This is a genomic window from Pseudomonas sp. O39, assembly GCF_045447295.1.
GTDB lineage: Bacteria > Pseudomonadota > Gammaproteobacteria > Pseudomonadales > Pseudomonadaceae > Aquipseudomonas > Aquipseudomonas antarctica_A.
Window position 1 is genome coordinate 286,360 of the sequence record NZ_JBJGXV010000006.1, and the last position, 52,561, is coordinate 338,920.

Genomic DNA, 52,561 nt, shown 5'->3' on the forward strand with positions numbered 1-52,561 from the left:
TCCAACTGCTGATCAACTTCACTGCAATCGCCACCCCGACCATCAACAGGGCGAACGAGAAGAACACCACCAGGGCGTCCAACAGCACTTCCTCCAGGGCGTGAACAAAAGGCTGGCCGATTCGTGACAGGGGCAACACCATCAGTTGCTGAAAGCGCTGCAGACTGGTTTCGGCCGTGAATAACGCGATTTCACTGATGGCGGTCAACACCAGCAATTTGCCGACATCCTGGCTTTGGGCGACCTGGCCTTTCTTGCGTTGGTCGCGCAGCTTTTTGGCACTGGCCGGGTGCTTTTTCTCGCCCGAATCGCTCATGGCGTCGGTACCTTGAACATCAAGCCCAGAGAGTGTTTGAGGTCGCCCAGCAGCACCATGCGCCCGACGATCAAGTCCTGCAGCAACGCAAAGTACAGGATCAAAATACCAATGCCCGCCAGGCATTTGACCGGTGGGGCCAGCGTACTCACTTGCAGCTGGGGGCTGTAAAGCCCAAGCAAAGCGATGCCGAATTCAAGCAACAGCAACACCGCGATAAAAGGCGCCGCGTAGAGCATCATGTGCGTGAAGGTATCGCCCAGCAGCGCGATAAAAGTACCGAACCCATTAGGCCCCACCACCGGAAACCAGGCGGTCGGCGGCCAGATCTGGTAGCTGTCCCAAATCACCTGGGTCAGCGCCCCCAGGCCCAGGGTGGCCATCAAAAGAAAAATCGCCAGCTCCTTGAACAGGTGGCCGATGGGCGTGGCGTCCGGGCCGAGCGAGGGATTCAACTGGCCACCGGCCAAGGCACCCCGCTGGTTATCCAACAGCGCCCCTACTGCCTCAAACATCCAGAACGGCATCGACAGCAACACGCCCAGCAAAAAACCCAGCATGGCCTCCTTGAGCACTAACCCGGTGAGCATCAGCGCCGAGTAGTCGCTACCCGCCAACGCTGCGTGGATGCCGGGTGCGGGGAGCAGCGCCATGACCATCACGATCGTGTGCCTGGGCATACCGCGTATGTGCTGAAAACAAAACGCCGCCACCAGGAACGCGCAGGGGTAAATACGCGCCATGCCAATCAGCAGGCTGGGCAGGAACTCAAGGTATAGCAACACAGGCAATGCCTCAGTTCAGCGCCGAGCGGGCGATCATGTCGAAAGTCAGGTTGATCAACTGGATCAATTCCACGCCAATCCAACGGCCCGTCACAGCCAGCGTGATACCCACCGCCACCAGTTTGATACCAAACGGCAACGTCTGGTCCTGAATCTGCATCAGGGCCTGCACCAGCGAGGTCAGTACACCAACGACCACCGCCACGATCAGCGGCGGAGCCGACAACACGACCACCAGCAGCATGCCCTGCTTGAACAGCACGATCGGTTCCATAGAGGGCTCAGAGGTAAGAAAGGAAAAGGCTGTCGAGCAACCGCGACCATCCGGAGACGAGCACAAACAACAGCAACTTGAGCGGCAGGGAAATGGTCATGGGCGAGACCATTTGCATGCCCAATGCCAGGAGCAGGTTGGAGACAATCAGGTCGATCACGATGAAGGGGATATAGATTAAAAACCCGAACTCGAACCCCGCCTGCAACTGCGACAGCACAAATGCCGGCACCAGCAGGATCAGGTCCTCGCGCAGGACTTCCTGCGCCATCTGCGCCGGCCACATGCGCGCGGTGTTTTCCAGCAAGTGCGTCAGCACATCCGGGTCAACGTTGCGCAGCATGAATGCCCGCAACGGCTTAATTGCTTCAAGCCCGGTCTGCTGGAGCGTCTGCACGTTGGTCAGGTTCAACGGCGTGACCTTGACGGCCTCGGCGATCTCGTACCCCACCGGTGCCATGATAAAAAGCGTCGCGGCCAACGCGATGCCGTTGATAGCCATGCTCGGCGGCACTTGCTGCACACCGATGGCATTGCGCGTAATCATCAGCACAATCACGATCTTCAAGAACGCCGTGCACACGATCAACAACATCGGCATCAACGACAATGCCGCAAGAAACAGCGCGAGAACGAGAGGGTCTACCCCCTGAAAGCTCATCGGGAAACCATCACTCGCGTTAATTGCAGACCGAGCCGCCCGTCCACTTCGACCAACTGCCCCTGGCCGATAGGCCGGTCGCCGTAATAGAGCCCGGCCATGCCCGGCGCATACCCGCCGAGCCCCAACACCGCGCCGGGAGCAAGATTGCGCAACTCGCCGAGGGTCAGGTTCAGCGTCCCGCAGCGCACGTTGAGGGCCATGCTCAATTCATCGAACGGCTCGTTGCCGAATACATCCGCTACCGGCGTATCGTCCTCCTGCCCAAGGTAGTGCTGCTGCGCTGCAAAATCCTCATCCACAAACATGTCCTCAATAGAAGTTAGGGTCAGGCACAGCGGCCCGGACTCATCATCAATACGCCCATGCAGGCGTTGCCTGCCGACCTGCACATAGCCGTCGCCCTGCGCTTGAAAAAAACTCTGCTCAAGCAACAACACGTCGCCCGCGCGCAGGCTGCTCACTTGCGTAATGGGCAACTGCAGGCGACCCAGTGGCACGGCAACCGTCACTTGAAACAACGCGGGTAGCGGCCGGGCGACAGGCTGCCAGGGCCCCGCTTCGCACAAGGCGAGAAAACTCTCGGGGGCCAGCCACAGATAACCCACGACCCTGGACGTGCCCAAGGTCACAGTGAGGCTGCAACCGAAGTCCGAAGGGTGCTCAGTCACCCGCAAGCGCAGGTAACCCAACAACCCGCGCACCTGAGTGCTGAGGTGGTGCTGGAACAGCTCCCAAAACCAGGAGTCCGGATCGTTGCCCGACTGCGCCAGCGTCACCGGGCACTCGCCCATCAGGCTGAACAACGGCCCGGGCTCTCCGAACGCCAGCACCCCGCAGGCTGTCTCGAAGCACAACGGCTGGATGCCCACCGGGGCAGGCCCGGGCTCAAGCAGCAGCTCACCGCTCTGCTCGGCAACCTGAAACGGCATACGCAAGCCATGCCCTATCCGACGCCGTGCAGCCACCGCGTCAGCCCTGACCGTAGGCAGGTTCAGCAACGACGCCATCATGCCGGGCCCACACTGGCCAGGCTCAAGCTCACCGGCACGCCCACGCTCTGTTCAAGACCTTCCTGAAAGCGTTGCCGTACGCCGCCAAGCCAGTGCGCGGTGGACGCTTCCTCCGCCGCCAGTTCAATGCTCCACGCGCCCGTCTCACGGCGCACAGTCGCGTTGATCCGCCCCAGGCGCGGCAAGTACAGGACCGCCACCAGCGGCCACTGCGAGGCGCCCAGCACACGCGGCGCCAATTGCTCGGTCAACGCTTCGATCATGGCCACCTGGGTGGAGGCCTTGTGCCCGGCCAGAGAAGCGCCGCCACCGCGCCTGTCACCACCATCGTCAAACAGCTGGGTAAACAGGCGAACGTGTTCCCACGGCACCGCGAGCGCATTGCCCTGTGCGAGGTCGTTGCGGGGTGCTCGCGGGCGCGGGCGTTTTGGCGGGCTGGTAGACACCTTGGTCATGTCGGCTCCTGAGCCAGCAAAATGGACAATTCCTGAAGTTTTTCGACTTGGCGCAGGCTTAAGGTGACCTGCTTCTGGGCACTGCCGATTTCAATTTCCTGCTGCTCCCGCTGGCCTTGCAGCTCATGCAATTGGCCTTCCTCGCGCCGGGTGCTGGCGGACAATGTCTGCTCCTGGGCACTCCAGGCTTTGAGCGCCTGAAAGGTCAACACTTGCCCTTGGTGTTCGCTGAGCATTTGCGCACTTTGCTCGGCCTCATCCAGCCGGGTTTGTTCAAGGGTGTCCTTTGCCTCGCGGATGTTCGCCAACAAGGCCTGCTGGGTTCTTTTGGCCTCACGCAGCGCGCGTTCGGCACGGTCTGCACGGTGCCTGCGCAAGCGTCGCAGGGTCTCTATTTCGCCAAGTATCGGGTCCGCAGGAGGCGACTCAGAATGGGACATACGCGGTCAGCTCCGTCAGTTGCTCAAGGGTCATCGCGACCGGCGTGGGCTCACGCAAGTCCTGACGCAAAAAACCATCGACTGCCTGGCGGCTGTCCACCGCCATATCGGTCAGTGCATCGCTGCCTGGCTGGTATTCACCCAACTTGAGCATCAGTTCGATCTGTTGATAAGCCGACAGCAGGCGCCGCAACGCCGTACCGGCCTGAATATGCCCAGGCTCTGCGACGTTGCTGAGTATTCGTGAAAGGCTGGCCAGCACATCGACCGCCGGATAATGGCCGCGCTCAGCCAGCTTGCGTGACAGCACGATATGCCCGTCCAGCAGCGAACGAACTTCGTCCGCCACCGGATCGCTCATCGAATCCTGCTCGATCAGCACCGTGTAGATCGCCGTGATCACGCCGTCACGGGTCAGCCCGGCGCGCTCGACCAGACGCGGCAGCAGGCTGTAGACCGACGGGGGCAAACCGCCACGGCCCAACGGCTCGCCCGCGGCCAAACCGATTTCGCGCTGGGCCCTGGCAAAACGCGTCAAGGAGTCAATCAACAGCAGCACCCGCTTGCCCTTGCGCCGAAAACTTTCGGCCAGCGCCGTCGCCGTAAAGGCGGCCCGGGCGCGCTCCATGCTGGAACGGTCGGACGTGGCGCAGACCAGCACCGCCTTGGCCCGTAGCGCGTCGTCCAACTCATGATCGAGAAACTCGCGCAGCTCGCGGCCCCGTTCGCCGATCAAACCGAACACAATCACATCGCAATCAACGTTGCGCGCGATTTCGGCCAACAAGGTCGTCTTGCCGCACCCCGCGCCCGCAAACAAACCGACGCGCTGGCCCTCGCCCAAGGTCAACAGCCCATCGATCGAGCGCACGCCGGTGGCCAACGCCCGGTTGATGCGTGGGCGCTCCGTGGGTAAAGGGGCCTCGCACAACACCGGGCTTGCGTCACCGCTGGCGATTTCGACAAACGCACTGGGCCCGTCGCCCGCAATCGGTCGGCCAAAACCATCCAGCACCTGGCCCAGCAAGTCATCACCGACGCGTACTCGGTGCGGCACGCCCAGACGCTCCACGCCGGCACCCACCCGCACGCCTTCGAGATTGCCCAGGGCACTGAGCACCGCATCCTGCTGATCAAAACCGATGATTTCGGCGAGCATGTCGTCACCCGGTGACTTCTCCACCCGGCACAAATCCCCGATGCGCGCCTCGGGCAACCGGCATTGCAACAGCATGCCGTTGACGCGTTGGATGCGGCCACGCTGGATGACGGGCGCAAAGCGCGTCAATGCCTGGGACTGACGCTGCTGCCAGGCTTCCAGACGCTCTTGCAGGTTATCGTTCACCAGCGCACCTCATAACGTTGTGGCCCATCGAAAACCACCTTGTTGTTATCGATAAGTACCAAGCGCAAACCGTCCACTTCGTCGCCCACAAAGAGGCGATCGCCTTGCTCCAGGACCACGTGGCCGTTCGGCCCGCCGACGATTTGAAGAATTTTGAAAGGCAGCGTCCCGTCGCTGACCCGCACACGACTCAACACCGGCACGGCGGTATCAAACTGCTCGCCAAACCGGCCGAGCATGCGTGCCACCAATTCCACGTCGTCCTGGGGGACTTCGCCGTCCAACACAATCTGGCCATTGATCACCAGCAAGCTGACCTTCGGGCCCAATTCGCGCTCGCCGAGCATTTTCAGCAGTTGCTGACGCACCTCGAAAGGCGAGGCCAGCTCACGCTTGTGCTCCAGCGCCGGCATCAATGACGCCTGCGCGTCGCGGTCTCCGGTGGAGGCGATACCGACCGCCACGAAGATGACGGCAAACACCAGCACCAGGCTGATCAAGTGCTTCTGCCGCGACGGTGAGAGGGAAGACAACGTCAGGGTCAACGGTGCCTCTGGATCGGGCGCCAAGGGCGCGGGCTGGGCGGCAGGCGCCTGGGGCCAGGGATGGTCGGCCGGGGTGACGCACAGACGAATGGCGCCAACCGAAAAAGGGGTACCGAGCGCCAGATTGGCGATCTGCGCCAGGATCAGGCCATCGGGCCCCTGAAGCAGCCCCGCCTCTGCCTGGACCGACCAGCACGAACCGATGTACCGCAACCGTGCGTGATGCTCGGCAATCCCGGCGTCGTTGAGCAACAGGTCGGCGTCGGCATGCGCACCGATACTCCATTGTTCACCGAACAAGGGCAGCGCGGCGCCCTGATGCAAACCATCCAATACACGCAGCTCGAACATCATCGTGCCCTTCCCGGCACCGGCAGCAATAACGTATTCATGCCAACGCCCCGCGCATCAACGCGTCCTGGGCAAGGTCGAAACGCCCCAGCACTTTTACCTTGGAGGTGCTGCCCAATTCGGCGAAGGACAGCACCGGCACATGGTTGAATTCTTCAAGCAACAGAGTGCGCAAGGGGCTGCGCAGATCCTGCGCCACCAGCATCACGCTTTTAGTCTTGGGTCGCAGGGTAAAGGCCTGGTTGAGCAAGCTGACCAGCGCCGCGCTGCTGTCATTGTCGAGCGCAAAAAACACTCCGGTCTGCGTCTGGCGCAACGCCTCACGCAGGATGTTCTCGGTCTGCGGCGCCAGCAGCCAGGCGTGCAAGCCGTCTGTCTCGCTGTACTGGTGAAAGATCTGCGACTTGAGCGCAATGCGCGCGTAATCGGCCAAGGCCTCCGGCTCACGCTCGTGCTGGCCATACTCGATCAACGATTCGACAATCAGCCGCACGGCGCGCAGCGGCACACCTTCGCTGGCCAGGCGCTGCAACACCGCCGAAAAGCGCGACAACGGCATGATGCGCTGCAGCTCCTGAACCAGCTCGGGTTGATTGCTTTCAAGCCAGCCGAGGATCGACTTGCTCTCCTGGATCCCGAGAAACTGCGGCCCGCTGAGCATCATCGATTGGGTCATGCGCTCAACGATCAAGCTCAAGGCGCTGAAGCGCTCAAGCTGCGGATCGTCGAGCAGCGGATGATCGGCGGCCAGCCACACCCAATCCTGTTCCTCACGCTCGGGCAGCCCCGGCACGCCGCTGTCCGGTTCGTCTTTCAAGGTCGAGCGCGCGACCGCCACTCGATGGCCTTGGGTGGCCTTGACCATCGGCACTTCATGCACGCAAAAACGCATTTCATCGTCGGCCAGGGAGGCGTCGAACTCGACCTCAAACGGCGGAAGGGTCAAGCCAATCCTGGCGACGATGCCGTTACGCGCTTTGCGAATCTCGTGCATGAGCTCTACCACCACGTCTGTGCCACGCAGCACGGGCGGAAACTGCAAGAGGTAGGGCCGCGAGGGATCAAACCCTCGCAAGTCCACAAACCCGTTCTCTTCCGGCGCCATCTCGACGGTGGCGCCGGCCTCTTCCTGTTCCTGGCGTTGACGCTGGCGCACCAGGTAAAAACCCAGGCAGCCGGTGATCAGCGCAATCAGGATGAACACCAGCGTGGGCATGCCGGGCAACGCCGCAAACGCGAGCATCCCGACCGAAGCGATCATCCAGCTCTTGGGTTCGCTGGTCATCTGGCGGGCAATTTCGGTGCCCATGTTGGTGATGCCCTTGCGTCCATCGGGTGCCACGCGGGTGATGATCATGCCGGCCGTCAACGAGATCAGCAGCGCGGGAATCTGCGCAATCAGACCGTCGCCGATGGTCAGCACCGAATACAAGGCGATGGAGTCGGCGGCGCTCATTCCGTGCTGGAACATGCCGGTGGAGAAGCCGCCCAGCAGGTTGATCAACACGATCACCAAGCCGGCGATGGCATCGCCCTTGACGAACTTCATGGCCCCGTCCATGGCCCCGAACAGCTGGCTCTCACGGGACAACTGGTCACGCTTGTCGCGCGCCTGCACGCCGTCGATCAAGCCTGCACGCAAGTCGCTGTCGATGGACATCTGTTTGCCGGGCATCGCGTCCAGGCTGAAGCGCGCCGCCACTTCGGCAACCCGCTCCGAACCCTTGGTAATCACCAGGAAGTTGACCAGGGTGAGGATCATGAAGATCACCAACCCTACCGCCAGGTTGCCGCCCACCACGAAATTGCCGAATGCCTCGACGATATCGCCAGCGTCCTGTTCCAGCAGGATCAGGCGCGTGGTCGCAATCGACAGCGCCAGGCGAAACATCGTGGTCAACAGCAGGATCGACGGAAACGAAGAAAACGCCAACGGCCCCGGCAGGTAGAGCGCCAGCACAATCAACAGGCAGGAAATGCAGATGTTGAGTGCGATGAGGATATCCACCAGCCAGGTGGGCAACGGCACGATAAAAATGAACACGATGGCCAACACCACCACCGCACCAAGGACTTCGGCACGTTGTGCAGCCTTGAGCATCCAGCGGTTGAGGGTCGCCAGGACGATCACGCCAATGTCCTCGGATCACTGCCAAGGCGCGCCTGGCCGTTCTCCAGGCGGGTGAACTCATCCATCACCAGCAAAAAGTTGTGCAGGCCCTCCTGGCGCCCCCGCGTGTCACGCCACAACGCCATGGGCAATGTTTTGAGCACCGGGTAGACCGCATTGAGCGAGGCCAATTGGCTGGCCGATTCGACGCCCGCCAACTCATCCGCCAGCCGCTGGACCTCGGATGGGGCGATGCCATTACCGGCGTACCCCAACAGACGCTGCAACAGGATAACGGCGTCGTGTTCAACCTTCAGACGCTGGATCAGCGTGCGACAACTGGACAACACGCCACCCAATTGACCGCAGCTTTGCAGGCCCAACAGCAGCGTGCGCAACTTGGCTGTCGGAAGGGACGAGGCACAGGCCGCAATATCATCTGCCAAGGCCCGGCGCATGATGTTGAGCCCGCCCGAAAACTGCTCACCGCCGTACAGGCCCAACAGCGCCTGCATCATGCTGGCCAGCGACTGGCGCACGACCACATTGGCGTAGTACAGCGCACGCACCGCCTGGCGCTCCTGCGGATCATCACTATTGGCCTGCAACGCCATCGCGATATTGAGGCCCGCCTGGATTTCCCGCTTGTAGCGAATTTCCAGCTTGGCCAGTGCATCACGTGCCAGCGCGGCTTCCGTCTTGCGCACCTCCGCTTCTGCCTGGGCCGTAATCTGCCGCAGCACCACATACGTACGCGCCGGGTCGCCCCCCGTGAGGTCCAACAACTTTTCCACACTCGGCTGCTGCTGCAAGTGCTGCCTGACTTGGCGAGTGATGGCTGCCAGGCTCGCCTGAGCGGGGTGCCCCAACTGATCATAGAGTTGCGCAAGCTGTTCGGTTGGGGTCACACGCACGCCCATCGCACGCTGGTTCAGTGCCTTGCTGGTGAGCGCCACTTCCTGGCTGAAAATGCTCGCGAGCTCGTCGATACCCGGTGCGGCGACTTGCGCTCGGACGTGGGCGGCCTTCTCAGGTGCAGGCTGTTCCAGGCTCTGGACTTTGTGCAGATCATGGTTGAATTCGACTTTCATGGGCGTGCCGGGACAGGAAGTTTGTGTCCCTATGTGGCAAGCCGGTGCCATACGGTTCCATCGAAATCCCTCCATCGCGGTTTTCTGAAAAAACCGGCACGAAGCGAGCAAGCCTTTTGCAAAAAACTGCGCAAAAACGCCTTATTTCAAAATATTTATATAATTAAATCAGCAAGTTGCATGATTTTTTCGCTTGGCACAGCCAGTGCTAAAGGGGTTCCCGTCGAAATTATTTCGATAGCGTCTACCCTGAGGAAAAAATCGTGAATATCCCTATTGAAGCTTTAGCGCAGCTCGTTGGCGGCTCGCCTCAATTCATGCTCGAACTGACGGACGACCAGCAGAAGAAACTCCGACGTTTTATCCATAAACGCGTACTCAACCCCGAAGATGCAGACGACATCCTGCAACTGACGTACCTGGAAGCCTGGCGTAACCGGGAGCGGTTCAGTGGCCAGGCCACCCTCAGCACCTGGATGTGCGGCATTGCGCAAAACCTGATCCGCAACCATTTTCGGCGCATGTATGCCAAACCGGTGCATTGCGAATTCGATGAGTCGCTGTGGCACGGCCAAGAGGAAAACAACAACCTGGATTGGGAATTCGAGGTCAACCGCCGGCTGGAGAAAACCCTGAGCGCCATCGACCACCTGCCGACAGAAATGCGCAGGACGTTGTACGCCTCGCTGGAAACCGACGGCAGCTATCAGGACACTGCCGACGTGTTGGACATCCCCATCGGCACCGTTCGCTCACGCCTGTCACGGGCGCGTGAACACCTCAAACGCGTCACGCACAACCCGCTGCACCCGTAAACAGCCCTGAGGGCAAGCGTTGGGCGGCAGGGATATCTGCCCAACCGACTTCAGACCTTTTGCGTACGTGACAACCAGACCACCAGCGGCCCGCGCCGCGCCGCAATGATCCCGCCAACATCAAGCCTCTGCCCGAAGCACACCCTGGTAATCATCCCCCTATTGCCCGGTGCCTGCTCCTGAGCATCTACCCTACGAGGGCGTTAACGACATCGCTTGTAAAGGGCCAGCAGGGTAAGTCTCTTTAAATTGCAGGACGTTTCCTGAAGAGCGTTTTTGGGTTGTTCCGGCGTAACCAGCTGACTAACCTACGATCCGCCACGTAAGAGCGGCGAGGGTTTAGCAGCCCAAAATCAATAGGTGACAACTTCGTTAAATTAGACTGGAGTTACACCATGACCAAAGCACTCCCCGACCCACCCGCAGACTGCCTCGTCGTCAACGAAAACCTCAGCTTCGAAGACGCCCAGCTCTACCTTTCCCACCTGATCCACAGCGCCAGCGCCACCGTCCTCGACTGCGGTGACCACCTGCCACCCCACGACCGCGCCAGGATCCACGCCGTATGGCACTTGCTGGAAATGGCCAAGACCGTGATCGACCGCTCGATTGAAAGCCTGCACCCGCGCACGGCCCAGCCGACGCACGAATGACAAGCCACTCGTCGCCAGAACCGGCAATTCTGGTTAAACAGTTGAAAGCGTAGAAAAATTTTCAACAAAAGTGCTTGACGCATTCCCGTTCTACGCGAATAATGCGCGCCACTTGGCTACATAGCTCAGTTGGTTAGAGCATAGCATTCATAATGCTGGGGTCCGGGGTTCAAGTCCCTGTGTAGCCACCAAGTACTAAAAACGGCTTACCGAAAGGTAGGCCGTTTTTTTATGCCTCCAGAAAAGCCCTGAGGCATACTCGCCCCAACCCCAAGGAGGCGATACGTGAACCCTCAATTCCCCACCCGCGGCATCAGCACCGAACGGCTGTTGCTGCAAGCGGCCCACCCCTCCCACGCGGGCACCCTGCGCGCGCACCTTGTGGCCAACCGCGCGTTCCTCCAACCCTGGGAACCCTCGCGCGACGACGAGTATTTCGAACTGGCTGCGATCAGCCAACGCCTGGCAACCATGGCCGAGAAAACCGCCAGCGGCGAAGCCTTGCACCTGCTGATACTGCGCGAGGGGCACATCATCGGCAGCTGTAACTTCACCACCATCGTGCGTGGCGCATTCGAAGCGTGCCATCTGGGTTATGCACTCGACGAGTCGGCTCAGGGCCAGGGGTTGATGCACGAAGCACTGAACGCCGCGATTGCCTATGTGTTCGACGAGATGAAGCTTCATCGCATCATGGCCAACTACCGGCCGGAGAATGAGCGCAGTGCGCGCTTGCTCAAACGGCTGGGGTTCGAGCGCGAGGGTGCAGCGCGGGCCTATCTCAAGATTAACGGCGAGTGGGCGGACCACGTGTTGACGTCGCTGATCAACAGCGCAAACCGCGACGCATGAGCCTCACCGTCTTCGCGATCATCCTGCTGGGTGCCGCACTTCATGCCACCTGGAACGCCGTGGTCAAAGGCGGCGTCGACACGCTGTTGACCACCTGCATGATCGCCGCCGTCGCCTCGTTGATCGCGTTGGCGGCCGTCCCTTTTCTGGTGCTGCCGGCGAAAGAGAGCTGGCCGTACCTCGGCGTATCGGTGCTGTTCCAGGTGCTGTATTTCGTGCTGGTCGCCTCAACGTACCGCATTGCCGATATGAGCCAGACCTATCCGATCATGCGCGGCACCGCGCCGCTGCTGGTGGCGACGGTGAGTGTGTTTGCGCTGTCTGAACCGCTGTCGACGTTCGCCTGGTTTGGGATCGCAGTGATCTCACTCGGCATCTTGAGCATGGCCGCCGCGCCTTCGGCAGGGCACAGAAAAGGCTTGGTCCTGGCACTGATCAACGCCGGTGTGATTGCCGGTTACACCCTGATTGATGGTTTGGGCGTGCGCACGTCCGGCGCGCCGGCGGCTTACACCCTGTGGATTTTCCTGCTGACCGGCATCCCGCTTGCCACGTGGGCGTTAGTGACGCGGCGTGCGGTGTTTTGTGATTACGTCGCGCGTCATTGGCGGCTTGGCATCGTTGGGGGCGCAGGCACCGTGGCGTCATACGGCCTGGCCCTGTGGGCAATGACGCAGGCACCGATCGCCAGTGTTTCGGCACTTAGGGAAACGTCGATCCTGTTCGGCGTGGTGATTTCAGCGTGGGTGCTCAAAGAGCCTCTCACGCGAGTTCGCATCGTTGCCGCGTGCATCATTGCCGCCGGGGCGATGGTGTTGCGCCTGGGTTGAGCGCGGCTCGTCGCTGCGCAGCTCAGACTCATGCGCTCAAAAAAAGGCGCCATCTGTACTTTGACGCTCCCGCGACCCCACTGCTAGTGTCCAGCCTCCCCTCACATGGAGCGCCTGCGATGAAATTGGACATCTACCAAGTCGATGCTTTCAGCCAACAGGCCTTTGGCGGTAACCCGGCGGCCGTCTGCCCGCTCACCGAGTGGCTGCCCACCGAGCAATTGCACAACATCGCCGCGGAGAACAACCTCTCGGAAACCGCGTTTTTCGTGCCGCGTGGCGAGGTCTATGAGTTGCGCTGGTTTACACCGGAAGTTGAAGTCGACCTGTGCGGCCATGCCACGCTGGCAGCAGCGTGGGTGTTGATTCACCAGTTGCCGGGCGCACCTGAAGTGTTGCGCTTTGCCACCCGCAGCGGCGAGCTTCGCGTGACGCGCAATGGCGATGAGTTGGCAATGGACTTCCCGGCCAAACAACCCCAGCGCTGCGAACCACCAGCCGGCATGTTGAGCGCATTGGGGGTCGAGCACGCCGAGGTATTTGCCACCGATGACTACATCGTTCTGGTCGACGACGAAGCCCAGGTCGCCGCCCTGACGCCGGACTTCGCACGCCTCAAGGGCCTGCCCAAACGGGGGATTGCGGTAACGGCCAAAAGCACGCGCTTTGATTTCATTTCCCGCTGGTTTGGCCCCAACGTGGGTGTCAACGAAGACCCGGTGACCGGGTCTGCCCACACCTCGTTGGCACCGTTCTGGAGCGAGCGTTTGGGCCAGTCGCGATTGACCGCCGAACAGGGTGGCAACCGCCGTGGGCAACTGCGTTGTGAGCTCAAAGGCGACCGGGTGATTATCTCCGGCCACGCAGCGCTCTACCTGCAAGGCACGATTTACCTGTAAAAAGCACTTTCCCAAGGACAACAGATCATTCTCAAAATGAACGGAGTTCAACGCGTGTTTTCGATTTCCCGCCGTCAACTGTCGATGATTGCCGCAGCCCTCGCCCTGGCTGGCTGTCACACCCCTGTCAATGAACAGCCGCCGGCACCGGAGTTGGGTTCGGGTTATCGCACCGACCTCACCACCCGCCACGCCGAGCGCCATATGGCCGCCGCCGCCAACCCACTGGCGGCCGAAGCCGGGCGCGAGATGTTGCGCCAGGGCGGGTCGGCGATTGACGCGGCGATTGCGATGCAGGCTGTGTTGACCCTGGTGGAACCGCAGTCATCCGGCATCGGCGGCGGCGCGTTCATCATGCTCTGGGACGGGAAAACCGTGCACGCGTATGACGGCCGCGAAACGGCACCGGCCGGTGCAACTGAGCGCTTGTTCCTGAAGGCCGACGGCACGCCGATGGCGTTTACCGATGCGCAAATTGGCGGTCGCTCGGTCGGTACACCCGGGGTCTTGCGTGCCCTGGAGATGGCACACAAGAAGACCGGGCACTTGCAATGGGCCAAGCTGTTTGAACCCGCGATTCGTCTGTCGGAGCAAGGCTTCGCGATTTCTCCACGCTTGCACGCGTTGATCGCCGCCGACCGTTTCATCCCGCAATCACCCGACATGGCGGCCTATTTTCTGAATGCCGATGGCACGCCTAAAGCCACCGGCACGCTGCTGAAGAACCCGGCGCTGGCCGCCGTGTTCAAACGCATTGCCAAGGAAGGACCGGACGCGCTGTACCACGGGCCAATCGCCGACGAGATTGCGCGCAAGGTTCAGGGCAACCGCAATGCGGGCAGCCTGTCGCAAGCGGACCTCAAGGCTTACACCGCCAAGGAACGCACGCCGCTGTGCACCGACTACAAGCAATACCAGGTGTGCGGCATGCCACCGCCGTCGTCAGGCGGAATTGCGGTGGCGCAGATCCTCGGCACGTTACAGGCCGTAGAAGCCCGCGACCCACGCTTGGCCATCGCACCGATGAAACCGGTCAAGAGTGCCTCGCCTGCCGGCCTTGAGCCCACACCCGAAGCCGTGCACCTGATGGCCGAAGCCGGCCGCCTGGCCTTCGCTGACCGTGGGCTGTACGTGGCCGACGCCGACTTCGTGCCGGTGCCGGTCGCCGGCCTCGTCGCTCCCGACTACCTGGCCAAACGCGCCGCGCTGATCGGCGCACGCAGCATGGGCATCGCCACACCGGGCCAGCCTGCGGGCATCCAGGTGGCGTACGCGCCGGACCGCTCGCCGCTGCGCATCTCCACTTCGCAAGTGGTCGCGGTGGATGACCAGGGCGGCGCCGTGTCGATGACCACCACGGTGGAAGCGGCGTTCGGCTCCCATGTGATGGTCCAGGGCTTTTTGCTGAACAACCAGATGACCGACTTCTCGTTCATCCCCGAAGAAAACGGCCAACCGGTGGCCAACCGCGTCGAGCCCGGCAAGCGCCCACGCTCGGCCATGGCGCCAACGTTGGTGTTCGACCGCAAGAGCGGCGAGTTGCTGGCCACGGTGGGCTCACCGGGTGGTTCGCAGATCATCGAGTACGTGAGCAAATCCCTGGTGGCGATGCTCGACTGGAACCTCGACCCGCAAGCCGCCATCAGCCTGCCCAACTTCGGCAGCCGCAACGGCGCGACAGAACTGGAGCAAGGTCTGTTCAGCCCGGCGTTGAAACAGGCACTCAAGGACAAGGGCCATGCGCTGAGCGAGATCGATATGACCAGCGGCATCCAGGCCATCGTTCGCACGCGGGATGCCCAAGGCAAGGTGTCGCTGAGCGGCGGGGCAGACCCTCGGCGTGAAGGCGAAGCGATCGGCGACTGAGTATTTATCCAAGGGAGCGCGCGCGGTGCAGCAGGCAGATAATCTTGACGCCATCCCCGGCGTCGAACACGGCTTTTGTTCGATCAATGATCCACTGCGCCCGGATGACGTGTTCATCTGCAAGCAGGTACACAGTGCGTCGGTGATTGAATGGCAGGCGGATCAGGTGGCCAATACGATCGAGGCGGATGGCGTGTTCACACGCGAGCATCAGCCGATCGCAGTGATTACCGCTGATTGCCTGCCCATTCTGATCACTGCAAAAAGCGCTGCCATGGTGGCGGCGATGCATGGCGGCTGGAAGGGGTTGCAGGGCGGGATCATCGCCAACGCCGTGCAGCAATTTGCCGCTCAAGGGATTGCGGTGGACCAGTTGCAGGTGGCTATCGGGCCATCGATCAAACCGTGCTGCTATGAAGTGAGCGAGGGATTTATTGCGCAGTTTCAGGCGGAGCAGGGTCACTTGTGGCATGCCGGTCAGGCACCGTGGCGCTTCGAGCAACCGGCGCCGTTGCTGGCACCGGAGATTGCACCGCCCTACGCGAGGCAAGCGGGAAGTGCCTGGTTTGACTTGAGCGGCTATGGGGTGATGCTGTTGCACGCGGCGGGGGTGCAGCGTGAACAGATCGACGTCAGTGAGGTGTGCACTTATTGCACATCCCCCACCTTCGCCAGCTACCGCCGAAGAACTCATCACCCGCAAGAGGCGAAGACCTTGATCTATTCGTGGATCGTTCGTAGCCCCTGAAGAACACGCGACTCTTGTGGCGAGGCAAGCCCGCTCGCCACACGGGACCGCGTCAGGCCTTGAACACTCAGCGGCTGATCTTCAAGCCCTTACGCCCCGCGTGCCGCTCCAGCGCCAGCTCAATCAACCGGCTCACCAAGTCGCTGTAACTCATCCCCGCCGCCTGCCACAGCTTGGGGTACATGCTGATGCGGGTGAAGCCGGGCAGCGAGTTGATTTCGTTGATCAGCACTTCACCGTCGCCAGTGAGAAACACATCGACCCGCGCCAACCCGGCGCAGCCCAATACCTCAAACGCTTCGATGGCCAGGTGGCGAATGCGCTCGCTGGCTTCAGGGCTGATATCGGCCGGCACCACCACTTGGGCGGCCTGGCCGTCGATGTATTTGCTGTCGTAGGAATAAAACCCGTTGCTCACCACGATCTCGCCGCAGCCACTGGCGACAGGGCTGTCATTGCCCAGCACGGCGCATTCGATTTCGCGGCCCTGGACGGCGGACTCCACCAGCACTTTTTCATCAAAGCCCAGGGCCAGTTCGACGGCGGCGTGGTACTCAGCTTCGTTGCCAACTTTACTCACACCCACCGAGGAACCCTGGTTGGCGGGTTTGACGAACATCGGCAAGCCGAGCGTGCTCACGGCCGTATCAAAGGATGTACGCGCCGCGTTGCGACGGGTCAGGGTGATGAACGGGGTGACGGCAATCCCGGCATCGCGCAGCAGGCGCTTGCTGATGTCCTTGTCCATGCACACCGCCGAACCGAGCACGTCGGAGCCCACAAACGGCAGGTCGGCCATGCGCAGCAGGCCTTGCAGGCAGCCGTCTTCGCCAAGGGTGCCGTGGACGATGGGGAAGATCACGTCGATGTGTTCCAGCAAACCCTGACCGGACGTTTCCACCACTTGCTGACTGGCCTTGCCTGGCACCACCGCCAGTTCACGATTGGATTGGTTCAGGGCGATCAAGGCCGGGTTTTCCTGGTTGATCAGGAAGTTTGAGGTGTCGTTGAGGTGCCAGTGGCCGGCCTTGTCGATGCCGATCAGGATGGGTTCGAAACGCGAGCGGTCCAGTGCATCGACGATATTGCGCGCCGATTGCAGCGAGACCTCGTGCTCGGCCGAACGGCCACCAAAAATAATACCTACCCGCACCTTGCTCATGACTCGGCCTCACTGTTGAAAGTAAGGCTTCTTACCATGAGCCGTCAGCGATTCGCTACCAGATGTGCGCCGAACAGCACATAGCAACCACCGGCGAACCGGTCGAGCCACTTGCGCGAACGGCCATAGACGTTGGCCATCCGTTCACTGGAAAACACCAGGGCCACGCTTGTGTACCAGCTGAATGACAACGTGGCCATGGTGATTACCGCCAGGGCCAACAATGTGGGGGACGGTGAAGGCGGCATAGTCGAGGCGAAGGCCGTGGTGACGAACAACGCGGCCTTGGGGTTGGACAAGTTGCCCAGCAAGCCGAAGCGCCAGGCGGAAAACAGCGAGCGCCGGGGTTCGGCAGGCAATAGCGTCTGGCTCATCGAGGGCGCCGAACGCTTGAACAGTTTCAGCCCCAGGTAAATCAGGTAGCAGCCGCCGATGAGCTTGAACGCCAGATAGAGCATGGGCGCGGCGGTGAACAGCGACTTGATGCCCAAGCCGCCCGCCAGCCCCCATATCACCGTCCCCGTCGCCACCCCGGCCGACGCCACCACGCCATGCCGACGCGAGCAACTTGCCGCCAGTTGGGCGGTGTTGAAAAAGTTGGGCCCCGGCGTCACCACCGCGACCGTCCAAAGCAGCCCCAGCGCCAATAACGGCGCGGCATACGGCAAGTCGAAGAACTGCATTGGACGATCCCTCTTGGCAAGTGGTTAAGCCTGTTCGGCCGCCGGCTCCGGTGTGTGCACCAACAGGTCGCCGGGCTGACAGTCCAGATAGGCGCAGATCGCATCCAGCGTACCCAGCCGTATGCCCTTGACCTTGCCTTGTTTGAGCAACGACAGGTTCTGTTCGGTAATCCCGATAGCGGCTGCCAGGTCTTTGGATTTGACCTTGCGCCGGGCAAGCATAACGTCCAGTTCAATCACAATGGGCATGTCAATCTCAAACAAAAGTGCGGTTTTCAGAATCCACTTCACTGGCCTGCCACAGGATACGCGCGATTACCGCGATACAGGCAGCGAGAAACAAGGCGACGAAGCTTGGCGCGGTGACACTTAACGTGATAAACCGCTGGCCGACCGGCTCATTCATCGTGACCCAGACACTGAGCAACGGCTCGCATAAAAAGTCCAGCAGCACCCACACCGCAACCGCCCGCCCCACCTTGCCCAAATGCTGCGCCGCCGCACGGGAGAAATACTCGCCACGGGCGTAGTTCTGGAACAATAGACGAAGATGGTTCAAGCCCCCGCCAAGGGCCAGCAACGGAATGCTGGAAAGCACAATAGCGCCCAGGATTTGCCACCAGGGCAGCAGCGCTACTTGCGCGCTGCGTGCCTGGATCAGGCGGTCACTCAAGGCAAAGCCAAACCCCAGGCCATCGGCAGAAGAACTCAGTACAGGGAACAGCCATACGCAGGTATTGAGCACCAGCATGACGACAATCAGCAAAAGGGTAAGCAGCGACATGCGCTGACTGAGCTGGGCCAGACGTTGGGTATTCATAAGCAACCTCAATGGGTGAAGGAGGACGCAAAAATAATAGATAAATTATCGTAAAACAATCATTTTTTAACGCATGGCAGTGTATTAACTGAAAAACACACTGTGCCGGCGCTACCGCCAGCACGCACAATCGTTCAAGACCCCGCCAGACAACCCACGCCAGACTGGGTTAACGTGTTTCCACCTCAATTTGTGACAAACCACCATGGGCCAACCCACCTCCGCACTCGACTGGCTGCACCGCGCCCCGCACGCCAGCGGCCTGGATCGTATCGAGGCGTACTTTGCCGGCTTCGCGTTCGACCCGCATCGCCATGACACCTACGCCATCGGGCGCACGTTGTTTGGCGTGCAAAGCTTTCATTACCGCGGCTGCATGACCCACAGCCTGCCCGGTACGACCATGGTGATTCACCCCGACGAAACCCATGACGGCCGCGCCAGCAGTGTGGAAGGCTTCAAGTACCGCATGATTTATGTGGAGCCGGCGCTGATCCAGCAGATCCTGGGCGGCCGGCCGCTACCGTTTATCCACAACGGCCTGTCGACTGACCCGAGGCTGTTCCGCGCCAGCGAGGTATTGCTGCAAAGCCTGGACTGCCCGATTGACCCGATGCAGGAACAGGACGCGCTGTACGACCTGGCCCAGGCGCTGAGCGCTGCGTCGGGCGTGATCGTCAGCCGTAAATCCTTCGATTACGTGGCCGCCGAGCGTGCCCGGGAATTTATCCACAGCGCCTTGGGCCGCAGCATCACCCTGGATGAGATGGCCGACCATTGCGGCCGTGACCGCTGGGCATTGTCGCGCGATTTTCGGTTGCTGTTCGGCACCAGCCCCTACCGCTACCTGACCATGCGGCGTTTGGACCTGGTGCGTAGCCTGCTGGCCCAAGGCCAAGCGCTGGTCGATGCAGCACTGACCGCCGGGTTCACCGACCAGAGCCATATGACGCGGCAATTTCGCAGCACCTACGGCATGCCACCGTCGCGATGGGTGAAGATGCTCGGGCGCTGACTGGCTGAGGGGAAATGCAATAAAACGGTGGGAGGGCGCAAGCTCCCTCCCACACTTGATCCAGGTTGTTTCCAATATCGGCCCCACCGGGCGCAATGTGCGCAGCCGCCGCAGGGAGGCAAGGCTTACAGCTGGCGCCCGACAACCGGCTCGCCGATGCTCAGGAAATTCCCGCCCGCGATATGGTGCAAGGTGCGCAACGCGTCATGCCCTTCGAAGTGCCAGTGCCCTTCGCTGAATACGCGTTCGTCGGCATACGCCGCGAGCACTTCGCCGAGGAATAAATCGTAGGTCTGCTGGTTGTGAGGCTCGGGCAACAGGCGACATTCCAACCACGCCACGCAGCCCTCCAGCAACGGCGCGTCGGTGTGTTCACCGTGGAAGGTTTGCAGACCGTAAGCGGCGAATTTGTCCGTGTCGGCGCCCGTGGTGTTGCCGACCGTCTGCACCAGATCGGCCTGCGCCACGCAGGGCACCTGGAGCACGAAGGTGCCGGCGCCTTCCAGCAATTGCCGGGTCCAGGTGGCCTTGTCCAGCACCACCGCGACTTTCGGCGGTTCAAAGTCCAGGGGCATGGCCCAGGCAGCGGCCATGATATTGCGTCGGCCGTCGTGGGCTGCGCTCACCAATACGGTCGGCCCGTGATTGAGCAAGCGATAGGCCTTGGACAGCGGAACGGGGCGACAGTGAGTAGGGCTCATGGAGGGTCGGCTCTTCAAGCAAGAAAAAACCTACGATACCTCAAGCACAAGCCCGACGGGTCAGCTCGACAGCTGATTGGCGAACTGCCCGACTGCGCTCACCACTTTTTGCGCACCGTCCTGGATTTCCACAATCACCGTGCCGGCCTCAGCCGCCAGCGCCAAGCCTTGCTCGGCCTGCAGACGCCCCTCGGTCATCAGGGACACCGCATCGCGAGCCATGTCCTGGTTCTGACGCACCACACCGACGATTTCCTCGGTGGCCTTGCTGGTGCGCGACGCCAATTGGCGCACCTCATCGGCAACCACTGCAAAACCACGGCCCTGCTCACCCGCGCGCGCCGCTTCGATGGCCGCATTGAGCGCCAGCAGGTTGGTCTGTTCGGCAATGCCGCTGATGGTCTTGACGATGCTGCCGATCACTTGCGACTGGGCATTGAGCGCCTCAATGCCATCACCGGCCTGCTGCATGTGCTTGGCCAAATCACGCATCACGTCCACCGCCTGCGTCACCACAGTGGTGCCTCGTTGGGCACTGTTGTCGGTTTGCAACGAGGTGCTGTAGGCAATGTTGGCGGCCTCGGCCACCGCCTGTTCCTGGCTGACCTGGTCGGTAATTACCGTGGCGAATTTGACCACCTTGTACAGGCGATCATTGGCATCCAGCACCGGGTTATAAGTGGCTTCCAGCCAGACCACGCGGCCATGGCTGTCGACCCGCTTGAAACGCGCGGCGACAAACTCACCGGCATTCAAACGCTTCCAGAAGTTCTGGTACTCGGCGCTGTTGTATTCCTGCGGCTCACAGAACATCCGGTGATGTTTGCCCTGAATCTGCGCCAGGCTGTACCCCATGCCGCTGAGGAACCGGTCATTCGCCGTCAGCACATGCCCGCCGAGGTCGAACTCGATGACCGCCGTAGAACGCACCAGCGCGGTGATCAGGTTTTCATGCTCGCGCGAGGCCTCGATGGTGCGGGTGAGGTCGCTTGAGTAAATCGAAAAATGCTTGATGCGCCCATCCGAGCTGCGCACGGGTTGCAGGATCGAGCGCAACCACGCTTCCTTGCCATTGCCGCGCATCAGCCGCACGGTACCCGCGAAGTGTTCGCCGCGCACCAGGGCATTCTTGAAACGCAGCTGGAATTCGTCCTGACGCACGTGTGCCGGCACCAGATCATCAATGTGGCGCCCCAGGATATTGGTGGCCTGGTACGCCAGTTCCTGCAGGAAGTTGGCATTTGCCCACTCCACCCGGCCTTCAGCGTCCAGCGTCAGGCACAGCATTTCACTTTCCAGGCTCTCCTTGACCTGTTGCAAGCTCGACAACTCTTCACGAAGAGCCGACAGCTCCTGCTTCAAACGGGTGTTGAACATGAGGCACCGATGATATTTGAGGAGATGGATCTGACCTGCATCGGCGCTGCCGGGATTTTCTGAAGCGCTTTTTAGCCCCTCGCCCAACTGTTTTTCTGGCTCTGTTAACCACCATTATTTCGGCAGACGCCCATCACTTGATATTCAAGGGTATTGAGCTTGCCGCTGGAGTCTTCATAGGTCATGCGCGACGGCACCGGGTTGCACGAACGGATCGGCGGCGTGACGTTGACCACCTTGGCAATGTCCAGCGCCATGCCATAGCGGTAGGCCTGTACCTCGGGTGCCGGCTGCCCCTTTTTTTCGGCGTAAGCCGCCATGGCTTTCTCATTGCGTTCCATCATCAGGGCAAAGGTGCGATCACCGCCGCCTTCGGCCAATGCACCCAATGACAGGATTGCAGTAAATACACCCAGGCCAATTTTATAAAAGTTCATGACAGGTTCCTCGTCTAAGAAGTTCAGTGACGAGCGTAATGAAGTAACCCTGACGGAATGTTCACCAAACCATTACTTATTTGTTAGGTGGCCGTGAGTTTCCAGAATTGTAATGTTCACGCCATGAAGTCGTTATCCGCTGTTTGCAACTATCAGCCCGGGCCAGATCAATAAAAACGCCCACTTCTATAAGAAGCTGAACACTGCCAACACCGAGGAGCGAACCATGAGCATTGCTTACTACACCCTTCCCTTTTCATTGCTGGCCGCACTGCCCCTGGCAGCCGTGGCCGTGGAGGACAAGCCCGAAGGTTTTATCGAAGGCAGCAGCGTGAACGTGCTGGCGCGCAATTTTTACTTCAACCGCGACGACCGCAAGGGCCAGTCCAGCCCCACGGGCAACGGCTATTCCGAAGCCTGGGCGCAGGGCTTGATCGGCAAGTTCGAATCCGGCTTTACCCAAGGCACCGTGGGGTTTGGCCTGGATGCGTTTGCCATGTACGGCCTGAAACTCGACTCCGGCACCGGCCGCAGCGGCGGCAAGGGTTCGTTCGGCATGCTGCCGGTGGACAGCAATAACCACCCCGAAAGCGGCTACAGCAAATTCGGCGGCGCCGCGAAATTGCGCGTGCTGGACACGGTCTTCAAGGCCGGCGACGTATTCCCCGCCACGCCGGTGGTGGCCGCCGGCGACTCACGCCTGTTGCCGCAAAGCTTTCGCGGTGTCACCGCGCAGAACACCAGCCTTGAAGGCCTGAGCCTGCAAGGTGGGCGCCTGAGCGGCATGAGCCAGCCAAGCGAAAGCGGCATGAACAAAGGCTTTGCGACGTTCTATGCGGGCAAGGTCGACTCACCCTGGATCGGTTATTTCGGCGGCGACTACACCGTCAATAAACACCTGAGTGTCAGCCTGTACAGCAGCCGCTTGAAGGACGCCTGGGATCAGTATTACGTCGGCAGTGCCGCCACGTACCCGCTGACCGACGACGTCTCCTTGTTCGGCGACGTCAACTATTACAAGGCCGTGGACGAAGGCAAAAAACTGCTGGGTGAATTCGATAACAACATCTGGAGCGCCAGGCTCGGGGTCAAGGTCGGCGCCCACAGCCTGGCCGTGTCGCACCAGCGCAATAATGGCGACGACGACTTCGATTACCTGCGCCAATCGGACTCGATCTTCCTCAACAACTCTATCCAGTACAACGACTTCAACTCGCCCAAGGAGCGCTCGTGGATGGTGCGTTACGACCTCGACATGCAGACGTTCGGCATTCCCGGCCTGTCGTTCATGACCCGCTACGGCAAAGGCACCGGCGCCGATTACAGCAACGCCAACGCGGTGTACATGCGCCGCGATGCGGCAGGCGATCCGCTGACGGATCAACGTCGCTGGGAGCGGGACGTCGAGGCCAAGTACGTGGTGCAGAGTGGCAGCCTGAAGGATTTGTCATTGCGTTTGCGCCAGGCCACCGTGCGCTCCAGCGCTTTCGAATCAGACCTGGAGGAAATTCGCTTGATTGCCGAATACCCACTAGTGGCACTTTGACCATTGCTTACATTCGTTCGCCATTAACTAACATCTGCTCACAAATTGATAACTATCAAAACTGTAACATTGGGTTCAGCTTCCCGTTAAGTTGAACTTCCTATACTCGCTTCAACTTAGTTGCACCGAGCACATTCATCTCTGAAGCTTTTGTGTAGCTCCTTTGGAAAGAGATGAATTTTTAACGCCCCTCTGGGGCGTTTTTTTTGCCCGCAAGCTAAGTCGCGACCAATGGTCGCAGTTGACCCTGAAGCTACTTCAGACTTCAGAATTTCCCTACTCTCAAAACACCTGATTCCATAGGGAAATGGACCTCTTCTCTTTCAGTAAAAGGTAAATTTCTATGCGTATCCTTGTGGTTGAGGACGAGCAAAAAACCGCTGACTATTTGCAGCAAGGCCTGAGTGAAAGTGGCTATGTGGTCGACTGCGCGTCCAATGGCATCGACGGCCTGCACCTGGCCGGGCAGCACGCGTATGAGTTGGTCATTCTTGACGTCAACCTGCCGGGCAAGGATGGCTGGGAAGTGCTGGAGCAATTGCGCCGCAATGGCACGCAACGGGTAATGATGCTGACCGCGCGTGGCCGGCTGGCCGACAAGATCAAGGGCCTGGACATGGGCGCCGATGATTACCTGGTCAAACCCTTCGAGTTTCCCGAATTGCTCGCACGGGTCCGCACCCTGCTGCGACGCAGCGAGCATATCCCTCAACCGGAAGTATTCAGCGTGCAGGACCTGGAGCTGGACCCACGCCGCCATCGCGCGTATCGCGGCTCCCGACGGATCGACCTGACCACCAAAGAGTTCGCCCTGCTGCAGGTATTGATGCGCCAAACCGGCGAAGTGCTGACCCGCACGCAAATCATTTCCCTGGTGTGGGACATGAATTTCGACTGCGACACCAACGTCGTGGAAGTCTCCATCAGCCGCCTGCGGGCCAAGGTGGATGACCAGAGCGAGGTCAAGCTGATCCACACCATTCGCGGCGTGGGTTATGTGCTGGAGGCGCGCGGATGAAAACCGGCAGTTTGTCGATGCGCCTGGGCCTGACGGTCAGTGTGATGGGCGCAGGCCTGGTGCTGTTGCTGGCAACCCTGGCGTACCTGGCCCTGACCCACGAACTGGAAAAGCTGGCGCGCAAGGGCCTGGAAAGCAAGATGGAACAGATCCAGCACAGCGTGGCCCAGGGCATGGACGTGAACACCATCCGCGCCCGCCCGCATTCACTGATGGACCTGGTGATTGGCCATGACAACTTCTACCTGACCATCGTCGGCACCGCACCCGACGAAAGCGTGCTGCTGAGCACCGGGGCCAAGCCTCAGACACCTTTGCTCACAGACTTCACCCCACGGGAAACCCTCGGTTACCTCAACTGGACCGACAGTGTCGGCAACCAAGTGCTCAGCGCCTCCAGCCTGATGCGCCTGGCCAGCGGCGAACGTGTGCGCGTGCTGCTGTCCCTGGACCGTACCGACGATCAAGCGCTGCTCAGTGCTTACCTGCGCGCCACGGTGATCGCCTTGCCCATGCTGCTGCTCTTGATCGGCATGGGCGCCTGGTGGCTGGTGCAGCGCGGGCTGGCGCCGTTGAAACAGTTCAGCCATGTGGCGGCCAAAGTCACCACTCAGGACCTCACGCATCGTCTTTCCGTCGACAACCTGCCCCAGGAGCTGGGCGAGTTGGCGCAAGGCTTTAATGTGATGCTCAATCGCCTGGACGCTGGGGTACAGCAACTGTCGCAATTCTCCGATGACCTCGCCCACGAATTGCGCGCGCCCCTGACCAACCTGATGGGCAAAGCCCAGTTGACGCTGTCGCGCCAGCGGCCGCCTGACGAATACAAAGCCGTGCTGGAATCCAACACCGAAGAGCTGGAGCGCCTGGCGCGTATCGTCTCCGACATGCTGTTTCTGGCCCAGGTCAGCCACCCGGCGGCGCGGGCTTCGTTCGCGGCGGTGTCGCTGGCGGCTGAAACGGATCGGGTGATGGACTTGTTCGCCCTCAGTGCCGAAGACAAACAACTGACCCTGACCCTCAGCGGCGATGCTCACGTGCACGGCGATCGCCTGATGATCCAGCGCGCCCTGTCGAACCTGCTGTCCAATGCCATCCGCCACAGCCCTGCGGGCTCGCATATTTCGCTGCTGGTGGAGGCCTACGGGAACACGGCGTCGGTGTCGGTCAGCAACCCCGGCCCCGGCATCGAAGCGCACCACCTGCCGCACCTGTTCGAACGCTTCTACCGTGTCGACAGCAGCCGCGCTCGCACCGAGGGTGGCACCGGCCTGGGCCTGGCCATCGTGCGGTCGATCATGACCCTGCACCAGGGGCAGGCTGACGTGCGCAGCCTGCCCGGTGGTTTCACACTGTTTCGCCTGGTGTTTCCTCTTCCTTGCGGTGCGCCCACTGATAAAGCGCGGGCAGCACCAGCAAGGTCAGCAGCGTAGAAGAAATAATCCCGCCAATCACCACCGTCGCCAACGGGCGCTGCACTTCGGCGCCGGTGCCGGTGCCGGTGGCCAGGGCCATCGGGATAAACCCCAGGGACGCCACCAGCGCGGTCATTAATACCGGGCGCAAACGGGTCAGCGCCCCTTCGTTGACCGCCACCGATAACGCGCGCCCTTCCTCACGCAGGTTGCGGATGAAGGCAATCATCACCAGCCCGTTAAGCACCGCAACGCCGGACAAGGCGATAAAGCCCACGCCCGCCGAAATCGACAGCGGAATATCGCGCAACCACAGCGCCATGATCCCACCCGTCAACGCGAAAGGAATCCCGGTGAACACCAACAGGCCGTCCTTGAGGTTGTTGAACATCATGAACAACAGCCCGAACACCAGCAGCAATGCCACCGGCACCACGATGCGCAAACGCTCGGACGCTTCCTTCAACTGTTCGAACTGGCCGCCCCAGGTGGTCCAATAACCGGCGGGGACTTTCACCTGAGTGCTGATGGCCGCCTCGGCCTCTTCGACAAACGAGCCGATATCCCGCCCGCGCACGTTGGCGCTGACGATCACCAGGCGCTTGCCGTTCTCGCGGCTGATCTGGTTGGGGCCGAGCACCAGGTCCAGGCTCGCGACCTGGGACAAGGCAATAAAGCCCAACTGCCCAGCCGCACTGCCGGCCAGCGCCGGCACCGGAATCAGCAGCCGTGACAGCCCGTCGATATCGGTGCGTAGGGCGTCGGACAAACGCACGACCATGTCAAAGCGGCGATCACCTTCGTACAACGTACCGGCCTGACGCCCGCCCACGGCAACCGCAATGGTGTCCTGCACATCGCCCACATTCAGGCCGAAACGTGCGGCCTTGTCGCGGTCGATATTGATGGTCAGCACAGGCAAGCCGGAAGTCTGTTCGACCTTGACTTCCGAGGCGCCCTCCAGCTTTTGCAGGGTCTCGGCGATTTCCCCGGCGGTTTTGTTGAGCACCGACATGTCGTCACCAAACACCTTCACTGCCACATCACTGCGCACCCCGGAAATCAGCTCGTTGAAGCGCAGCTGGATCGGTTGCGACAGTTCATACGCACTGCCCGGCACAATCGCACTGGCGCGCTGGATGTCGGCAATCAGTGTCTCGCGGGACTTGTTTGGATCGGGCCACTGCGCCTTCGGTTTAAGCATCACGTAGCTGTCGGAAATATTCGGCGGCATCGGGTCAGAGGCGATTTCCGCAGTGCCGGTGCGCGCAAAGACCCGCTCGATTTCCGGTACCTGGGCCTTCAATGTTTTCTCAAGCTGCTGCTGCATCTGCACCGATTGCGTCAGGCTGGTGCCCGGCACGCGCAGGGCCTGTTGGGCGAAGTCGCCTTCACTGAGGCTGGGGATGAATTCACTGCCCATGCGGCTGGCCACCGCCCCAGAGGCGACAATGGTCAACACCGCCAAGCCAAATACCCACGGGCGGCGCGCCATCACCCAATCCAGCACCGGCGCATAGACCCGACGCGCCGTGCGCATCACCAGGTTTTCTTCTTCCTTGACCTTGCCGGTGACGAACAGCGCAATCGCGGCCGGCACGAACGTCACCGACAGAATCATCGCGCCCAGCAGCGCGATTACCACAGTGAAGGCCATAGGGTGGAACATCTTCCCGGCCACGCCAGTGAGGGCGAAGATCGGCAGGTAAACCACCATGATGATCAGCTGCCCGAAGATCAGCGCCCGCCGCGCCTCTTTGGCCGCCGCGAATACTTCGTGCAGCCGCTCGCTGCGGGTCAACAAACGGCCGTGGCGCTGTTGCGCATGCGCCAGGCGGCGGATGGCGTTCTCGACAATCACCACCGCGCCGTCGACAATAATGCCGAAGTCCAGTGCGCCAAGACTCATCAGGTTGGCGCTGACTTTGTTGGTAAACATCCCGGTAAAGGTGAACAACATCGCCAGGGGAATCACCATCGCGGTGATCAACGCCGCGCGGATGTTGCCCAGGAACAGGAACAGCACCGCAACCACCAGCAGCGCACCTTCGAAGAGGTTTTTCTTCACGGTGGCGATGGCTTTTTCCACCAGGTTGGTGCGATCGTAAACGGTGACGGCGACCACGCCGGCGGGCAGCGAACGGTTGATCTCTTCGAGTTTTTTCGCCACCGCCTGGGACACAGTGCGGCTGTTTTCGCCGATCAACATGAATACCGTGCCCAGCACCACTTCACGGCCGTTTTCGGTGGCGGCGCCGGTACGCAGCTCACGGCCGATTTCGACCTGCGCCACATTGCGCACGCGGATCGGCGTGCCATCGGAAGTGGTGATCACGATATTGGCGATGTCATCAATCGACGCCACTTGCCCCGGCGCGCGGATCAGCAGCTGTTCGCCGCTGCGCTCGATGTAACCGGCGCCGACGTTGGCGTTGTTGCGCTCAAGCGCCGTAACCAAATCGGTCAACGTCAGGTTGTAGGCCGCGAGGCGCTTGGGGTCCGGGGCAATCTGGTATTCCTTGGCAAAGCCGCCGATGGTGTTGATCTCGGCCACACCGGGCACGTTGCGCAGTTGCGGCTTGATGATCCAGTCCTGGATCACGCGCAGGTCGGTCGGCGTGTAGGGCGTGCCATCCTCTTTGAGTGCGCCGTCCTCGGCCTCGACGGTCCACAGGAAAATTTCCCCGAGGCCGGTGGAAATCGGCCCCATGGCGGTTTCGATGCCGGTGGGCAATTGTCCACGGGCGACCTGCAGGCGCTCATTGACCAATTGGCGGGCGAAGAACAGGTCGGTACCGTCTTTGAAAATCACCGTCACCTGGGACAAACCGGAGCGCGACAGCGACCGCGTCTGCTGCAGACCCGGCAACCCGGCCATGGCGGTTTCGATGGGAAAGGTAATGCGCTGTTCGGTTTCCAGCGGCGAAAACCCGGCCGCCGCCGAGTTGATCTGCACCTGCACATTGGTGATGTCGGGTACGGCGTCGATGGGCAATTTCTGATAGCTGGCGATGCCGACACCGGCCATCAACAACACGGCCAGCAGCACGATGATGCGCTGCTCGATGGCAAATTGGATAAGGCGCTCAAACATGGGGAATCACTCGCAGGATCAATGGGCGTGCTCGGCCGAGCCTTTACCCAGTTCGGACTTGAGGATGAAGCTGCCGACAGTCGCCACCTGCGCCCCGGCGTCGAGACCCTGGCGCACTTCGACGTAGCCGTTTTCACTCACGCCCAGCTCAAGGTGGCGGGTGATAAAACCGTCCGGCGTGCGCACGAACACCGAGGGTTTGTCCTCGATGGTCTGGATCGCGGCTTGAGGCACGGTGACCTTGGCCAGGTAGGTGTCAGTGGCCAATTGCACGGTGACAAACAGCCCGGGGCGCCAGGCGTCGTCGGGGTTGGGCACGTTCACGCGCACGGTGGCGGTACGCGTCTGCTCACCGAGCAAGTTGCCGACGTAGGCCACGGTGCCGAGCACGTCGGTGCCCATTTCCGTAGAACTGACTTTCACCGGTTTACCGACGCGCACCTTGTTCAAGTCCTTGGGAAATACACCGAAGGTGACCCATACCTGGGACAGGTCCGAAAGGGTGAACGCGTTGCTGGTTTCGCTCACGACCTCGCCGACTCCCAGGTGCTTTTCCACCACCATGCCGGCGAAGGGCGCACGCAGTTCATAGCGATTACCGCCGACCAGGACTGCGCTGCCGCTGAGGGCGGTCATTTTCTGGCGGGCGTTGTTCAGGGCGATTTCCGCTTCCTGCAAGGCCTGGCGCGCCAGCAGGTAATCCTGCTCGGCGGAGATTTGGTCCTGCCACAATTGGCGCTCGCGCTGGAAGGTGGTGCGCGCCAGTTCGACCCGCCGCTCACTGGCTGCCAGCTCACTGCGCTGGTCGGAAATCTGCTGGCTGGCGATCACCGCCAACAGCTCGCCCTTCTTAACCGATTGGCCGAGGTTGACCTTCACAGCCTCCACCACACCGGCCGCGCGCGGGACGATGTGCGAGGTGCGATCCTCATCAAAACGCACTTCTCCTGGCAGTGTCAGCAGGGTGCTGATGGCGCGTGACTGGGCCTGGGCGAGTTGAATACCGGCGGCCTGGATCTGCTGCTCAGTGAGTTCGAGTGCGCCCTCCTCTTCTTCGGCGTTTGCAAAACCAGACAGCATCAGGCCCAGGGCGACGGCCAGCGCCACACCGTGTTTATGCTTCATAAAAGACTCCAGAAAAAATCAAAACTGGGCGAGGTCGCCGTAAATCCGTTCGATGCGTACCCAGGCGTCGGTGGCCTGGGCGGTCGCCGTGAGGTACTGGGTGCGCGCGGCGATCAAGGTGCGCTGGGCGTCGAGCACGTCGAGGAAGTTGAACTTGCCCATCTCGAAACCCCGGGTGGCGCTGTCCACCGCGCTTTGGGCGGCGGGCAGGATCTGTTGGTTGAAGGCGCGCACTTCGGTATTCGCGGTTTGCCACAGGTCCAGGGCCTGGCGGGTTTCGGTGCGCAGGCGCAACTCGGTGGCATTGCGCAAGTCACGGGCCTGGTCGGCGCGGCGGCTGGCGGCGAGCACGTTGCCCTGGTTGCGGTTGAACAGCGGGATCGGCATCGACACGCCCACCAGGTTCACCCGCTCGCGCACGCTGGCGTCGTACTGGCTGCCGATCGACACGTCGAGGTCGGGAATCCGCTGGGCTTTTTCCAGGCCGACGCTGGCTTCGCTTTGCTGGATTTGCAGTTCAGCCAGGCGCAGCTCCGTGGTTTGCTCAAGACGCGCGAGCAACGGTGTGGAGGCCGGTAATGGCGGAGCGGATTGGCGTTGTGTGGCGACCGCCTGGAAATCAGGCGCGGCGCTGCCGGTAATGGCCGCAAGGCGGCGATAGGCGTCGCTCAGGCCGATCTGCGCGCGGTTCAGTTCCAGGCGGATCTCCGAGACCTGCACCTGCGCGCGAGTGGCTTCGACCGGCGACGACTTGCCGGCCGTGACGCGGCCGTTGGCGACCACCAGGCCGCGCTCGGCCAGGGCCATAGAGCGTTGCGCCAGGTCGAGGCGCTCCTGGGCACGCAGGGCGCCGTAATAGCTGTCGATCACATCGGCGCGCAGACCGTTGCGACGCTGCTCCAGGGTCAGTGCGGCAGCGTCCTGGGCCCGAGTGGCCAGGTCAATCCGCGCACCGCGTTTGCCGCCCAGTTCCAGGGTCTGGCTGAGTTTGACGGTGGTGGTGCGCGTACTGCGGCGGGTGTCTTCAGCATCCCAGGAGGCCACCGGGTTGGGGATCAAGCCCGCCTGCTGGCGACCGCCCTGGGCGATGTCGATTTCCCACTGCGCGGCAGCCAGGTCAGGGTTGTTGGCAAACGCGGTTTGCAGGGCTCTATCAAGCGTGAGGGTTTGCGCCTGGACAGCACTGGCCACCACCCACAACGCAGTCGCCCCCAACAGTGTTTTAACGGAAATTGCCATAACGAAAGTTCCACGCCCATGAAGTCGCTGAGGTTTCCCAGCGGGGGCAATGTAGCTTTCGGTACTTATCAGGGCGGTGGGCAGAACATTACAAATCCGTTAGCGAGGATCAGGCGTGCACGTCGTCATGTTCGTCGTGATGAAACCCTTCGCCTTCAACCTGCAACGTGACGTGGGAAATATCGAATTGTTCGTGCAGCAATTCCGTCACAAGCGCGAGGATCTGCTGCTCCGTGCCGAGCGACGAGTCCGCCACCAAGTGAGTGCTCAGCACATTCTTGCCGCTGGTCAGGGCCCAGATATGCAGATCGTGCACGTCCTTGACCCCGGGCACCTTGCGAATGGCCTGCTCGACCTGATCGATATCAACCCCGTCCGGCACACCTTGCAGCAGCACGTTCATGCTTTCCTTGAGCAGCGTCCAGGTACGCGGCAACACCCAGAAACCAATCGCCGCCGCCACCACGGAGTCGATCCAACCCCAGCCGGTGAACATGATCACCACCGCCGCGATGATCACGCCGATAGAGCCGAGCATGTCGCTCCAGACTTCCAGGTAAGCGCCCTTCACATTAAGGCTTTCGCCGCTGGCGGCACTGAGCAGGCGCATGGAAATCAGGTTGACGATCAGCCCCAGCACCGCAATGACCAGCATACCGGTGGACTGGATTTCAGCCGGTGCCTGGAGCCGTTGATAGGCCTCATACAGGATGTAAAACGCCACGGCGAACAGCAGCAGCGCATTGAAGGCGGCCGCCAGAATCTCGAAACGCGCATAACCAAAGGTGCGCTTGCGGTCGGCTGCGCGTTTGGCAACCTGGATGGCCACCAGGGAAATCGCCAGAGCCAGGGCGTCGGTCATCATGTGCGCGGCGTCGGACAACAGCGCCAGGCTGCCGGTGATAAACGCGCCGATCACCTCGGCAATCATGAAGCTGCTGGTCAGCACGAGGGCGATCCATAGAAGACGCTCGTGGCCGGCGCGTGCTTGGCCGTGGTTATGTCCTGCGCTCATGAAATATCCTCAAAAGGTGTGGTCCGTTGATCATAGAGCTATAGGCCAAATACTCGGGCACGGGTTGCAAATTTGTCATCCGCGCGACAGCCCGCCGTTACATGACGCGCACCAAAATCGCACATGGACGCTCTGGCACAGTTCTATCAGGTATGCTTTTCGAGCAGGAAACAAAAAGAAACATATTAGCCAACCTGTTCGATAAGGAGTCCCGCTTTGGAGTTATCGACTGCCGCGTGGATGGTTCACGACACCCGCCTCATGTTCTGCGTTCTGCTGGCGATCGCCAGCATCATTGTGTTGATCAGCGCGACCAAGCTGCCGCCGTTCCTGTCAATTTTGATCGGTACGTTTATCGCGGGTGTCGGTGCCGGGTTGCCCCCGGAGGAAGTCGCCAAAGCCTTCAGCAAAGGCGCCGGGGCGATTCTCGGTGAAGCAGGAATTATCATCGCGCTGGGCTCGATGCTCGGTGCGCTGATGGCGGAATCCGGCGCAGCCGACCGTATCGCCACCACCCTGCTCGGGCTGGGCAAAGGCAAATCACTGCCCTGGGTAATGGCGCTGGTGGCCATGGTGATCGGCTTGCCGCTGTTCTTCGAAGTCGGCCTGGTGATGATGGTGCCGATCATCTTTGTGATGGCCAAACGTTCGAACCAGCCCTTGTTGAAAATCGCCATCCCCGCACTGGCGGGCATGACCACCCTGCACGCCCTGATGCCGCCGCATCCGGGACCGCTGATTGCGGTGAGCGCGTTGCACGCCGACCTCGGCCTGACCATGTTGCTGGGCTTCTGCCTGGCGGTGCCGGCAGTGATTCTGGCCGGCCCGCTCTATGGCAACTGGCTGTCCAAGCGCATGCACGTGGATGAACCGGCCGACATCGGCGCGCTGTTCAGCGCACCGCCCAAGGCGCCGCGCCAGCCGAGTTTCGGCGTGTCGTTGCTGATCATTTTGCTGCCGGTGATTTTGATGCTCGGGAGCACCTTGGCCAAGGTCGCCATGTCACCGGAAAACCCACTGGCGCTGACCTTGAAATTCCTCGGTGAGCCGCTGATCGCCCTCGGCCTGGCGGTAATCGCCGCGGTGGTTTGCCTGGGCTGGGCCGCCGGCATGCCGCGTGCCGAAGTCGGCAACACCCTGCGCAAAGCCCTCGCGCCCATCGCCGTGTTGTTGCTGACCATCGGCGCCGGCGGCGGCCTCAAGCAAACCCTGCTGGACGCCGGCGTCAGCCAGACCATCAGCAAGGTCGCCGAAGGCGCGCACATGCCGTATCTGCTGCTGGCCTGGCTGATTGCCGTGGCCCTGCGCCAGGCCACCGGCTCGGCGACGGTCGCCACCACCACGACGGCGGGCATCCTCGCGCCAATGATGGCCGGGCTGGCGGCTACGCAGAGTTCATTGGTGGCATTGGCAATTGGCGCCGGCTCGGTGTTCTTCTGCCACGTCAACGACGCCGGGTTCTGGATGGTGCGTGAGTACTTCGGCTTGCAGCTCAAACAGACGATCTGGGTGTGGTCGGTGTTGCAGACGATTGTTTCGGTGGTCGGGCTGGTCGGTACGCTGTTGCTCTGGCACTTTCTGACCTGACCCTCAGGTCGCCAAGGTGTGGCGCTTGCCAAACAGCGCCACACTCGCCACCCCCACCGCCCCCATCACCACGCAATAGCCCACGCAAATCCACGGGCTCGTCGGCATCAACGCAATCAACAACAGCGGTGTGGTACTCGCCCACAGCGCGTAGGCAATGTTGTAGGTGAAGGAAATCCCCGACACCCGCACCGGCGCCGGAAACAGGCCGACCATCACCGACGGCACTGCGCCCACTACCCCGCAACTCAAGCCCGCTACCGCATACGCCGCCCCTAGCCACACGCCGCCGCTGATCAGGCTGGCATACAGAACCGCAATGCCCACCGGCAGCAGCAGGCTATAGACCAGCACCGTGCGCCAGGCGCCGATGCGGTCCACCAGCAGGCCGGCCAGTACACAACCGATATTCAGAAAAACAATGCCCAGCGCGCTCAAGGCGAAGGTGTGGCTGGGGCTCATGCCGAAGGTTTTTTGCATCATGGTCGGGGTGATGACCACCAGCACTACCACGGCCGAGGTGAGCACGCAGGTGAGGATCATTGCCGGCAGCAACACGGCGCGATGGTCGCGCAGCACGGTGCGCAGAGGCAATTCGGCGGCGGCCTGGCGGCGGGCCTGCATTTCGAGGAACACCGGGGTTTCGTTGAGCCAGCGGCGCAACCACACGCCGATCACACCGAAGACGCCGCCGAGCAGGAACGGGAAGCGCCAGGCGTAATCGAGGATTTCGGCGGGGGTGAACAGTTGCGCCAGCAATGTCGCGGTGAGTGCGCCGAGCAGGTAGCCGAAGGTCAGGCCGGCTTGCAGGAAGCCCAAGGCATACCCACGGTGATGACGCGGCGCGTGTTCGGCGACGAAGGTCCAGGCGCTCGGCACTTCCCCGCCCACCGCAGCGCCTTGCAGCACGCGCAGCACCAGCAGGATCAGCGGCGCGAAATAACCGATTTGTGCGTAGGTGGGCATGATCCCGATCAGCAGGCAGGGCAGCGCCATCATCAGGATGCTCAGGCTGAATACGCGCTTGCGCCCCAGGTGGTCGGCGAAGTGCGCCATCAGGATGCCGCCCAGCGGGCGCGCCAGGTAACCGGTGACGAAGATGCCGAAGCTTTGCAGCAGGCGCAGCCACTCGGGCATTTCCGGTGGGAAAAACAACTGGCTGAGGGTTAGCGCAAAGAATACGAAAATAATGAAGTCGTAGATTTCCAGGGCGCCACCGAGGGCGGCCAGGCCCAGTGTTTTGTAGTCGGTGCGGGAAAAACGCTGCGCCTGTGGGGAAAAGGTGGCAGTCATGTGGAGGCTCGGCAGACAAACAAAATGGCGTGCAGGTTATGAGCTGAGCCCAATGATGGCAATCGCGACAGATATATTTGTTTTACTCATGGATCAATGAAGATAACTACATTCCCAAAACAATGGGCGTAGAGGAACATGCCGTAAAACTGCCAAAACCCATAATAAATACAAAAGGAAAGACTCGTGGCCGATGCTATCGAAGAAAGCCGCTATGCCCGATTTGCCCTGCGTTGCTCCAACTTCGCCGAACGCTGGTTTCCTGACTCTTGGGTATTTGCCGCCCTCGCCGTGATTATCGTCGCCGTGGCGACTCTGGGCATGGGCGCCGCGCCGACCGAGGCCGCCAAAGCCTTCGGTGATGGGTTCTGGAGCCTGATCCCGTTCACCATGCAGATGGCCTTTGTGGTGATCGGCGGTTATGTGGTGGCCAGTTCGCCACCTGCGGTAAAACTGATCGATCGCCTGGCGCGCATCCCGAAAAACGGCCGCTCGGCCGTGGCGTGGGTGGCGTTGATTTCCATGGTCGCCTCCCTGCTCAATTGGGGCTTGTCCCTGGTGTTTGGCGGTTTGCTGGTGCGCGCACTCGCCCGCCGTACGGATTTACGCATGGACTACCGCGCGGCCGGTGCCGCCGCCTACCTGGGCCTGGGCGCGGTGTGGGCATTGGGACTGTCGTCGTCGGCTGCGCAACTACAGGCCAACCCGGCCAGCTTGCCGCCGTCGATTCTGTCGATTACGGGGGTGATTCCGTTCACTGACACGATCTTTCTGTGGCAATCCGGGGTGATGTTGCTGGCGTTGATCGTGGTCTCGCTGATCATCGCTTACGCCACCGCACCAGGGCCGAACAGCGCCCGTGATGCCAAGGCCTGCGGCGTCGACCCGGCCTTCAACCTGCCCAAGATTCAAGCGCCAACCCGCCCGGGTGAATGGTTGGAACACAGCCCGCTGCTAACCATTCTGCTGGCATTGCTGGCGGCCGGTTGGTTGTTCCATGAGTTCTCGACCAAGCCGGCGATCAGCGCCATCTCGGGGCTGAACACCTATAACTTCCTGTTCATTATGGTCGGCGCGCTGCTGCACTGGCGCCCGCGCAGTTTCCTCGATGCGGTGGCCCGCGCCGTGCCGACCACCACCGGCGTGCTGATCCAGTTTCCGCTGTATGGCTCGATCGCGGCGCTGATGACCGTGGTCAAGGGCGGCGACGGCCAGACCCTGGCGCACCATATCTCGACCTTCTTTACCTCCATCGCGTCTCACGACACCTATGCGTTGTTGATGGGCGTGTACTCCGCGGTGCTGGGTTTCTTTATTCCATCGGGCGGCGGCAAGTGGATCATCGAAGCGCCCTACGTGATGCAAGTGGCCAATGACCTGCAATACCACTTGGGCTGGGCTGTGCAGATCTACAACGCTGCCGAGGCGCTGCCGAACTTGATCAACCCGTTCTATATGCTGCCGTTGCTCGGCGTGTTGGGGCTGAAGGCGCGAGACCTGATTGGTTTCTCGTTTGTGCAACTGCTGGTACACACGCCGTTGGTATTGTTCCTGCTATGGGCGCTGGGCACGACGCTCAAATACCTGCCTCCCGTGATGCCGTAAACGCTTCTGTCACATTGCCTGCTTAAGCTTCGCCCTCAGGCCCGGCAACGCCTCCTGCACCTTGATCGGCCTTCAACCGATCAAGGTGAACACGATGCGTTGCAGCGCGGCCCCGTTACGAAACCCGATAGTCATCATCAGAACCCTTATGCCCTAAGGCCTCGCCTTATAGACTGAAGCGTTTAAGCTTTGCCATATTTGATGCCCTTTCAACGAAACATCCAGCAACAAATAAACCAAAAACAGCAGTGAGAAGCCTCGGATGACCGAAGAAACCGAAGACCAGAAAGCAACCAAAAACGCCGCCGACACGCTCCCCGATTCAAGCCGTCGGCGCTTTTTAGGAGGGGTTGCCGTACTGGGCGCCGGGGCGACCTTGAGCGCCTGCGGTGGGCCCGCTGAACCGCCTGGCCCGGTGGTCACCCGCGAACTGTCGCCTGCCGAGCTGGACAAGGCCTTGCACGACAACGTGAAGAATGTGGTGGTGATCTACGGCGAAAACCGCAGTTTCAACAACCTGTTTGCCGACTTCCCCGGCGTGGAAAGCCCACTGTCCGCTCTCAAACCCGCCGACTACCAGCAACGCGACCGCGACGGCAGCCTGCTGGAGACGCTGCCGGAAGTCTGGGGCGGCGTGACTCAGCTTGGGCCGCAAACGATTGACGGGGTGCTTTACCCCAGCGCCACCCAATATCAGGAACACTTGCCCAACGCGCCCTATGCACTGAAGGGGCCGAACGGCGAAGACCTGCCCCTGGGCCTGGTCACCCGCGATCTGTGGCATGTGTTTTATCAGAACCAGATGCAGATCAATGGGGGCAAGAACGACCTGTTTGTCGCCTGGGCCGACTCCGGTGCACTGACGCTTGGCCATTACCCGCAAACGCGTTATTCGCTGCGCCTGTGGGACGTCGCCAGGGAGTTCGTGCTGTGCGACAACTTCTTCCAGGGTGCCTTTGGCGGTTCGTACCTCAACCACCAATACTTGATCAGTGCTCAAGTGCCGTTTTACCCGGACGCCGCCAACTCGGTGGCTAAATCGCAGATCGCCACGCTGCAGAGCGACGACCCAACCGACACGCGCCTCAAGCCGTTGGACAAGTCACCGGCCAGCGCCATGACCGGCCCGCCGCAGTTCGGGCCCAGCGCGCTGACGCCGGACGGCTATTCGGTAAACACCATGGCGCCACCGTACTGGCCCACCTGGATCCGCGACCCGGAGCGCCCGGACTACGCCAAGCCCGACCTGCCCAGCGTGCTGGTGCCGCAGTCTCACGAACACATCGGCGACAAGCTGTCGAAGAAGAACGTCGATTGGGCCTGGTACGGCGGTGCCTGGCAGGCAACGATCGACGAGCACAAGGATTCGCTGGCGATTCCGAAGATCCCCAGCTTTCAGTATCACCACCAGCCGTTCAACTACTTCAAGCAGCAAGGTCCGGAAAACCCGGCGGAGCGCAAGAAACGCCTGCGCGACGGCGGCCTGGGCGATGAGCCAAGCACCAATCACTTCCTGGCTGATGCCCAGGCGGGAACACTGCCGGCGGTGAGCTTCTACAAACCCCAGGGCAACCTCAACATGCACGCCGGTTACGCCGACGTGGCCTCGGGCGACCGCCATATCACCCGCGCCCTGAAAGTGTTGCAGGAGAGCCCGCAGTGGAAAAACATGGTCGTGATCATCACCGTCGATGAGAACGGCGGCTGGTGGGACCACGTCGCACCGCCTAAAGGCGACCGCTGGGGCCCGGGCACGCGTATCCCGGCGTTGGTTATTTCGCCGTTTGCGCGCAAAGGCACGGTGGACCATACGGTTTACGACACCGCGTCGATCCTGCGCTTGATCACCCGGGTGTTCCAGTTGGAGAAACTGGACGGCCTCAAGCTGCGCGACGACGCAATGATTGCGCGCGGCCAGAAGCCCATGGGCGATCTGAGCAACGCCTTGCAGTTCAAGGTGTAGGTTTTCTTATCCAATAGCGACATGCCCAGCGATTTAGCACGCGGTTTTCCTGGTCAACCGCTACTGTGTGGAAGTGGGCTTTCACCCCGCGCAGACGGGCTTTCGCTGACAAGGAAACAACTATGTTCAAACCGACCAGGCTGTCCTTCACCCTGGCCGCACTGCTGGCCAGTGCGGTCGTACAGGCCGACATCGAAGTACCATTGGGCAGCACGCAACGGGTCACCCAGTTGTTTGCGTTCCCCAATAACTGCAACGTGATCTGCTTTCGGCCATGGACGCTGGAGCAGACCGCCGAGCATTATCTGAACCAGAGCCTGCAGCGCGACGGTTACAGCCGCGCCAAGGTCAGTGTGAAAACCCATGACGGCCAGGTCTCAGCCACCTTCAGCGGCGTGCCCGACCACTACGGCCAGCCGCTGACCACGCTGCTCGATACCGCCGACCTGGCCTACCAAGGCGCCAGCAAACTCAACAGCGACGGCAAGTGGGCTTACAACTGGTACCTGTTCCTGCCGCTGGGCATGGCCCTGGAAAATCGCAAGAGCATCGAACTGCTGCACTTCCCGCCGGACTATTCGCTGACCCAGGCCCAGGATTACCTGGAATCGGCGACCACCGACCGCTGGGCCACGTTGCTCACCGACAATGGCATCCCAGCCACCGAAACGCCGGCCTACCAGACCATCATCGATATCGCACCGATCGCCGCGCCCTCCAATGCGGGCAAGGACCTCGAAAACGTTTACAGCTACTTCGCCGATTACCAGACACGCATGGTCAAGGAGTTGAGCCTGCGCGCCAACGGCTCGTTGCCGATGGTGGCGTTCGGCGCACCGGTGCGGAATTGGATCAAGCAACAATACGGCCAGACCGTGGGCGTGCTGGGCCTGGCGCAGATCAGCCCGACAGCGGGCAAGACCGTGTCGGTATTGGGCGCCAACCATCCGAGTTACATCTGGTATGCGGCAGACCCTGCAACCTACGACGGTAATGAACAGAAAGCCGATGAGGCCGGCTTGAAGGTGATGGGGCAGGACCTGAGCGCCGCCTGCTGGCAAGCCGGCATGGGGCAGAAACCCGCCAGCGATGCGAATGTACTGCTCAAGGCTTGCATGAATACCTGGCAGGTCACGCGCAAGGAACAGACCTGTGAGTTGTTCTATACCTCGGTGCGCAATCTGACCCCGGAACAAGCCAACGCCAAATGCGCCACCCCCGTCATCAAGGCTCAGTTGAAACAACTGAAGGACGCCGCTCCAACCCCGGCGGTCATGGCCCCGGCGCTGTAAGCCGAACAGGCTATAACCGGTTTCTACTGTCAGAGTTGACAGTAGAAATCGGATCCAATATCAGCGAGTCTTGAGTGGCACCCATCCGCTGCAAGACTGATAGTCAGCCCCCACTCGCAGGTCGATGCAGCCCAACCCAGGAGAGTCATGAAAACTCAAGCCATGGATAAGGCTAACACCGCTGTGAGTGACGGCCTTTACCCCTTCAAGACGGTGCTCGTTGAACAGGGTTACCCCTCGACCAAACACTTCCAGATCGCACAGGACGCAAATGGGCCAGGCGCCGTCATCAAGGCGTGCGTTGCCTTTGACAGCCGCCTGCGCATTGCCAGAGTCTCCGGTTACGCCCTGAGCGAGCGACGCTTGCATACCCTGCAACTGTCATCACGCATCCACTTGTATGACCCGTGGTTCAGCGGCCTGCTGTCGCATTCCTGCAACCCGAACGTGTTTTTCGATGCCACTTACCTGGAAGTCTGGACGGTGCAAGCCATCGCTGCAGGCGACCTGCTGACGATGGATTACGCCAATACCGAGGACGCGGTGTTCCGGCAGTTCGCCTGCCAATGCGGCGAGCTGAACTGCCGGGGGTGGATCACCGGCAGTGCGGAGCCCTTGAACGCCGACGGTCAGGCCTTCATGGCCCAATGGCGGCTGCGCAAACGGCCTTAGACCTCGCCCAATGGCCGCAAGCGATATTGCGGTGGCAGTTGCTCGAAACCACTGATGGTGGTGTTCAAGCTCTTCCAGCGACCATCCTTGATGCCATAGATACAGCCATGGATCGACAGGCTCTGCCCACGGTGCCAGGCGTTTTGCACAATGCTGGTGTGACCCACGTTGGCCACCTGCTGAATCACGTTCAGCTCGCAAAGGCGGTCGACGCGTTCTTCTTCGGTCGGCAACTGGGCCAACAGTTCGCGGTTTTCGTAGTAGAGGTCACGAATGGTGCGCAACCAGCCATCGATCAGGCCGAACTGGCGGTCCTGCATGGACGCGCGCACGCCGCCGCAACCGTAGTGGCCGGTCACGAGGATATGTTTGACCTTGAGCACGTCGACCGCGTACTGGATCACCGACAGGCAATTAAGGTCGGTGTGCAATACCACGTTGGCCACGTTGCGGTGCACAAACAGATCACCGGGCAGCATTCCGACGATTTCGTTGGCCGGTACACGGGCGTCGGAGCAGCCGATCCACAGGTATTCCGGGGTTTGCTGGCGGGCGAGCTTGGCGAAGAATTCGGGATCTTCCTGTTTGATCGCATCCGCCCAGCGTTCGTTGTTATCAAGCAGGTCTTGTAGTTCGTTCATCAGGGAAAGCCTCAGGAATGATGCGCAGCTTTGACAGACGACCGCTCGTCCGGGTCACGCCCGGTTTAAGAATAGACCGGCGTTAATTAGCTTGAATCTTTGGGGAGCCATGCCTGTCCACACACTATAAGCCCCACAGCATGAGGATTGGCCATGACAGATTCACGACGTCCCTACGGCGCTACGCAGCCGGAACCCATCGATGACAATGAAGACCGCATGGGCTCGATACATGAGCTGGATTTTGACGAAGAAGCGCCGACGGCAGAAATCGGCGATGAAATCCCACCGGGTGAACGTGAACACCTGATGCCCGACGAGCGGGTACGTGAAGCCGGGATGACCGGGGCTTCAACGGATGACCACGAACCCACCGATGATGACATGAGCCCGGAAACGCTGATTCATGAGGACGGCGCACGGGATGCGCGGGAAGAAGGTGAAGACAGCCCGGCAGATTACGATTTGAGCATCGTCGATGAAGATGAGATCGGCGGCGGGAATGGGCTGGATGAAGCCGAGTTGGCGGATATCGACCCGGTAGACGGTAACCGCTGACATACCACCGCCCCTGTGGGAGCCGGGCTTGCCCGCGATGCTGGTGCCTCGGTGTCTCAGTGAGACCGAGGGGATGCTATCGCAGGCAAGCCAGCTCCCACAGGAGTGTGCCTCCACAGGGGTTTTGTGTCTTAGTCGACTAAGGTGCAAGCCATTACGACTGCATCTTCGCGCCCACCCACGGCGGGGTAGTAATCGCGTCGACGGCCGATCTCGTTGAAACCGTAGCGCTCATACAGGCGGAACGCGCCGGTATTGCTGTCGCGCACTTCCAGGAAGCATTCCCGGGCTTTGGCGGCATACGCGCGGGACATCAAGTGTTCCAGCAGCGCCAGGCCCAAACCACGGCCCTGGTTTTCCGGCTTGACGGTGATATTCAGCAAATGCGCTTCATCAAGGATGATTTGCACCACACCGTGGCCCACCTGCTGCTCGCCCTCGAACATCAGCCAGATCTGGTACTTGCCCAGCCCATCGAGAAAAATCCCGCGGGTCCAGGGATGGCTGAACGCCGCGTATTCAATCTTCAGTACAGCGTCGAGGTCCGCCTCGGTCATCGGGCGAAAGGATAAAGCTTCACTCATCGGTACTTTTCCAGCGCGCCATCAGCCGGCGCATGGCTTGCCAGACATCAGCCTTACGCTGTGGCTCTTCCATTAATAATTCCAGGCCCGGCAGGGCCCAAACCGAGCCCAGACCTTCGACCTGCAGTTCGCGGTACCAGGCTTCGGCATTCGCTTCGCCGGCAAAACGCACAGCGGGCAGGCCGATCAACCACAGGCACACGCAGGGTTCGTCTTCCAGGCGCGCCGACACAAAACCTTGTACAAAATCCCGCGCGGCTTCCGGGCCCTGGTCCATGGTGCCACGCACCAGCAGCGGCCAGCGCACCGGGTCGCCGACGATCTGCGGGCTGTCGGGCAGGCCGGCGGCGCGCAGCATGTCCTTGAGCAGCATGTAGGCCGGGTCGCGGGTCTGGAAGCGTTCGCCAGTGGGCAATTCCACTAACAGCAGGCAACGCCCGGCCCGCAGCAATTGCAGGGCAAAGCGTGGCGGCGGCACCACCGGGGCCTTGACCACCGGCGCGGCCTCTTCGGCCACCACGGGTTTGGCTGCTGGTGAAGGGCGCGGTACTTCGATCTTCGCCCGCTCGACCACAGGACGCGCCTCGGGAACGGGCTTGACCACCGCCACCGGCGCCGCCGCCTCCTCCCCTGAAACCTCGAACGCCTCATAAGGCTCAGGCGCCTGCAGCAGCTCGGGCCGCGACGGGGCGGCAAACGGCAGTTCGGTGCGGGGCAGCCAGTTGACCACCTGCATGGCGGTCAAGTAAGCGCGACGTCGGGACTCGATAAGCACAGCTCGGCCACTTGTGGATAAGTAAAGAGCGGGGATTCTACCGCTGTTCGGTAACAATCGCCCACTGCGCACTGACCGGCTGTGGATAAATCCCGCGCCTGATGCAGTACAATCGCGACTTTTAATCGCCAACCAGCCGGCCATTCCCATGATCGAACCCAAGCGCGTCCTGCGCGCCCTCGCCGAACACTGGGCCTTACTTGAGCCACTGTGCGAACACTTCGACCAAGGCACCTTGAGCCTTGGCGAGCTGCGCGCACAACTGGCCGCCCAACAACTGGACAGCACGCCCCAGGACATCACCAGCCTGCTGGACGTGTGGATTCGCCTGGATATCCTGGTGCCTGTCGCCAAGAGCCCGAACCGTTTCGAGCTCAATGCACAGATCCACGACTTCCTGGCGTATCTTCGCAAGGAGCACCGGCTTGGCCTGTGCCTGGAAATCGAAGCCTACCTGCGCCACCTCGAGCGCCTGGCCGGCTATATCCAGGACGCCTTCGACATCCGTGACGGCCACGACCTGGCCCGTCAACTGCGCCTGCTGGATATGCGCGTCCGCGATGTGCTGAAAAAACTCGCCAACGACGAACAGGCCCTCGCTGCCGTGGCCGACCGCGCCAAGACCAGCGACCGCCAGATCCCGTTGCGCCAGCGTTATGCCGAGGTATTGGCAACCTGGGACGAATACGTCGAACCGATGATCCAACTGGTGAACGCCGACGGCGCCTTCGAACAAGGCGTGCGCAAGGTCGAAAACGTACTGTTGCGCATGCTGACCGAGCAACAGCGCCTCGGCCACCTGGTCGACGACGACATGCTGTTGCGCACCCACGCGCGCATCCTCGAAATGCAGACCAGTGCCCAGTTGACCTTGCGTCATGCCCGCGAACTGCTGTTGCCGTTGCGTGAAGAAGCGCGTCGGCACAATGCCGTGACCCGTGGCGCGGCGTTGGCGCTATCGGCCATCCGCCGTAAAGGCCTGGACGCGGTGCCACAGGCAGCAATGCCGATGTTCACCCGGCCACAAAGCACCTTCCTCGGCAGCGCCAGCCAGGTCGAAGCGTATGTGTATGCCCTGGCGAATTTCGAGCCGAAACCGGCGCGGTTCCCCAAGGCGCACAAATCCCACAAGGGCGAAGCCCAGCGTGCACCGCGCACGGTCAAGGAAATGCTCGAGCGCTGCGAAGACGCGTTGCCGATGCCGGACCTGATGACCTGGCTGCTGGAGCAGGAGCCGGACGGAGCCACCGACGAATTGCTGTACTGGTTCTCGCGACTCTCACGCGAGAAACGTTTCAAGCGCGAACGCCTGGAACGCCGCGACTACCACACACACGAGCACCAGGTCAGCCTGCGCTCATTCGCCCTGCTCCCGGCTGGCACTGACGCCGTCGAGAATTCTGCGAGCACCCCCTATGCATCTTGATCTATCCGAACTGTCCCAGCTGGCGCCGATCTTTCGCGAGCTGTTCAAGGGTTATCACGTCAGCCGCCGTGACCCGGAGCTGTATGCGCAACTGTCGAACTTCCAGGACCAGTACCGCACCCTGTTCAAGGCCCTGGGCTTCGAGCTGGTATGCGATACGCGCGGTTTCTACTACTTCGTGCCGGACTCCGCCATTGCCAGCGCGCAGGTGAACAAGACCGCCCAGCGCCTGGCGTTGTTCACCTTCATCATCGTCGAGCATTTGGCCGACCAGGGCCGCGACCCGATCGCCGTGCTCGACGGTGGCAGCCTGGGCCGCGATGAATTGCCGTCGTTGCTGGAGAAGTACCGCGACCTGTTTATCCAGGCCGAAGTGCAGACCCAGGAAGAGCTCGAAGAAAAAATCATGCGCCGCATGACCCAACTGGGTTTTGCCAGCGAGGACAACGGCATCTATCGCTTCCTGCCGCCGATGCACCGATTCCTCGATGTGTGCCTCTCGGTGCAGCAGGACCGCGACCTTGCCGCCAGCGTGCACAGCGTGTTGCCATTGCCGGCGCCGGTGATCATCGATGATGACAGCGATGAAAAACTGCTCAAGACCGATGACCCCCTCGACCTGAGTGACTTCTCGGAAGAAAGCGAAGAAGACGCCCTGGCCCGTGCCATTGCCGAAGAACAGGAGACCGACGCATGAGTAAGGAACGCTACGGCATCCGCCGCTTCGCCCTATTGAACACCGCCGGTTACAGCCTGGGTTTGTTCCCACTGGAAGAGCCGCTGTCGGTGTACGGCGCGAACAACCTGGGTAAATCCGCTTCGATCAACGCCCTGCAGTTCCCGATTCTGGCACGCATGTCGGACATGAGTTTCGGCAAGTACACCCTGGAGCAATCGCGGCGCTTCTACTTTGCGACCGACACCAGCTACATCCTGGTGGAAGTCTCGCTGCCCCACGGCCCGCACGTGATCGGCGTGGTCGGGCGCGGCCCGGGCGGTGGTTTCGGTCACCAGTTCTTTGCCTATGCGGGCAAGCTGGACCTGGCCCACTACCAGAAAAACGACACCTGCCTGCGCCAGAAAGAGCTGTTCACCAACCTTGAACGCGAAGGCCTGAAAGCCTACGAACTCAAGCCGGATGAACTGCGCCGCTTGCTGGTAGGCGGCCACACGTCGGTGCCGCTGGACCTGACCCTGATTCCGCTGCGCTCCACCAGCGAACAGAGCCTGAAGACCTTCCGCGCGCTGTTTATCAACCTGCTGCACATGCGCGAAATCACCGCGGCCAAGCTCAAGCAACTGTTCCTGGATGCTTTCGAACACAGCCTGCGTTCCGGCAGTGTCGATTACATCGCGGCGTGCGAAGAAGCCTTCCGCGATGTGCGGCGCATGGAGCAGGATTACAACTCGCTGGTGGCCGCCGGGCCGTTGGTGGAAGCGCTCGCCAATGGCGTAAAACAGCGCGACATTTTGCGCGGCAAATTGCATCGCCTGTCGCCGCTGCTGGACTCGCTGCTCGGCACTTGGTCGGACTACGCCAGTGCGCGCAAGGAAGAACTGACGATCCAGGCCGAGCACTACCGCAACGAGCAGGACGCGCTGCAAAACGATCAGCGTGGCGGCACCCAGGAGCTGATGCGCCTGGAGCGGGAAATCAGCGGCATCCAGCGTTGGCTGGGCGAATTGTCCGTACTCAAGCATCGCTTTGCACTGGTGGATGACGTCAAGGTGCTGGAGCAGCAACTGCTGGCGGCCAAAGATGCCCACGATGAACTGGCGGGCGCCCTGGCGCAGTCGCGGCAGTTCAGCGCCGAGGATTTGGACGAGCGTTTGCGCGACCTGGAAAAACGCCTGAAGTCGGTCAAGCAGCAGCTCGACCACGCGGACAACAACAGCTACGCCAAACTGCGCGAAGAATTCTCACAGCAGGACGTCGAGCGCCTGATGCGTCTGTTCAACAGTTCGTTGTTCAGCCTGCCATTGGGCGAACACGGCATCACGCTGGATGAGGACGGCCAGTGGGTCAAATCCCTGGAGCAGATTCTCGACGGCTTCAAAGGCGAGCGTTTTGAAGTACCGGGGCTGTCCATCGACATCTCCCACATCGAACCACCTGCATTACAGGCGCTGGCGGATCGCGCGGCGTTGCGCGACCAGAAAGAGCGCCTGGAAAAAGAACTCAAGCAGCTCAAGACCCAACAGGCCGTAGCCTCTGACCGGGCGGCGAGCAAGACGCAGACCGAAGCGCTGTACCAGCAAGTGCTGGATGCGCAGAAGGCTTTGGAAGATTTCCGCCGCGCGCAAACCCTGAGTGCCGAGGAAGGCGAGAAACTGGAAAACCTGGCGCAGATGGAAGCGGCGCAGGATGAACTCAAGCGCTCCAGCGATGCGTTTACCGAGCGCGTCCAACAGCTGTCGGCCAAGCTGCAATTGGTCGGGCGTCAGATCGGCGATATGGAAGCCAAACAGCGCACGCTGGATGACGCGCTGCGCCGCCGTCAGTTACTGCCGGCGGACTTGCCGTTCGGCACGCCGTTCATGGACCCGGTCGACGACTCCATGGACAACTTGCTGCCGTTGCTCAACGACTATCAGGACAGCTGGCAAGGTTTGCTGCGCGCCGATGGCCAGATCGAAGCGCTTTACGCTCAGGTGCGCCTCAAGGGTGTGGCCAAGTTTGACAGCGAGGATGACGTAGAGCGTCGCCTGCAATTGCTGATCAACGCCTATGCGCACCGCACCGATGAAGCCCTGACGCTGGGCAAGGCACGCCGCGCAGCGGTCACCGATATCGCGCGGACCCTGCGCAATATCCGCAGCGACTACGACAGCCTGGAACACCAACTGGCCTTGTTCAACCGCGAGATCAACAAACGCCAGGTCTCCAACCTGCAGAGCTTCCGTATCGTGCTGGCGCCGAACAAGGAAGCCCTCAAGCATATCGACCAGATCATCCACAGTGCCGGTCAATATGAAGAAGGCGAAACCTTGTCGGTGTTCGACCTCAGCCAGAGCGCCGAGCAGGACAACAAGAACGAAGAGGCCAAGGAATACCTCGCACGCCTGGTGGCTGCCAACCATAACCAGTTGGGCCTCAAGGACCTGTTCGAGCTCGCGTTCGAAATCACCAAGGTGAACGGTCAGCCCGTGATTCACACCGACATTGATGGCGCGGCGTCGAACGGCACCACCATGACCATCAAGGCACTGACCAACATGTATTTGTTGCTGCACTTGATGGACCGTGACCAGGCCGGTCGCGTGCGCTTGCCGTACTACCTCGATGAAGCGGCAGACATCGACGAGAAGAACCAGGCGGCGCTGCTGGAAACCAGTTTGCAGCTGGGCTTTGTGCCGATCCTGGCCAGTGTGAAGCCGCAGGTGTCCGCCCAGGTGGCGATCGACCTGGAAGGCGGCAGCGGGCCGAATGGCATCTACATCGACGAGGCGGACTGGAAGTACATCCGTCGTCACGATGCGGTGAAGGCAACGGTGAATGTACAGGCGGATGAGCCGGAGTTGGATGCGGTTTAATCCACTGCGCTGAAATGCAAAAAGGCCGCGATCTTATGGATCGCGGCCTTTTTTTGCGGTGTTTTTGAGGGCCTCTTCGCGAGCAAGCCCGCTCCCACTTTTGACCGCGTTTATCCTGTAGGAACGCGATCGAATGTGGGAGCGGGCTTGCTCGCGAAGGCCGCGCCTCGGTTTATTTGCCGAGCGGGATTTTAGGCGCCCAAGTCAGCCATTCATCTTCGAACTTGTCGAACAACGGGAAGGTTTGCTGCGGACGGGCGGCGTTGCCCATACGCTCGCCATCTGGCGTCGCGAAGGCGATGCCGCCGGCAACGAGGGTTTCCAGGGATTCGGTGCGGACCGTCGCACCTTTGAACAGGCCGAAGTCGAGTCCAAAACCGCTGGTGTTCCAGAAGCGACTGCCACCACGCACCAGCGGCGCGTACTTGGGTTCGATCAGGATGTGGATCAGCACGCGGTCGGCGGTCTGGCCCAGCTCGTAGCCAGTGACTTTGCCGACGGTGACTTCGCGGTAAGTGACCGGAACGCCCTCTTTCAGCGAGCCACGACGTGCAGCGCTGAGTACCAAGCTGAGGCCTTCCTCCTGGTGAACCGCCTCCGGTGGCTTGTCCAATGCGACGAAGCTTTTTTGCGGCCCTAGGTTTTTCGCGGCGGGCAGCACTTCAATGTATTGGCCGGTTACCAGGGTTTCCAGGTTTGAGGTTTTCATCAAACCCAGCTCAGGCTTGACCACCCAGAACTGGCTGCCTGTGCGCGCGATCCGATCGGCCACTTGGGTAATACGGGCGCTGAGCAGCACTGACTGCATGTCGGCGCTGAGGTCGACGTGCTCGATCTTGCCCACATCCAGGCCTTTGAAGCGCACTGGCGTGCCCGCGCGCAAACCGTCGGCGCGATCAACCTTGATGGTCACGAGGGTGCCATGTTGATTGGCCGCTTCACGATCAGTGAACAGACGGAAACGCGGGATGCGTTTTTTCAGCGGCACATTCGGTTCCGGCGTTTCGAAGGCGATACCACCGGCCATCAGGCTGGCGAGGGATTCACTCTTAACCTGGATGCCGCCGGTGAGGCCGCCGGTCAGCGTGACGCCGCTGGCATTCCAGAAACGCGTCGAGCCGTTGACCAGGTTCTCGTATTCCTTCTCGATGTGAACACCGATGACCAGTTGTTTGTTCTTGCGCGAGAACTGGTAGCTCTGCACCGAACCCACTTTGACCTGCTTATAGAGGATCGGGCTGCCGACATCCAGGGAGCCAAGGTTGTCCGTGAACAGCACCATGTGCAGGCCTGGGGAACGCAGGTCCAACGGCGGCGCTTTGGCTCGGGCGACGAACTCACGTTGTGGTGCGCTGCCTTTGTCGCCGGGGCGGATGGCGATGTAGTTACCTTTGACCAGGGCTTCCAGGCCCGTGATGCCCGCCAGGGAGATGGACGGTTTGACCACCCAGAATTGGGTGTCCTGTACCAGGTAGTCTTCGGCGAGCGGATCGAGGGTCAGCTCGGCGTTGGCACTGGACAGGTCCGGGTCAATCTTCAGGGTTTTCAGGCTACCGACCTGGATGCCTTTGTACATGACCGGAGTACGCCCGGCTTGCAGGCCCTCGAAATCGGTGAGCTTGACCTTGACCTTGATGCCGGCTGCGGCGGCGTCGAAGTCCTCGTAGAGGCGAAACGGCAGGCTCGGGTCGGTCGGCGGGCTGTCCTTGCGATTCTCGGGTGTGGCGAACGCGATACCACCGGCGACGATGCTGGAGAGGGATTCGCTGCGCACTTTTACGCCGGAGAGGTTGGCGTCGATGCTGATGCCGCTGGCGTTCCAGAAACGTGTGTGTTTGCGCACCAGATTGGCGTAGGTCGGCTCGATGTAGACCTTGATCTCGACAGTGCTCTGGTCTTCGGACAGCAGGTAGCTTTTGACCTGACCGACCTGGATCTGTTTGTAGAACACCGGACTGCCACGGTTGAGCGAGCCAAGGCGATCGGCCTTGATGGTCAGGTGGAGGCCGGGCTTGGCATCGGACAAAGGCGGTTCTTCGGAGAGCGCTTTGAATTTGCGAGTGGGCTCGCCATCGCCAGGGCTGGCGGCAATGTAGTTACCCGAGACCAGGGTTTCCAGACCCGTAATGCCAGCGAGGCTGACGCTGGGTTTGACCAGCCAGAAACGGGTGTTGGTCTTAAGGTATTGCTCGACATCCTTGTTCATCTCAATGGTCGCGATCACACCGCGATTGCTGCCCTCGTCGTCCAGGGCCAGCGTCTTGACCTTGCCCACGGTCATGCCTTTGTAGACCACTTCGGTCTTGTTGACCTGGATGCCTTCGCCGCTTTCAAAGCGGACCTGGATCTCAATGCCTTGCTGGGAATAGGCGCGCCACCCTAGCCAGCCGCCAATAATCAGGGCGACCAATGGCAACACCCAAATGGCCGACCAATTGGAAGCTGGGCGGGTTTTAGCTTTTGGCAAATCACTCATGGTCGTCGTCCGACTCCGTGTTATCCCAAATCAGTCGGGGATCAAAAGTTACTGCGGCAAGCATCGTCAAGATCACCACACTGGCGAACGCTGCAGCGCCAAGATTGGCCTCGACACTGGCAAGTCGCCCAAAGTTAACAACCGCCACCAGGATGGCGATCACGAAGATATCCAGCATGGACCAGCGGCCAATGAATTCGATAAAGCGGTACATAACGATGCGTTGCTGCGCGGACAGCGGTTGGTGGCGCTGCACCGAGAACAGCAACAGGCCAATGCCTACCAGTTTGAATGTCGGCACCAGGATGCTGGCGATAAACACCACGGCAGCGATGGGAAACATACCGTGCTGTACCAGCTGAATCACCCCCGACATGATCGTACTGGGGTCGCCTTGGCCAAGGGAGCTGACGGTCATGATTGGCAACAGATTGGCGGGGATATACAAGATCGCCGCAGTGATCAGTAAGGCCCAGGTGCGCATGAGGCTGTTGGGGCGACGGGCATGGATCAGCGCACCGCAGCGCGTGCAGAGCTGCTCATCGGTATCGGCCTCTTGCTTGTTCAACTCGTGGCATTCGGTACAAATCAGAATGCCTGCATCAATCGCCCGCATGATCATCCTCTCCTGCCAATGCCTGCCAGATCTGGTGGGGCGACATCACCACCTCAAGCAGAACCTGAACGATTAATAGACTGACGAAGCAGGTCAGACCCAGGCCAATTGTGATAGAGGCCATGTCGGCGAGTTTAACGATCGCGACAAGCACACCCATCAAGTAGACCTCCAACATCCCCCAATCCTTCAAGTGATGGTAAATGCGATAGAGCAACAGCCCATAACTGCGCCCGATCTTCCAGCGAATGCTTAGCAGCACCGCTAATTGGCAGAGCAACTTGAGCAGGGGAATTCCCATGCTGCACAGGAATACGACAACCGCTACACCTTGCATACCGGTATCGAACAGGCCGACGACGCCACTCCACACGGTGTCCTCTGACGACTGCCCAAGTAGATTGAGCTGCATGATCGGTAAAAAGTTCGCAGGGATGTACAGCAACAGCGCGGCAATCACCAAGGCGAGGCTTCGCTCGACGACATTGTGGCGATGAGCATAGAGCTCGTAGCCGCAGCGCGGGCATTGAGCCTTTTCGCCCAGGGCGAGCGTTGGCTTGCGCATCAGCAAGTCGCACTCATGGCATGCCACCAGATCATCCAGTGGTAAATCCGACACCTCGGGGGTATCAACCGGATCGGGCATAGATAGGGCTCTAATTCTAAAAAAGGTTAGGTGCCTATTCTAATGGTCTGGTTCAGAAATAACTGTGCAAATTTGTCGGGAAGGATTGAGCGACTTATCGAAAAACATACGGGGCGATGCTGTATATGAGACAGCGTGCGTTCATGGTGAAGTGCATTGTGGATGCCGATAGCCCCTTTGCACTTTTCGACCGCCCA

The 52,561-nt window shown here is 60.9% G+C and carries 49 protein-coding genes, 1 tRNA gene and 1 pseudogene (1 of these 51 cut by a window edge); 21 read left to right on the forward strand and 30 right to left on the reverse strand.

Annotation, left to right across the window (positions count from 1 at the left end; translation table 11 throughout):
* The 11 genes in view from sctU to sctW are tightly spaced (at most 37 nt apart) and all read right to left on the reverse strand, a layout consistent with a single transcriptional unit that may run on beyond the window.
* Positions 1–316, reverse strand: the 5' portion of a protein-coding gene (gene sctU, locus ACI77D_RS12080; protein ID WP_064450591.1) for a type III secretion system export apparatus subunit SctU. Its footprint begins 782 nt before the window's first position; the window shows 316 of its 1,098 coding nt (coding positions 1–316); the start codon lies at positions 314–316; its stop codon lies off the left edge, out of view.
* On the reverse strand, positions 313–1,101 hold the full coding sequence (gene sctT, locus ACI77D_RS12085; protein WP_064450590.1) for a type III secretion system export apparatus subunit SctT: 789 nt from the start codon (positions 1,099–1,101) through the stop codon (positions 313–315). The genes sctU and sctT overlap by 4 nt, the downstream gene beginning before the upstream one ends.
* Before the next feature lie 10 nt (positions 1,102–1,111).
* Positions 1,112–1,375 (reverse strand): type III secretion system export apparatus subunit SctS, encoded by a 264-nt coding sequence (gene sctS / locus ACI77D_RS12090; protein WP_053254244.1) that lies wholly within the window; start codon positions 1,373–1,375, stop codon positions 1,112–1,114.
* Between the two features lie 7 nt (positions 1,376–1,382).
* The gene (gene sctR / locus ACI77D_RS12095) at positions 1,383–2,036 is read right to left on the reverse strand and encodes a type III secretion system export apparatus subunit SctR (protein WP_407016620.1); all 654 of its coding nucleotides are present in this window, start codon (positions 2,034–2,036) and stop codon (positions 1,383–1,385) included.
* Positions 2,033–3,049 carry a FliM/FliN family flagellar motor switch protein gene (locus tag ACI77D_RS12100; protein WP_407016621.1) on the reverse strand — a complete coding sequence of 339 codons (1,017 nt, stop codon included), beginning with the start codon at positions 3,047–3,049 and terminating at the stop codon, positions 2,033–2,035. The genes sctR and ACI77D_RS12100 overlap by 4 nt, the downstream gene beginning before the upstream one ends.
* Positions 3,046–3,504: a type III secretion system HrpP C-terminal domain-containing protein gene (locus ACI77D_RS12105; RefSeq protein ID WP_221293865.1), complete on the reverse strand. Its 459-nt coding sequence runs from the start codon at positions 3,502–3,504 to the stop codon at positions 3,046–3,048. Before ACI77D_RS12105 ends, ACI77D_RS12100 begins: the two co-directional genes overlap by 4 nt.
* Positions 3,501–3,944 carry a type III secretion system stalk subunit SctO gene (gene sctO, locus ACI77D_RS12110; RefSeq protein ID WP_259763087.1) on the reverse strand — a complete coding sequence of 148 codons (444 nt, stop codon included), beginning with the start codon at positions 3,942–3,944 and terminating at the stop codon, positions 3,501–3,503. Before sctO ends, ACI77D_RS12105 begins: the two co-directional genes overlap by 4 nt.
* Positions 3,931–5,289: a FliI/YscN family ATPase gene (locus ACI77D_RS12115; protein WP_407016622.1), complete on the reverse strand. Its 1,359-nt coding sequence runs from the start codon at positions 5,287–5,289 to the stop codon at positions 3,931–3,933. The genes sctO and ACI77D_RS12115 overlap by 14 nt, the downstream gene beginning before the upstream one ends.
* Positions 5,286–6,185 carry an FHA domain-containing protein gene (locus tag ACI77D_RS12120; protein ID WP_407016641.1) on the reverse strand — a complete coding sequence of 300 codons (900 nt, stop codon included), beginning with the start codon at positions 6,183–6,185 and terminating at the stop codon, positions 5,286–5,288. The genes ACI77D_RS12115 and ACI77D_RS12120 overlap by 4 nt, the downstream gene beginning before the upstream one ends.
* A 37-nt stretch (positions 6,186–6,222) precedes the next feature.
* Positions 6,223–8,286 carry a type III secretion system export apparatus subunit SctV gene (sctV, locus tag ACI77D_RS12125; protein ID WP_259746787.1) on the reverse strand — a complete coding sequence of 688 codons (2,064 nt, stop codon included), beginning with the start codon at positions 8,284–8,286 and terminating at the stop codon, positions 6,223–6,225.
* 26 nt (positions 8,287–8,312) lie between these two features.
* Positions 8,313–9,386, reverse strand: a complete 1,074-nt coding sequence (gene sctW, locus ACI77D_RS12130; protein ID WP_407016623.1) for a type III secretion system gatekeeper subunit SctW — start codon at positions 9,384–9,386, stop codon at positions 8,313–8,315.
* Positions 9,387–9,649: 263 nt separating this feature from the next.
* On the opposite strand from sctW, the gene ACI77D_RS12135 reads away from it, so the two are divergent.
* From ACI77D_RS12135 to pgeF, 8 genes are all read left to right on the forward strand, one after another.
* Positions 9,650–10,201 (forward strand): RNA polymerase sigma factor, encoded by a 552-nt coding sequence (locus tag ACI77D_RS12135; protein WP_064450581.1) that lies wholly within the window; start codon positions 9,650–9,652, stop codon positions 10,199–10,201.
* 395 nt (positions 10,202–10,596) lie between these two features.
* Positions 10,597–10,854 carry a hypothetical protein gene (locus tag ACI77D_RS12140; protein WP_073637335.1) on the forward strand — a complete coding sequence of 86 codons (258 nt, stop codon included), beginning with the start codon at positions 10,597–10,599 and terminating at the stop codon, positions 10,852–10,854.
* A 114-nt stretch (positions 10,855–10,968) separates the two neighbouring features.
* Positions 10,969–11,045: transfer RNA gene (locus ACI77D_RS12145), tRNA-Met, on the forward strand.
* A gap of 94 nt (positions 11,046–11,139) precedes the next feature.
* A complete protein-coding gene (locus tag ACI77D_RS12150) occupies positions 11,140–11,706 on the forward strand; it encodes a GNAT family N-acetyltransferase (protein ID WP_407016624.1) in 567 nt (188 codons plus the stop codon).
* Positions 11,703–12,536 carry a DMT family transporter gene (locus ACI77D_RS12155; RefSeq protein ID WP_221293840.1) on the forward strand — a complete coding sequence of 278 codons (834 nt, stop codon included), beginning with the start codon at positions 11,703–11,705 and terminating at the stop codon, positions 12,534–12,536. The genes ACI77D_RS12150 and ACI77D_RS12155 overlap by 4 nt, the downstream gene beginning before the upstream one ends.
* A gap of 119 nt (positions 12,537–12,655) precedes the next feature.
* Positions 12,656–13,435 (forward strand): PhzF family phenazine biosynthesis protein, encoded by a 780-nt coding sequence (locus ACI77D_RS12160; RefSeq protein ID WP_407016625.1) that lies wholly within the window; start codon positions 12,656–12,658, stop codon positions 13,433–13,435.
* A 36-nt stretch (positions 13,436–13,471) separates the two neighbouring features.
* The gene (gene ggt, locus ACI77D_RS12165; protein ID WP_407016626.1) at positions 13,472–15,301 is read left to right on the forward strand and encodes a gamma-glutamyltransferase; all 1,830 of its coding nucleotides are present in this window, start codon (positions 13,472–13,474) and stop codon (positions 15,299–15,301) included.
* A 25-nt stretch (positions 15,302–15,326) separates the two neighbouring features.
* Positions 15,327–16,049, forward strand: coding sequence for a peptidoglycan editing factor PgeF (pgeF, locus tag ACI77D_RS12170; protein WP_407016627.1), 723 nt, complete (start codon positions 15,327–15,329; stop codon positions 16,047–16,049).
* 67 nt (positions 16,050–16,116) lie between these two features.
* Here the strand turns inward: pgeF and ddlA are convergent, their stop codons facing one another.
* Genes ddlA through ACI77D_RS12190 form a run of 4 tightly spaced genes read right to left on the reverse strand, consistent with a single transcriptional unit; the run spans position 16,117 to position 18,714 of the window.
* Positions 16,117–17,211 carry a D-alanine--D-alanine ligase gene (ddlA, locus tag ACI77D_RS12175; protein WP_064450563.1) on the reverse strand — a complete coding sequence of 365 codons (1,095 nt, stop codon included), beginning with the start codon at positions 17,209–17,211 and terminating at the stop codon, positions 16,117–16,119.
* A gap of 44 nt (positions 17,212–17,255) precedes the next feature.
* On the reverse strand, positions 17,256–17,894 hold the full coding sequence (locus tag ACI77D_RS12180) for a LysE family transporter (protein ID WP_064450562.1): 639 nt from the start codon (positions 17,892–17,894) through the stop codon (positions 17,256–17,258).
* A gap of 24 nt (positions 17,895–17,918) precedes the next feature.
* Complete coding sequence (locus ACI77D_RS12185) at positions 17,919–18,143, reverse strand: helix-turn-helix transcriptional regulator (RefSeq protein WP_064450561.1); 225 nt, start codon at positions 18,141–18,143, stop codon at positions 17,919–17,921.
* Positions 18,144–18,150: 7 nt separating this feature from the next.
* A complete protein-coding gene (locus ACI77D_RS12190; RefSeq protein WP_064450560.1) occupies positions 18,151–18,714 on the reverse strand; it encodes a DUF2975 domain-containing protein in 564 nt (187 codons plus the stop codon).
* 205 nt (positions 18,715–18,919) lie between these two features.
* Here ACI77D_RS12190 and ACI77D_RS12195 point away from each other — a divergent pair, with 205 nt between their 5' ends.
* Positions 18,920–19,729, forward strand: a complete 810-nt coding sequence (locus ACI77D_RS12195) for an AraC family transcriptional regulator (protein ID WP_064450559.1) — start codon at positions 18,920–18,922, stop codon at positions 19,727–19,729.
* 125 nt (positions 19,730–19,854) lie between these two features.
* On the opposite strand, the gene ACI77D_RS12200 is transcribed toward ACI77D_RS12195, so the two are convergent.
* The 4 genes and pseudogenes from ACI77D_RS12200 to ACI77D_RS12215 form a co-directional block, all read right to left on the reverse strand.
* Entirely contained in the window at positions 19,855–20,430 is a 576-nt protein-coding gene (locus ACI77D_RS12200) for a flavin reductase family protein (RefSeq protein ID WP_064450558.1), read from the reverse strand.
* 60 nt (positions 20,431–20,490) lie between these two features.
* Positions 20,491–20,922: a methyl-accepting chemotaxis protein gene (locus ACI77D_RS12205; RefSeq protein WP_407016642.1), complete on the reverse strand. Its 432-nt coding sequence runs from the start codon at positions 20,920–20,922 to the stop codon at positions 20,491–20,493.
* A gap of 108 nt (positions 20,923–21,030) precedes the next feature.
* Positions 21,031–21,807: pseudogene (locus tag ACI77D_RS12210) on the reverse strand (PAS domain-containing protein); the annotation flags it as partial.
* 104 nt (positions 21,808–21,911) lie between these two features.
* Positions 21,912–22,244 (reverse strand): DUF2790 domain-containing protein, encoded by a 333-nt coding sequence (locus ACI77D_RS12215; protein WP_064450556.1) that lies wholly within the window; start codon positions 22,242–22,244, stop codon positions 21,912–21,914.
* A 226-nt stretch (positions 22,245–22,470) separates the two neighbouring features.
* Here ACI77D_RS12215 and ACI77D_RS12220 point away from each other — a divergent pair, with 226 nt between their 5' ends.
* The 3 genes from ACI77D_RS12220 (at position 22,471) to ACI77D_RS12230 (ending at position 26,241) form a co-directional block, all read left to right on the forward strand.
* Positions 22,471–23,790, forward strand: coding sequence for an OprD family porin (locus tag ACI77D_RS12220; protein WP_064450555.1), 1,320 nt, complete (start codon positions 22,471–22,473; stop codon positions 23,788–23,790).
* A 343-nt stretch (positions 23,791–24,133) separates the two neighbouring features.
* Positions 24,134–24,808, forward strand: a complete 675-nt coding sequence (locus ACI77D_RS12225) for a response regulator transcription factor PcoR (protein ID WP_053254221.1) — start codon at positions 24,134–24,136, stop codon at positions 24,806–24,808.
* Complete coding sequence (locus ACI77D_RS12230) at positions 24,805–26,241, forward strand: heavy metal sensor histidine kinase (protein ID WP_407016628.1); 1,437 nt, start codon at positions 24,805–24,807, stop codon at positions 26,239–26,241. Before ACI77D_RS12225 ends, ACI77D_RS12230 begins: the two co-directional genes overlap by 4 nt.
* Here ACI77D_RS12230 and ACI77D_RS12235 read toward each other — a convergent pair.
* The 4 genes from ACI77D_RS12235 to ACI77D_RS12250 form a co-directional block, all read right to left on the reverse strand.
* Positions 26,156–29,317, reverse strand: a complete 3,162-nt coding sequence (locus ACI77D_RS12235) for a CusA/CzcA family heavy metal efflux RND transporter (RefSeq protein ID WP_407016630.1) — start codon at positions 29,315–29,317, stop codon at positions 26,156–26,158. The genes ACI77D_RS12230 and ACI77D_RS12235 overlap by 86 nt on opposite strands.
* 18 nt (positions 29,318–29,335) lie before the next feature.
* Complete coding sequence (locus ACI77D_RS12240; RefSeq protein WP_407016631.1) at positions 29,336–30,442, reverse strand: efflux RND transporter periplasmic adaptor subunit; 1,107 nt, start codon at positions 30,440–30,442, stop codon at positions 29,336–29,338.
* An 18-nt stretch (positions 30,443–30,460) separates the two neighbouring features.
* Positions 30,461–31,681, reverse strand: a complete 1,221-nt coding sequence (locus tag ACI77D_RS12245) for a TolC family protein (protein ID WP_407016632.1) — start codon at positions 31,679–31,681, stop codon at positions 30,461–30,463.
* Between the two features lie 109 nt (positions 31,682–31,790).
* Positions 31,791–32,696: a cation diffusion facilitator family transporter gene (locus ACI77D_RS12250; RefSeq protein ID WP_407016633.1), complete on the reverse strand. Its 906-nt coding sequence runs from the start codon at positions 32,694–32,696 to the stop codon at positions 31,791–31,793.
* A 216-nt stretch (positions 32,697–32,912) separates the two neighbouring features.
* On the opposite strand from ACI77D_RS12250, the gene ACI77D_RS12255 reads away from it, so the two are divergent.
* Positions 32,913–34,283 carry a gluconate:H+ symporter gene (locus ACI77D_RS12255; RefSeq protein ID WP_064450549.1) on the forward strand — a complete coding sequence of 457 codons (1,371 nt, stop codon included), beginning with the start codon at positions 32,913–32,915 and terminating at the stop codon, positions 34,281–34,283.
* A gap of 3 nt (positions 34,284–34,286) precedes the next feature.
* On the opposite strand, the gene ACI77D_RS12260 is transcribed toward ACI77D_RS12255, so the two are convergent.
* A complete protein-coding gene (locus ACI77D_RS12260; protein WP_407016634.1) occupies positions 34,287–35,576 on the reverse strand; it encodes an MFS transporter in 1,290 nt (429 codons plus the stop codon).
* A 186-nt stretch (positions 35,577–35,762) separates the two neighbouring features.
* Here ACI77D_RS12260 and ACI77D_RS12265 point away from each other — a divergent pair, with 186 nt between their 5' ends.
* From ACI77D_RS12265 to ACI77D_RS12280, 4 genes are all read left to right on the forward strand, one after another.
* Positions 35,763–37,181: a short-chain fatty acid transporter gene (locus tag ACI77D_RS12265; RefSeq protein ID WP_221293829.1), complete on the forward strand. Its 1,419-nt coding sequence runs from the start codon at positions 35,763–35,765 to the stop codon at positions 37,179–37,181.
* 262 nt (positions 37,182–37,443) lie between these two features.
* Positions 37,444–39,144 (forward strand): acid phosphatase, encoded by a 1,701-nt coding sequence (gene acpA, locus ACI77D_RS12270; RefSeq protein ID WP_064450546.1) that lies wholly within the window; start codon positions 37,444–37,446, stop codon positions 39,142–39,144.
* Between the two features lie 122 nt (positions 39,145–39,266).
* Entirely contained in the window at positions 39,267–40,436 is a 1,170-nt protein-coding gene (locus ACI77D_RS12275; protein ID WP_064450545.1) for a hypothetical protein, read from the forward strand.
* A gap of 147 nt (positions 40,437–40,583) precedes the next feature.
* Positions 40,584–41,108 carry an SET domain-containing protein-lysine N-methyltransferase gene (locus ACI77D_RS12280; protein WP_407016635.1) on the forward strand — a complete coding sequence of 175 codons (525 nt, stop codon included), beginning with the start codon at positions 40,584–40,586 and terminating at the stop codon, positions 41,106–41,108.
* Here ACI77D_RS12280 and can read toward each other — a convergent pair.
* Positions 41,105–41,749 (reverse strand): carbonate dehydratase, encoded by a 645-nt coding sequence (gene can / locus ACI77D_RS12285; protein WP_064450543.1) that lies wholly within the window; start codon positions 41,747–41,749, stop codon positions 41,105–41,107. The two genes, ACI77D_RS12280 and can, sit on opposite strands and share 4 nt — an antisense overlap.
* A 153-nt stretch (positions 41,750–41,902) precedes the next feature.
* Between can and ACI77D_RS12290 the strand changes: the two genes are divergently transcribed.
* Entirely contained in the window at positions 41,903–42,307 is a 405-nt protein-coding gene (locus ACI77D_RS12290) for a hypothetical protein (RefSeq protein ID WP_064450542.1), read from the forward strand.
* Between the two features lie 131 nt (positions 42,308–42,438).
* On the opposite strand, the gene rimI is transcribed toward ACI77D_RS12290, so the two are convergent.
* Both rimI and ACI77D_RS12300 read right to left on the reverse strand, forming a co-directional pair.
* A complete protein-coding gene (gene rimI, locus ACI77D_RS12295) occupies positions 42,439–42,891 on the reverse strand; it encodes a ribosomal protein S18-alanine N-acetyltransferase (RefSeq protein ID WP_032886035.1) in 453 nt (150 codons plus the stop codon).
* The gene (locus tag ACI77D_RS12300) at positions 42,884–43,627 is read right to left on the reverse strand and encodes an energy transducer TonB (RefSeq protein WP_262667960.1); all 744 of its coding nucleotides are present in this window, start codon (positions 43,625–43,627) and stop codon (positions 42,884–42,886) included. Before ACI77D_RS12300 ends, rimI begins: the two co-directional genes overlap by 8 nt.
* Before the next feature lie 187 nt (positions 43,628–43,814).
* Here ACI77D_RS12300 and mksB point away from each other — a divergent pair, with 187 nt between their 5' ends.
* Genes mksB through mksF form a run of 3 tightly spaced genes read left to right on the forward strand, consistent with a single transcriptional unit; the run spans position 43,815 to position 48,626 of the window.
* The gene (gene mksB / locus ACI77D_RS12305) at positions 43,815–45,092 is read left to right on the forward strand and encodes an Mks condensin complex protein MksB (RefSeq protein ID WP_064450540.1); all 1,278 of its coding nucleotides are present in this window, start codon (positions 43,815–43,817) and stop codon (positions 45,090–45,092) included.
* Complete coding sequence (gene mksE / locus ACI77D_RS12310; RefSeq protein WP_064450539.1) at positions 45,082–45,789, forward strand: Mks condensin complex protein MksE; 708 nt, start codon at positions 45,082–45,084, stop codon at positions 45,787–45,789. The genes mksB and mksE overlap by 11 nt, the downstream gene beginning before the upstream one ends.
* Positions 45,786–48,626, forward strand: a complete 2,841-nt coding sequence (gene mksF / locus ACI77D_RS12315) for an Mks condensin complex protein MksF (protein WP_064450538.1) — start codon at positions 45,786–45,788, stop codon at positions 48,624–48,626. The genes mksE and mksF overlap by 4 nt, the downstream gene beginning before the upstream one ends.
* A 172-nt stretch (positions 48,627–48,798) precedes the next feature.
* Here mksF and ACI77D_RS12320 read toward each other — a convergent pair whose 3' ends face one another.
* The 3 genes from ACI77D_RS12320 to ACI77D_RS12330 are packed head-to-tail and all read right to left on the reverse strand — an operon-like array spanning position 48,799 to position 52,364.
* Positions 48,799–51,102, reverse strand: a complete 2,304-nt coding sequence (locus ACI77D_RS12320; RefSeq protein ID WP_407016636.1) for an MlaD family protein — start codon at positions 51,100–51,102, stop codon at positions 48,799–48,801.
* A complete protein-coding gene (locus ACI77D_RS12325; protein WP_221293826.1) occupies positions 51,095–51,718 on the reverse strand; it encodes a paraquat-inducible protein A in 624 nt (207 codons plus the stop codon). The genes ACI77D_RS12320 and ACI77D_RS12325 overlap by 8 nt, the downstream gene beginning before the upstream one ends.
* Positions 51,705–52,364: a paraquat-inducible protein A gene (locus ACI77D_RS12330; protein ID WP_064450535.1), complete on the reverse strand. Its 660-nt coding sequence runs from the start codon at positions 52,362–52,364 to the stop codon at positions 51,705–51,707. Before ACI77D_RS12330 ends, ACI77D_RS12325 begins: the two co-directional genes overlap by 14 nt.
* Between the last annotated feature and the right edge of the window lie 197 nt (positions 52,365–52,561).

Coding starts and splice junctions, on each gene's coding strand:
- ACI77D_RS12205 (WP_407016642.1), bottom strand. CDS start 20,922: ATGCGTGATTTGGCCAAGCACATGCAGCAGGCCGGTGATGGCATTGAG.
- ACI77D_RS12220 (WP_064450555.1), top strand. CDS start 22,471: ATGAGCATTGCTTACTACACCCTTCCCTTTTCATTGCTGGCCGCACTG.
- ACI77D_RS12155 (WP_221293840.1), top strand. CDS start 11,703: ATGAGCCTCACCGTCTTCGCGATCATCCTGCTGGGTGCCGCACTTCAT.
- rimI (WP_032886035.1), bottom strand. CDS start 42,891: ATGAGTGAAGCTTTATCCTTTCGCCCGATGACCGAGGCGGACCTCGAC.
- ACI77D_RS12275 (WP_064450545.1), top strand. CDS start 39,267: ATGTTCAAACCGACCAGGCTGTCCTTCACCCTGGCCGCACTGCTGGCC.
- mksE (WP_064450539.1), top strand. CDS start 45,082: ATGCATCTTGATCTATCCGAACTGTCCCAGCTGGCGCCGATCTTTCGC.
- acpA (WP_064450546.1), top strand. CDS start 37,444: ATGACCGAAGAAACCGAAGACCAGAAAGCAACCAAAAACGCCGCCGAC.
- ACI77D_RS12260 (WP_407016634.1), bottom strand. CDS start 35,576: ATGACTGCCACCTTTTCCCCACAGGCGCAGCGTTTTTCCCGCACCGAC.
- ACI77D_RS12140 (WP_073637335.1), top strand. CDS start 10,597: ATGACCAAAGCACTCCCCGACCCACCCGCAGACTGCCTCGTCGTCAAC.
- ACI77D_RS12320 (WP_407016636.1), bottom strand. CDS start 51,102: ATGAGTGATTTGCCAAAAGCTAAAACCCGCCCAGCTTCCAATTGGTCG.
- can (WP_064450543.1), bottom strand. CDS start 41,749: ATGAACGAACTACAAGACCTGCTTGATAACAACGAACGCTGGGCGGAT.
- ACI77D_RS12100 (WP_407016621.1), bottom strand. CDS start 3,049: ATGATGGCGTCGTTGCTGAACCTGCCTACGGTCAGGGCTGACGCGGTG.
- ACI77D_RS12200 (WP_064450558.1), bottom strand. CDS start 20,430: ATGAGCCCTACTCACTGTCGCCCCGTTCCGCTGTCCAAGGCCTATCGC.
- ACI77D_RS12160 (WP_407016625.1), top strand. CDS start 12,656: ATGAAATTGGACATCTACCAAGTCGATGCTTTCAGCCAACAGGCCTTT.
- ggt (WP_407016626.1), top strand. CDS start 13,472: ATGAACGGAGTTCAACGCGTGTTTTCGATTTCCCGCCGTCAACTGTCG.
- sctV (WP_259746787.1), bottom strand. CDS start 8,286: ATGCTCAAGGCTGCACAACGTGCCGAAGTCCTTGGTGCGGTGGTGGTG.
- sctW (WP_407016623.1), bottom strand. CDS start 9,386: ATGAAAGTCGAATTCAACCATGATCTGCACAAAGTCCAGAGCCTGGAA.
- mksF (WP_064450538.1), top strand. CDS start 45,786: ATGAGTAAGGAACGCTACGGCATCCGCCGCTTCGCCCTATTGAACACC.
- ACI77D_RS12180 (WP_064450562.1), bottom strand. CDS start 17,894: ATGCAGTTCTTCGACTTGCCGTATGCCGCGCCGTTATTGGCGCTGGGG.
- ACI77D_RS12290 (WP_064450542.1), top strand. CDS start 41,903: ATGACAGATTCACGACGTCCCTACGGCGCTACGCAGCCGGAACCCATC.
- ACI77D_RS12280 (WP_407016635.1), top strand. CDS start 40,584: ATGAAAACTCAAGCCATGGATAAGGCTAACACCGCTGTGAGTGACGGC.
- ACI77D_RS12250 (WP_407016633.1), bottom strand. CDS start 32,696: ATGAGCGCAGGACATAACCACGGCCAAGCACGCGCCGGCCACGAGCGT.
- ACI77D_RS12230 (WP_407016628.1), top strand. CDS start 24,805: ATGAAAACCGGCAGTTTGTCGATGCGCCTGGGCCTGACGGTCAGTGTG.
- ACI77D_RS12185 (WP_064450561.1), bottom strand. CDS start 18,143: ATGCCCATTGTGATTGAACTGGACGTTATGCTTGCCCGGCGCAAGGTC.
- mksB (WP_064450540.1), top strand. CDS start 43,815: ATGATCGAACCCAAGCGCGTCCTGCGCGCCCTCGCCGAACACTGGGCC.
- ACI77D_RS12300 (WP_262667960.1), bottom strand. CDS start 43,627: ATGCAGGTGGTCAACTGGCTGCCCCGCACCGAACTGCCGTTTGCCGCC.
- sctR (WP_407016620.1), bottom strand. CDS start 2,036: ATGAGCTTTCAGGGGGTAGACCCTCTCGTTCTCGCGCTGTTTCTTGCG.
- ACI77D_RS12105 (WP_221293865.1), bottom strand. CDS start 3,504: ATGACCAAGGTGTCTACCAGCCCGCCAAAACGCCCGCGCCCGCGAGCA.
- ACI77D_RS12330 (WP_064450535.1), bottom strand. CDS start 52,364: ATGCCCGATCCGGTTGATACCCCCGAGGTGTCGGATTTACCACTGGAT.
- ddlA (WP_064450563.1), bottom strand. CDS start 17,211: ATGAGCAAGGTGCGGGTAGGTATTATTTTTGGTGGCCGTTCGGCCGAG.
- ACI77D_RS12235 (WP_407016630.1), bottom strand. CDS start 29,317: ATGTTTGAGCGCCTTATCCAATTTGCCATCGAGCAGCGCATCATCGTG.
- ACI77D_RS12325 (WP_221293826.1), bottom strand. CDS start 51,718: ATGCGGGCGATTGATGCAGGCATTCTGATTTGTACCGAATGCCACGAG.
- ACI77D_RS12195 (WP_064450559.1), top strand. CDS start 18,920: ATGGGCCAACCCACCTCCGCACTCGACTGGCTGCACCGCGCCCCGCAC.
- ACI77D_RS12225 (WP_053254221.1), top strand. CDS start 24,134: ATGCGTATCCTTGTGGTTGAGGACGAGCAAAAAACCGCTGACTATTTG.
- ACI77D_RS12190 (WP_064450560.1), bottom strand. CDS start 18,714: ATGAATACCCAACGTCTGGCCCAGCTCAGTCAGCGCATGTCGCTGCTT.
- ACI77D_RS12120 (WP_407016641.1), bottom strand. CDS start 6,185: ATGTTCGAGCTGCGTGTATTGGATGGTTTGCATCAGGGCGCCGCGCTG.
- sctO (WP_259763087.1), bottom strand. CDS start 3,944: ATGTCCCATTCTGAGTCGCCTCCTGCGGACCCGATACTTGGCGAAATA.
- ACI77D_RS12245 (WP_407016632.1), bottom strand. CDS start 31,681: ATGGCAATTTCCGTTAAAACACTGTTGGGGGCGACTGCGTTGTGGGTG.
- sctS (WP_053254244.1), bottom strand. CDS start 1,375: ATGGAACCGATCGTGCTGTTCAAGCAGGGCATGCTGCTGGTGGTCGTG.
- ACI77D_RS12240 (WP_407016631.1), bottom strand. CDS start 30,442: ATGAAGCATAAACACGGTGTGGCGCTGGCCGTCGCCCTGGGCCTGATG.
- ACI77D_RS12215 (WP_064450556.1), bottom strand. CDS start 22,244: ATGAACTTTTATAAAATTGGCCTGGGTGTATTTACTGCAATCCTGTCA.